Origin of the sequence: Sebaldella termitidis ATCC 33386 (assembly GCF_000024405.1) — a bacterium.
Classification (GTDB): Bacteria; Fusobacteriota; Fusobacteriia; order Fusobacteriales; family Leptotrichiaceae; genus Sebaldella; species Sebaldella termitidis.
Genome location: NC_013517.1, coordinates 288358 through 346028 on the forward strand (window position 1 = coordinate 288358; position 57671 = coordinate 346028).

53 protein-coding genes (2 of these 53 only partly in view) are annotated in these 57671 nt (G+C 32.9%); 42 read left to right on the plus strand and 11 right to left on the minus strand.

All coding sequences use genetic code 11. The features are described 5' to 3' along the window. The 24 genes from acpS to STERM_RS01445 form a co-directional block, all read left to right on the plus strand. A protein-coding gene (acpS, locus tag STERM_RS01335) for a holo-ACP synthase (protein ID WP_012859748.1) crosses the window boundary here: on the plus strand, nucleotides 1-93 show its 3' portion. 303 nt of this gene lie to the left of the window's left edge; the window shows 93 of its 396 coding nt (coding positions 304-396); its start codon lies off the left edge, out of view; the stop codon is at nucleotides 91-93. 479 nt (nucleotides 94-572) lie between these two features. Next, nucleotides 573-1319, plus strand: a complete 747-nt coding sequence (gene sufC, locus STERM_RS01340; RefSeq protein ID WP_012859749.1) for a Fe-S cluster assembly ATPase SufC — start codon at nucleotides 573-575, stop codon at nucleotides 1317-1319. A 16-nt stretch (nucleotides 1320-1335) separates the two neighbouring features. Continuing rightward, entirely contained in the window at nucleotides 1336-2748 is a 1413-nt protein-coding gene (gene sufB / locus STERM_RS01345; RefSeq protein WP_012859750.1) for a Fe-S cluster assembly protein SufB, read from the plus strand. A 12-nt stretch (nucleotides 2749-2760) separates the two neighbouring features. Then, nucleotides 2761-3888: a Fe-S cluster assembly protein SufD gene (gene sufD / locus STERM_RS01350; RefSeq protein ID WP_012859751.1), complete on the plus strand. Its 1128-nt coding sequence runs from the start codon at nucleotides 2761-2763 to the stop codon at nucleotides 3886-3888. A 10-nt stretch (nucleotides 3889-3898) separates the two neighbouring features. Next, nucleotides 3899-5098, plus strand: coding sequence for a SufS family cysteine desulfurase (locus tag STERM_RS01355; protein ID WP_012859752.1), 1200 nt, complete (start codon nucleotides 3899-3901; stop codon nucleotides 5096-5098). Next, nucleotides 5095-5541, plus strand: a complete 447-nt coding sequence (gene sufU, locus STERM_RS01360) for a Fe-S cluster assembly sulfur transfer protein SufU (protein WP_012859753.1) — start codon at nucleotides 5095-5097, stop codon at nucleotides 5539-5541. Before STERM_RS01355 ends, sufU begins: the two co-directional genes overlap by 4 nt. A 132-nt stretch (nucleotides 5542-5673) precedes the next feature. Continuing rightward, nucleotides 5674-6186 carry a YfbM family protein gene (locus STERM_RS01365; protein ID WP_012859754.1) on the plus strand — a complete coding sequence of 171 codons (513 nt, stop codon included), beginning with the start codon at nucleotides 5674-5676 and terminating at the stop codon, nucleotides 6184-6186. Between the two features lie 227 nt (nucleotides 6187-6413). Further along, the gene (gene gdhA, locus STERM_RS01370) at nucleotides 6414-7751 is read left to right on the plus strand and encodes an NADP-specific glutamate dehydrogenase (protein ID WP_012859755.1); all 1338 of its coding nucleotides are present in this window, start codon (nucleotides 6414-6416) and stop codon (nucleotides 7749-7751) included. Nucleotides 7752-8445: 694 nt separating this feature from the next. After that, nucleotides 8446-9372: a sugar phosphate isomerase/epimerase family protein gene (locus STERM_RS01375; protein WP_012859756.1), complete on the plus strand. Its 927-nt coding sequence runs from the start codon at nucleotides 8446-8448 to the stop codon at nucleotides 9370-9372. Nucleotides 9373-9434: 62 nt separating this feature from the next. Continuing rightward, entirely contained in the window at nucleotides 9435-10529 is a 1095-nt protein-coding gene (locus STERM_RS01380) for a sugar ABC transporter substrate-binding protein (RefSeq protein WP_012859757.1), read from the plus strand. 31 nt (nucleotides 10530-10560) lie between these two features. Next, nucleotides 10561-12057: a sugar ABC transporter ATP-binding protein gene (locus STERM_RS01385; RefSeq protein ID WP_012859758.1), complete on the plus strand. Its 1497-nt coding sequence runs from the start codon at nucleotides 10561-10563 to the stop codon at nucleotides 12055-12057. Beyond that, entirely contained in the window at nucleotides 12054-13025 is a 972-nt protein-coding gene (locus tag STERM_RS01390; protein WP_012859759.1) for an ABC transporter permease, read from the plus strand. The genes STERM_RS01385 and STERM_RS01390 overlap by 4 nt, the downstream gene beginning before the upstream one ends. A gap of 47 nt (nucleotides 13026-13072) precedes the next feature. Beyond that, entirely contained in the window at nucleotides 13073-13987 is a 915-nt protein-coding gene (gene rbsK, locus STERM_RS01395) for a ribokinase (protein WP_012859760.1), read from the plus strand. 57 nt (nucleotides 13988-14044) lie between these two features. Next, complete coding sequence (locus STERM_RS01400; RefSeq protein WP_012859761.1) at nucleotides 14045-14782, plus strand: DeoR/GlpR family DNA-binding transcription regulator; 738 nt, start codon at nucleotides 14045-14047, stop codon at nucleotides 14780-14782. A 695-nt stretch (nucleotides 14783-15477) separates the two neighbouring features. Then, nucleotides 15478-15687: a hypothetical protein gene (locus tag STERM_RS01405; protein ID WP_012859762.1), complete on the plus strand. Its 210-nt coding sequence runs from the start codon at nucleotides 15478-15480 to the stop codon at nucleotides 15685-15687. A 46-nt stretch (nucleotides 15688-15733) separates the two neighbouring features. Then, the gene (locus tag STERM_RS01410; protein WP_370452871.1) at nucleotides 15734-15988 is read left to right on the plus strand and encodes a hypothetical protein; all 255 of its coding nucleotides are present in this window, start codon (nucleotides 15734-15736) and stop codon (nucleotides 15986-15988) included. A 3-nt stretch (nucleotides 15989-15991) separates the two neighbouring features. After that, on the plus strand, nucleotides 15992-16261 hold the full coding sequence (locus STERM_RS01415) for a hypothetical protein (RefSeq protein ID WP_012859764.1): 270 nt from the start codon (nucleotides 15992-15994) through the stop codon (nucleotides 16259-16261). 42 nt (nucleotides 16262-16303) lie between these two features. Continuing rightward, nucleotides 16304-16444 (plus strand): hypothetical protein, encoded by a 141-nt coding sequence (locus tag STERM_RS21855; RefSeq protein ID WP_244407208.1) that lies wholly within the window; start codon nucleotides 16304-16306, stop codon nucleotides 16442-16444. 284 nt (nucleotides 16445-16728) lie between these two features. Continuing rightward, nucleotides 16729-18504, plus strand: a complete 1776-nt coding sequence (locus STERM_RS01420) for a ShlB/FhaC/HecB family hemolysin secretion/activation protein (RefSeq protein ID WP_012859765.1) — start codon at nucleotides 16729-16731, stop codon at nucleotides 18502-18504. A 21-nt stretch (nucleotides 18505-18525) separates the two neighbouring features. Then, nucleotides 18526-18963, plus strand: a complete 438-nt coding sequence (locus tag STERM_RS01425) for a hypothetical protein (RefSeq protein ID WP_012859766.1) — start codon at nucleotides 18526-18528, stop codon at nucleotides 18961-18963. Nucleotides 18964-18990: 27 nt separating this feature from the next. Further along, nucleotides 18991-26946, plus strand: a complete 7956-nt coding sequence (locus STERM_RS01430) for a hemagglutinin repeat-containing protein (protein ID WP_012859767.1) — start codon at nucleotides 18991-18993, stop codon at nucleotides 26944-26946. Between the two features lie 22 nt (nucleotides 26947-26968). Then, on the plus strand, nucleotides 26969-27499 hold the full coding sequence (locus STERM_RS01435) for a hypothetical protein (protein WP_012859768.1): 531 nt from the start codon (nucleotides 26969-26971) through the stop codon (nucleotides 27497-27499). A 415-nt stretch (nucleotides 27500-27914) separates the two neighbouring features. Next, nucleotides 27915-30272 carry a hemagglutinin repeat-containing protein gene (locus tag STERM_RS22450; RefSeq protein ID WP_041309757.1) on the plus strand — a complete coding sequence of 786 codons (2358 nt, stop codon included), beginning with the start codon at nucleotides 27915-27917 and terminating at the stop codon, nucleotides 30270-30272. Between the two features lie 61 nt (nucleotides 30273-30333). After that, nucleotides 30334-30804 (plus strand): hypothetical protein, encoded by a 471-nt coding sequence (locus tag STERM_RS01445; protein WP_147289459.1) that lies wholly within the window; start codon nucleotides 30334-30336, stop codon nucleotides 30802-30804. A 120-nt stretch (nucleotides 30805-30924) separates the two neighbouring features. Here the strand turns inward: STERM_RS01445 and STERM_RS01450 are convergent, their stop codons facing one another. From STERM_RS01450 to pstB, 4 genes are read right to left on the minus strand one after another with little or no spacing between them, the layout of a single operon-like run. Beyond that, nucleotides 30925-32223 carry a sensor histidine kinase gene (locus tag STERM_RS01450; RefSeq protein WP_012859771.1) on the minus strand — a complete coding sequence of 433 codons (1299 nt, stop codon included), beginning with the start codon at nucleotides 32221-32223 and terminating at the stop codon, nucleotides 30925-30927. Beyond that, entirely contained in the window at nucleotides 32220-32918 is a 699-nt protein-coding gene (locus STERM_RS01455) for a response regulator transcription factor (RefSeq protein ID WP_012859772.1), read from the minus strand. Before STERM_RS01455 ends, STERM_RS01450 begins: the two co-directional genes overlap by 4 nt. 24 nt (nucleotides 32919-32942) lie before the next feature. Continuing rightward, entirely contained in the window at nucleotides 32943-33647 is a 705-nt protein-coding gene (locus STERM_RS01460) for a phosphate signaling complex PhoU family protein (RefSeq protein ID WP_012859773.1), read from the minus strand. A 19-nt stretch (nucleotides 33648-33666) separates the two neighbouring features. Then, nucleotides 33667-34470: a phosphate ABC transporter ATP-binding protein PstB gene (gene pstB, locus STERM_RS01465; protein WP_012859774.1), complete on the minus strand. Its 804-nt coding sequence runs from the start codon at nucleotides 34468-34470 to the stop codon at nucleotides 33667-33669. Nucleotides 34471-34634: 164 nt separating this feature from the next. On the opposite strand from pstB, the gene STERM_RS01470 reads away from it, so the two are divergent. The 5 genes from STERM_RS01470 (at nucleotide 34635) to rsgA (ending at nucleotide 39245) form a co-directional block, all read left to right on the plus strand. Beyond that, a complete protein-coding gene (locus STERM_RS01470) occupies nucleotides 34635-35486 on the plus strand; it encodes an RluA family pseudouridine synthase (protein WP_012859775.1) in 852 nt (283 codons plus the stop codon). An 85-nt stretch (nucleotides 35487-35571) separates the two neighbouring features. Further along, nucleotides 35572-36198: a flavodoxin family protein gene (locus STERM_RS01475; protein WP_012859776.1), complete on the plus strand. Its 627-nt coding sequence runs from the start codon at nucleotides 35572-35574 to the stop codon at nucleotides 36196-36198. Nucleotides 36199-36364: 166 nt separating this feature from the next. Then, nucleotides 36365-37132 carry an SDR family NAD(P)-dependent oxidoreductase gene (locus STERM_RS01480; RefSeq protein WP_012859777.1) on the plus strand — a complete coding sequence of 256 codons (768 nt, stop codon included), beginning with the start codon at nucleotides 36365-36367 and terminating at the stop codon, nucleotides 37130-37132. A gap of 236 nt (nucleotides 37133-37368) precedes the next feature. Next, the gene (locus STERM_RS01485; RefSeq protein ID WP_012859778.1) at nucleotides 37369-37842 is read left to right on the plus strand and encodes a GlcG/HbpS family heme-binding protein; all 474 of its coding nucleotides are present in this window, start codon (nucleotides 37369-37371) and stop codon (nucleotides 37840-37842) included. 326 nt (nucleotides 37843-38168) lie between these two features. Beyond that, nucleotides 38169-39245, plus strand: coding sequence for a ribosome small subunit-dependent GTPase A (gene rsgA / locus STERM_RS01490; protein WP_012859780.1), 1077 nt, complete (start codon nucleotides 38169-38171; stop codon nucleotides 39243-39245). Between the two features lie 118 nt (nucleotides 39246-39363). Here the strand turns inward: rsgA and STERM_RS01495 are convergent, their stop codons facing one another. The 3 genes from STERM_RS01495 to STERM_RS01505 all read right to left on the minus strand — a co-directional run bounded on the left by STERM_RS01495 (nucleotide 39364) and on the right by STERM_RS01505 (nucleotide 41624). After that, on the minus strand, nucleotides 39364-39744 hold the full coding sequence (locus STERM_RS01495) for a DM13 domain-containing protein (protein WP_012859781.1): 381 nt from the start codon (nucleotides 39742-39744) through the stop codon (nucleotides 39364-39366). 92 nt (nucleotides 39745-39836) lie between these two features. Then, nucleotides 39837-41069, minus strand: a complete 1233-nt coding sequence (fabF, locus tag STERM_RS01500) for a beta-ketoacyl-ACP synthase II (protein WP_012859782.1) — start codon at nucleotides 41067-41069, stop codon at nucleotides 39837-39839. After that, nucleotides 41070-41624 (minus strand): TetR/AcrR family transcriptional regulator, encoded by a 555-nt coding sequence (locus STERM_RS01505; protein WP_012859783.1) that lies wholly within the window; start codon nucleotides 41622-41624, stop codon nucleotides 41070-41072. Nucleotides 41625-41817: 193 nt separating this feature from the next. Between STERM_RS01505 and STERM_RS01510 the strand changes: the two genes are divergently transcribed. The 7 genes from STERM_RS01510 to STERM_RS01540 all read left to right on the plus strand — a co-directional run bounded on the left by STERM_RS01510 (nucleotide 41818) and on the right by STERM_RS01540 (nucleotide 47786). After that, nucleotides 41818-42612, plus strand: a complete 795-nt coding sequence (locus STERM_RS01510) for a penicillin-binding transpeptidase domain-containing protein (protein WP_012859784.1) — start codon at nucleotides 41818-41820, stop codon at nucleotides 42610-42612. A gap of 274 nt (nucleotides 42613-42886) precedes the next feature. Continuing rightward, nucleotides 42887-43237, plus strand: a complete 351-nt coding sequence (gene rplS, locus STERM_RS01515) for a 50S ribosomal protein L19 (RefSeq protein ID WP_012859785.1) — start codon at nucleotides 42887-42889, stop codon at nucleotides 43235-43237. 58 nt (nucleotides 43238-43295) lie between these two features. Next, on the plus strand, nucleotides 43296-44780 hold the full coding sequence (lepB, locus tag STERM_RS20965) for a signal peptidase I (RefSeq protein ID WP_012859786.1): 1485 nt from the start codon (nucleotides 43296-43298) through the stop codon (nucleotides 44778-44780). Next, nucleotides 44781-45212 (plus strand): ribosomal protein S18-alanine N-acetyltransferase, encoded by a 432-nt coding sequence (rimI, locus tag STERM_RS01525; RefSeq protein ID WP_012859787.1) that lies wholly within the window; start codon nucleotides 44781-44783, stop codon nucleotides 45210-45212. It begins immediately after the preceding gene. Beyond that, nucleotides 45202-45675 (plus strand): hypothetical protein, encoded by a 474-nt coding sequence (locus STERM_RS01530; RefSeq protein WP_012859788.1) that lies wholly within the window; start codon nucleotides 45202-45204, stop codon nucleotides 45673-45675. Before rimI ends, STERM_RS01530 begins: the two co-directional genes overlap by 11 nt. A gap of 2 nt (nucleotides 45676-45677) precedes the next feature. After that, the gene (locus tag STERM_RS01535; RefSeq protein WP_012859789.1) at nucleotides 45678-47264 is read left to right on the plus strand and encodes a glycoside hydrolase family 57 protein; all 1587 of its coding nucleotides are present in this window, start codon (nucleotides 45678-45680) and stop codon (nucleotides 47262-47264) included. A gap of 162 nt (nucleotides 47265-47426) precedes the next feature. Further along, a complete protein-coding gene (locus STERM_RS01540) occupies nucleotides 47427-47786 on the plus strand; it encodes a VOC family protein (protein WP_012859790.1) in 360 nt (119 codons plus the stop codon). A gap of 324 nt (nucleotides 47787-48110) precedes the next feature. On the opposite strand, the gene STERM_RS01545 is transcribed toward STERM_RS01540, so the two are convergent. The 4 genes from STERM_RS01545 to STERM_RS01560 form a co-directional block, all read right to left on the minus strand. Beyond that, the gene (locus tag STERM_RS01545; protein WP_012859791.1) at nucleotides 48111-48929 is read right to left on the minus strand and encodes an alpha/beta fold hydrolase; all 819 of its coding nucleotides are present in this window, start codon (nucleotides 48927-48929) and stop codon (nucleotides 48111-48113) included. 139 nt (nucleotides 48930-49068) lie between these two features. Continuing rightward, complete coding sequence (locus STERM_RS01550; protein ID WP_012859792.1) at nucleotides 49069-49851, minus strand: EFR1 family ferrodoxin; 783 nt, start codon at nucleotides 49849-49851, stop codon at nucleotides 49069-49071. A 110-nt stretch (nucleotides 49852-49961) separates the two neighbouring features. Further along, a complete protein-coding gene (locus STERM_RS20970) occupies nucleotides 49962-50369 on the minus strand; it encodes a MarR family winged helix-turn-helix transcriptional regulator (RefSeq protein ID WP_012859793.1) in 408 nt (135 codons plus the stop codon). Between the two features lie 219 nt (nucleotides 50370-50588). Then, nucleotides 50589-51296, minus strand: a complete 708-nt coding sequence (locus STERM_RS01560) for a histidine phosphatase family protein (protein WP_012859794.1) — start codon at nucleotides 51294-51296, stop codon at nucleotides 50589-50591. Nucleotides 51297-51679: 383 nt separating this feature from the next. On the opposite strand from STERM_RS01560, the gene STERM_RS01565 reads away from it, so the two are divergent. The 6 genes from STERM_RS01565 to STERM_RS01590 form a co-directional block, all read left to right on the plus strand. Continuing rightward, a complete protein-coding gene (locus STERM_RS01565) occupies nucleotides 51680-51883 on the plus strand; it encodes a hypothetical protein (protein WP_012859795.1) in 204 nt (67 codons plus the stop codon). 250 nt (nucleotides 51884-52133) lie between these two features. Continuing rightward, entirely contained in the window at nucleotides 52134-52811 is a 678-nt protein-coding gene (locus STERM_RS01570) for a YoaK family protein (RefSeq protein WP_012859796.1), read from the plus strand. 409 nt (nucleotides 52812-53220) lie between these two features. Beyond that, a complete protein-coding gene (locus tag STERM_RS01575; protein ID WP_012859797.1) occupies nucleotides 53221-53427 on the plus strand; it encodes a hypothetical protein in 207 nt (68 codons plus the stop codon). An 8-nt stretch (nucleotides 53428-53435) separates the two neighbouring features. Continuing rightward, nucleotides 53436-53714: a hypothetical protein gene (locus STERM_RS01580; protein WP_012859798.1), complete on the plus strand. Its 279-nt coding sequence runs from the start codon at nucleotides 53436-53438 to the stop codon at nucleotides 53712-53714. 16 nt (nucleotides 53715-53730) lie between these two features. Then, on the plus strand, nucleotides 53731-53997 hold the full coding sequence (locus STERM_RS01585; protein ID WP_012859799.1) for a hypothetical protein: 267 nt from the start codon (nucleotides 53731-53733) through the stop codon (nucleotides 53995-53997). A gap of 12 nt (nucleotides 53998-54009) precedes the next feature. Beyond that, nucleotides 54010-57671, plus strand: partial view of an autotransporter domain-containing protein gene (locus STERM_RS01590; protein ID WP_012859800.1) — the beginning only. 4609 nt of this gene lie beyond the right edge of the window; the window shows 3662 of its 8271 coding nt (coding positions 1-3662); the start codon lies at nucleotides 54010-54012; its stop codon lies beyond the right edge, outside the window.

A 57671-nucleotide genomic window follows, 5' to 3' on the forward strand; every position in this document is an offset into this window, starting at 1 on the left:
TTTCAGATCAGCATATCACATAGTAAGGAGTATGCTGTTTCCACAGTTATTTTGTATAAAGAAGATGAAAATAAACAGAGGGATATCATATAAAAAATTTATTTTTGAAAAATAAATAAAATTGAAAAATTACTTTGTGAATCAAATAAAAAAATAGATATCTGGTGTGTCTAAAGTGTTTTCTCATTAACAGATAAGTCAGAAACGAAAAATTTATTTAATAAACCTTTATTGATTTTTATTTTATATAAAAAAATATATCTTTTTTGCTTTAGAAAAGGATTTTTTAAAATATTGCCAACATCAGAAAAAATCATGGAAAACTAAAATATAAGTTCATGATTTTTTTTGTTTATATAAGAATAGTATGTTTTGATATAAAATATATATAAATAAAAACTTATAAAAAAATAAATTGTAATTATTACATTTTTATATTCTAAATACTCAATATATGCTCGGTATCGAATATTTTGAATCAAAATATTTTGAAACCAAAATAATTTTGATGATTGACTACTTTGGTATTATATAGTAGAATAGTTGTATATATATTATTTATGGAGGTCGTAATGAGTTTATTGGAGCTTAAGGAACTAAAAGCTAAAGTTGAAGATAAAGAAATTTTAAAGGGATTGAACCTTAATATAAATAAAGGGGAAGTACATGTTATTATGGGGCCGAACGGAGCCGGAAAATCAACTCTGGCAAGTGTTTTGGTCGGGCATCCTAAATATGAAATTTCAGGCGGGGATATAATATTTGACGGTGAGGAAATAAATGATCTTGCTGTGGATGAAAGAGCACAAAAAGGTATGTTTTTATCTTTCCAGTATCCTGAGGAAATACCGGGACTTACTGTGGAAGATTTTTTGAGAGCTGCAAAAGAAGCAGTATCAGGAGAAAAACAATATTTTATGCAGTTTCATCAGGAATTAGTAGAAAAAATGGAAAGACTTCATATAGACCCTACATATGCAGACAGACATCTGAATGTAGGCTTTTCAGGGGGAGAAAAAAAGAAAAATGAAATACTTCAGATGGCAGTTCTGGAACCGAAGCTGGCAATTCTGGATGAAACAGATTCTGGACTTGACAGAGATGCTACAAAGATAGTTTTCGAGGGTGTACAAAAATTGAAAAATGATAATAATGCACTTCTTATAATAACTCATTATAATAAAGTCCTTGATTATCTGAAACCAGATTTTGTCCATATACTGATGGACGGAAGAATAGTAAAAAGCGGCGGGATAGAGCTGGTGGAATATATTGAGAAAAACGGGTATCAAAAAATGAAGGAAGAACTAGGACTTTAAAAAAGAGGTGAATAACTTGGAAGACAGAAAGAAAACTTATATTGCCGATATTGAAAGAGGCGTTTATGATATAAAAGATGAAATGAAGCATGAATTTACCACTAAAAAAGGTTTGACAGAGGAAATAATAAGAACAATTTCCAAAGAAAAAAACGAACCTGAATGGATGCTTGAGCATAGATTAAAGTCGCTTGAGGTGTATAATTCCAAACCTATGCCTAAATGGGGTGCTGATCTGTCCGATTTAGACGTAGATGATATTATTCATTATCTGCGTCCTGACAGTAAAATAATGAGTGATTCATGGGATGATGTACCTGATTATATAAAGAATACTTTTGACAGGCTGGGAATACCTGAGGCTGAAAAGCTGTCACTTGCAGGAGTGGGAGCACAGTATGATTCTGAAGTGGTGTATCACAGTATTCATGAAGAGCTGGTAAAACAGGGAGTTATCTATACTGATATAGAGACAGCACTTAGAGAGCATGAAGATATAGTAAAAGAATATTTTATGAAACTGATAACTATGAATGATCATAAATTTGCTGCGCTGCACGGGGCTGTTTGGTCAGGGGGATCATTTGTATATGTTCCGAAAGGAGTAAAGGTAGATAAACCTTTGCAGTCATATTTCAGACTAAATGCCGCTGAAGCGGGACAATTTGAGCATACGCTGATAATAGTGGAGGAAGGCGCGGATTTACACTTTATAGAAGGATGTTCAGCGCCAAAATACCAGAAAAATGCACTTCACGCAGGAGCAGTGGAATTATTTATAAAAAAAGGCGGAAGACTAAGATACTCGACTATAGAAAACTGGTCAAGAAATATGTACAATCTGAATACCAAAAGAGCAACAGTAGATGCAGACGGAGTAATAGAATGGGTATCAGGATCATTCGGGTCAAGAGTATCAATGCTTTATCCTATGAGTATTCTTAAGGGAGAGCGTGCAAGATGTGAATTTACAGGAATTACTTTTGCTTCTACAGGGCAGTATCTGGATACAGGATCAAAGGTAATACACGCAGCACCATACACAACTTCCAATGTACACTCAAAGTCAATTTCCAAAAACGGAGGTACGGCTCTGTACAGAGGACTTCTGAGAGTGGCGCCTAATGCACACGGATGTAAGTCTACAGTAGAGTGTGAGTCATTGATGCTTGATAATGAATCAAGATCAGATACTATACCTATTATAGAAATACATAATGACAATATAGATATCGGGCATGAGGCCAAGATAGGAAGAATAAGCGAGGAAGCTATATTTTATTTAATGTCGAGAGGTATCAGCAAGGATGAGGCAAAAGCCATGATAGTAAGAGGGTTCGTGGAGCCGATTTCCAAGGAACTGCCGCTTGAATATGCAGTAGAGTTAAATAAATTAATAGAGCTGGAGCTGGAAGGTACTATAGGATAGGAGGGCACTTAGATGTTTAACGAAGATAATATAAAAGAACTTGATAATTATCAGTTCAGGATAGATAATTTTAGAAAATATTCAGCTTTGTCAGCGCCGAAATGGAAAAGAATCGCTCATAATGTGGAGGTTCCGGAAGATTATAAAAAATTCGGCGGGGTTTCTGTAAGAAATACAGAACAGGACGGATTAACAGTAAAAGACATAAACGAAGCGTTTCAGGATATAGAAAAATATAATAATGACAATGAATACGGACTAAATGAGTTTTTTAACTCACAGATGTTCTCATTTTATAACAGCGGAAAATTTATTCATATAAATGAAAGAAAAAAGCTGGAAGATACAGTATGTATAAATTATAATTTTAATAAGGAAAATAATCTGCTTATTGATTATAACGTAATTGTAGCAGAGGACTTTTCAGAAGGAACAGTTATTATAAATTATAATTCGGAAGATGATACAGAAGCATATCATAACGGAATGATCAAAATAATAGCAAAACCGAATTCAAAGCTTAAGATTATTAAAATACAGAATCTGAATCTGAACAGCTATAACTTTGAGGGAAGTAAAGCCGAAATTTTCGGAAATGCCGATGCAGCAATTTACAGTATGGAAATGGGAGCAAAGGTAAATGCAGTAAGCAATAAAAGTTATCTTGAGGAAAACGGTGCCAAAATAGAAATATGGCCGGGATATCTTGCTGATAAAGACAGAAAAGTAGATCTTGAATATTCTGTAATATTCCGAGGCAGAGATACTTCAGGGATAATAGAGGGAAGAGGAGCTGTAAAGGATACTGCGAGAAAGGTCTTCAGAGGAAATCTTTATTTCAAAAAGGGAGCAGCCCACTCGGTAGGAAGAGAAGGAGAATTTGCAATTCTTCTTGACAAGGGAGTAAGATCTGATTCTATTCCCGGATTATTCTGTGATGAGGATGATGTAATAGGCGAGCATTCTGCCAGTATAGGAAAAGTAGATGAAGCTAAGCTGTTCTATCTGATGAGCAGAGGTCTTTCGGAAAATAATGCCAAGAAGCTTATAATAGAGTCTTCTTTCAAACCTATACTAAACAGCATAGACGATACGGATATGAAAAATAAACTGCTGGAAGAACTGGAAAAAAGAATATAAGGAGCTCAATATGGAAATAAAAAAAGAATTTCCAATTTTTGATGATGAAAATCTGCATTATCTTGACACTGCTGCAACTTCGCAAAAACCTCAGGTTGTACTGGACAGCATAGAGAGATACTATAAAAACTATAACGGAAATCCCGGAAGGGGTTCTTACAAGCTTGTTATGGATTCCACAAGAATTTTTGAGGATTCCAGAAAAACAGTGCAGAGATTTTTAAATGCAAAAGAAAAAGAGGAAATAATATTTACCAAAAGTACAACTGAATCTATAAATCTGCTGGCTTATTCATTTGGTCTGGAATTTATCAATGAAGGTGATGAAATAATACTCGGTATTACAAATCATCATGCCAATATAGTGCCGTGGCAGATGGTAGCGAAAAAGAAAAAGGCAAAAATAAAGTATATTTATCTGCATGAAAACGGTCAGTTTGACTTGGATGACTTTAAGTATAAGATAAGCAGAAGAACTAAGCTGGTAGCTTTTTCAGCAGTTTCCAATGTGACAGGAGTAGTTCATCCAATAGATGAGGTAGTGGAAATTGCACATAATAACGGCGCATATGTATTGGTAGATGCTGCACAGGCATTACTGCACTTTCCAATAGATGTACTAAAGAGCAATATTGATTTTCTTGCTTTTTCCGGTCATAAATTATTTGCACCGATGGGAATAGGAATTTTATACGGAAAAAGACAGCTTCTTGAAAAAATGCCGCCTTTTTTATTCGGCGGGGATATGATAGAATTTGTAACTGAGCAGAATTCCACTTTTGCACCGATACCTAATAAATTTGAGGGCGGTACACAAAATGTAGAAGGAGCTTACGGGCTTTCAGAAGCAATAAACTATCTTAACGGAATAGGCTACGATCAGATAAATAAAATAGAACATGACTTGGAAATGAAGGCTCTTTTCGAACTTCGCAATCTCGGGTTTGTCACGACATATCATACAGAAAACGTGGAAAGAGTAGGAGTTATTGCATTTAATGTAAACGGAGTCCATTCACATGATGTAGCTTTTATACTGGATTATTACGGTGTTGGTGTAAGATCCGGGCATCATTGTGCACAGCCGCTGATGAATTATCTGGAAATACCTTCTTGCTGCAGGGCAAGCTTTGGTGTGTATAATGATGCAGGAGACGTAGAAAAGCTCATAGAAGGACTTAGAAAAGTAAAGGAAGTGTTCAAGCTATGAATTTAGAAAAATTATATCAGCAGACTATTTTGGAATACAGCAGCAGAAAAGATCTGAAAAGAGAAATAGAAAGTCCTACTTATATAGAAAGAGGACATAATCCCAATTGCGGTGATGATCTTACATTGGAAATAAAACTAAATTCAGATAATATAATCGAAGATGCTGCTTTTTTAGGAAATGGATGTGCTATTTCGTCAGCTTCTACAGCAATGCTTATTGACCTTATAAAGGGAAAAAGCATAGAGGAAGCAAAAGAAAAAACAGATATTTTCTTTAAAATGATGGGACAAAAAGAAAAACTGAACAGCGATGAAATGAAAAAACTGGGTGATGCAGTACTTATGGAATATGTGGCAAATATGCCTGCAAGAATAAAGTGTGCTACGCTCAGCTGGCATTCGCTTAAAGTGATTATTGATAAAAATGAAGAAAGTAAGTAGGATTTTATCCTGCTTATTTTTTATATAATCTGATATTTATTGACATAAAGGATTTAGTTTATCAGTAAAAGCAATTTTTATTATGAAGATAAAAACTATGTTATAATATAAAAAAATCCGGGAGGGATATTTATGTCATGTTTAGGAGTTCTTTTCAGCATAGACGGCAGTGAAGCTGAAAAGCTGAAAAAGATGGAGAGAGGGAATATAGTAGAGTATATTCAGGAAGAAATAGAAGAAGTTTATTTTAATGAAAAGCAGGAGCAGACAGCAGAGCTGGATAAAGCATGGGATGCGATACACAGGGCCTTTTGCGAAAGTGAATTGTTATTTCAGCATGGAGAGCAGCCATTTAGTTTTGTAATTCTGGACGGAGAGATACTATATGGAGATATGGAGGACGAAGATGACTATATAGTGTCATATAAAAATGCAGAACAGGTAAAATCCGTATCAGAGGCTTTAAAGAATCTTTCGGAAAGCGAATTCAGAGAAAAATATTTTAAAATTGATGAGGCGAAGTATGAATATCCTCTTAGTGAAGAAGATTTTGAGTATTCCTGGGGATGGCTGTCTAATACTTTTGAATTTTGGCACAATGCAGCTAAAAATAATTTATCGGTGATTTTTACTGTTGATCAATAAAAAATACTGATAATATGTCTGTATTTTCACGTTTCTTTTTCATTAGATAAACTTTTTTTCATAAAATAAAAAAAAGTTCAGAAAATTTTATTTTTAAAGAAAATAACTAAATCATATTTCATTTTTATATTAGTATAAATATTTTATATCAATTACATTGTAGACAATATAAAATATTTATGATATTTTATATATTGAGAATACTAAAGTGGAAAGGAAGTAGGATAGTGGATTATATTGATAGTATCTTAAAAAAAGTAGAATCAAGAGACGGACATGAGAAAGAATTTATGCAGGCAATGAAAGAAGTACTAAAATCACTGGAACCGGTTATAGCAAAGCATCCTGAATATCAGGAAAACGGAATTCTCGAAAGACTGGTAGAGCCTGAAAGACAGATAATCTTCAGAGTACCATGGGTAAACGATAAAGGCAAAGTAATGGTGAACAGAGGTTACAGAGTACAGTACAACAGTGCAATGGGACCTTATAAAGGAGGACTCAGACTCCACCCTTCAGTTAATCTTGGAATAATAAAGTTTTTGGGCTTTGAGCAGATATTTAAGAACGCTCTGACAGGACTTCCAATAGGCGGAGGAAAAGGAGGATCTGATTTTGATCCGAAAGGGAAATCTAATAATGAAATAATGAGATTCTGCCAGAGTTTCATGAATGAATTATATAGACATATAGGTTTAAATACAGATGTTCCGGCTGGGGATATAGGTGTCGGAGGAAGAGAAATAGGATATTTATTCGGACAGTATAAAAAAATAAAAAATTCATATGATACAGGAATTCTTACGGGAAAAGGACTTGAATACTGGGGTTCTCTTGTAAGAAAAGAAGCAACAGGATACGGGCTGGTTTATTTTATGGAAGAAATGCTTCAGGAGCATGATTCTGCTTTTGAAGGTAAAACTGTTGTAATTTCCGGATCAGGAAATGTCGCTATTTATGCTCATGAAAAAGCTACACAACTGGGAGCAAAAGTAATAGCAATGAGTGATTCATCAGGATATATAGTGGATAAAAACGGTATAAATCTGGATACCATAAAGAAGCTAAAAGAAGTAGAAAGAAGAAGAATAAAGGATTATCTGGAGTTTCATAAAGATGCTGAATTTCATGAAGGATTCCAAGGAATCTGGGATGTTAAGTGTGATATAGCACTTCCTTGTGCTACACAAAATGAAATAGCTCTGGAACAGGCCAAAAAAATGGTGGAAAACGGAGTTATAGCTGTAGGAGAGGGAGCAAATATGCCTTGTCTTGATGAAGCTGTGGAATACTTTCTTGCAAATAAGGTTCTGTTAGGACCGGGGAAAGCTGCAAATGCAGGAGGAGTAGCTACTTCAGCTCTGGAAATGAGTCAGAACAGCATGAGACTTGCATGGACATTTGAAGAAGTGGACAAAAAACTTCATGAAATAATGAAAAATATTTTTAAAGAAGCAAAAAAAGCTGCAAGAGATTACGGAGTACCCGGGAATTATGTAGTGGGTGCGAATATTGCCGGATTTAAGAAAGTGGCAAATGCTATGCTTGTACAAGGAGTAATATAATTTTTAAAATATATAAAAACCTTGATAAGGGACTATATTAAAAAGTAAGATTTTTGATATGGTTCCTATTTTTTTGTATTTAGAAAAATACTGAAAAAAATTGAAATTTTTTGAAGATTTTCAAAATTTTTATAAGAAAAATTACATATCAGATTATTTTTGGCTTGGATGGTAATTTTTACGAGTAAAAGAATATGATGCAACTGGAAAAACGGATTATTCAGGTAATGAAAGCCCAAAAAATATGAGAATAAAACTATATAAACAAACAGCAGAAATAAATAATAAAAAATTTTAAAAATAGTATGATTTTTTATGATATATACATAAATATTATCCTTAAAATAGCCTGCAATAAAAATATAATATATGAAAAAATCAATCCAAAAACAACTCCAATCTTTCGATTTTTAAATTGAAAAAAACAATTATTTTTATATGCCGTATTTAAAGGCTTGTAATAAGATTTGTGAAAATGTAAAAAAAAAATTCATCAAACAATATGCTGAAAATAAAGGTTTTCATTTAATGTGTATGAAGCAAAAAAGTTTTATTTCAATAAATATCATATTTTTTCATTTTATAATATGAAAATAAATGAAAATATTTTAAAAAAAATAAAAAATATTGACAAAAAATAAAAATGAGATATAACGTTAGTAATAGTTAGTCATTATTGAGAGGAGATATTAATATGAAATTTGCAGCAAGAATTAACAGTTTTAAAAGTAAAGGAAAAACTACACTGGACATTATAAGAGAAATTTCAAAAATAGAAAAGGTAACACATGTAGATTTAAATTATCCTGAACATTTTGAAAATACAGATTTTGAAGAATTAAAAAATCTTTTGGAGGAGAAAAAAATAAAGGTAAACGGTCTGGCTTTGAGATTCAGAGATGAATATAAAAACGGAGAGCTGGGAAATACAGATAAAAAAATAGCAGAACAGGCAAAACAATTATGCCTGGAAGCTATAGACACAGCTGAAAAATTGGGGGCTGATCTGGTTACGATCTGGCTGGGATACGATGGATTTGACTATTCATTTCAGATTCCGTATGAAAAGACATGGAGCCAGCTGGTAAAAGCATTCAAGGAAATAGCCTCTTATAACAAAAAAATAAAAATAAGCATAGAATATAAGCCGTTTCAGCCGAGAGCATTTTCAATGATTTCAAGTATAGGAACAACATTACTGATGGTTAGTGAAACAGAAGAAGAAAATATTGGTGTGACGCTGGATTACTGTCATATGCTGATGAAGGGCGAAAATCCGGCATACGGACTGTCACTGGCAGCTGAAAGAAAAAAACTGTACGGCGTACATATGAATGACGGCCACGGACTGAATGATGACGGCTTAATAACAGGAAGCGTGACTTTTATAAAAACTTTAGAATTTATATATTATCTGAAAAAATATTCTTATGACGGAGTTATATATTTTGACACATTTCCTATAAGAGAAAATGGTATAGATGAAGTGAGAAAAAATATAGAAATATATGAAAAATTGGAAAGTTTAGTAGAAAAAATAGGTATAGAGAAAATTGGAAATATAGTAAGCGGAAATGATGCGGTGAAGGCACAGAATATTCTGTTAGAATGTCTGGGATAAAGCAGTCGGGAAGATATTATTTTAAAAATTATATATTAAATTTAGTAATCTAGGAGGCTATAATGAAAAAATTAGTAAAATTATTAACATTGGTTTTTGTAACATCGGTATTGTTTACGGCATGTTCAGACAAAAATAAAGAAACTGGGGAAGGGAATAAGGAAAATAAGCCGCAGCAGACAGAAGCATTTAATCCTGACAGTGACCCGAACGGTGTAGAGTTCAGCGAAATAAGAGAGAAACTCGGAGCAATGCCTAAAGTAGAGGGAGAAATTAAATTAGGATCTGTTGCCAAGGCATTTGAAAATGAGTACTGGAGAACTCTAAAAGAGGGTGAAGAGCTTGGAACACAGAAATTTAAAGAAAACGGCTATAATATTACTCTTGATATGAAGTCTGCACAGGGAGAAGGAGACGAACAGGGACAGCTTTCCATAGTAGAGGACATGATTAATAAAAAATATACAGCATTACTGTTATCACCTATATCTGACGGTAATCTGGTACCCGGTGTGGAAAAAGCCAAGAAAAATAATATACCGGTAATCAATGTAAATGACGGAATCATAAAAAATGCAGATATATTTGTGGGGCCAAAGGCCATAATGAACGGAGAACTGGCAGCTGAATGGATTTCTAAAAAAATAGGTGGAGAAGGAGAAGTCGCAATAGTCATAGGGATGCCTAAAGCCTTTGCAGCAAGACAGAGAACTCTTGGATTCGAGAATTGGATGAAATCAAATGCCGCTGGTGTAAAAATAGTGGAAAAGCAGAATGCAGACTGGGACAGAGCCAAAGCTAAAGATCTGGCAGAAATATGGATAAAAAAATATCCGAATTTGAAAGCTATCTTCTGTAACAATGATGTAATGGCTTTAGGTGTTCAGGAAGCTGTAAATGCTTCTAAAAGAGATATACTGGTAGTAGGGGTAGACGGTATTAAAGAAGCTTATGAATCTATAAGAAAAGGAGAAATGGATGCTACCGTAGACTCATTCCCGTTATATAAAGGGCAGATAGCAGTAGAAATGGCTCTGAGATCATTAGGGGGACAGCAGCTTCCAAGAGTAATATGGACACCGCAGGCATTAATAGACAGTACAAATGTAAATGAACCATCAGAAAAAATAATTAACTGGAAAGAACCGGTTTTTTAAAAAACAGTAAATTATAATGGCAGGTGTAAGAATGAATGATTCAATAATAAAATTTGATAATGTGGGTAAGCAGTTTCCGGGAGTAAAAGCATTGGATAATATAAATTTTAATGTGAAAAAAGGAGAGGTTCATGCATTATTAGGGGAGAACGGAGCCGGAAAATCTACCTTACTGAACATACTTCACGGTGTTTATAATATATATGACGGAGATGTCTGGATAAAGGGAGAAAAAATCAATTTTAAGAGTGCACATGATGCGATAAAATACGGAATTGCAAAAGTACATCAGGAGGTTAGTCTGGTTAACGAGCTTACTGTAGGTCAGAATATAGTCTTAGGATATGAGCCTAAAAAAGGAATATTTGTAGATCATAAAAAACTTCATGAAGAAGCAAATAAAATACTAAAAAGACTTAACTGCAGGTTTAAAAGCGAGGATTCGATAAACGGGCTGAGTGCCGGAGAAATGCAGATGATTGCCATAGCGAAAGCCCTGTATCATAAAGCGGAAATAATATCTTTTGATGAACCGTCTTCGTCTTTATCTAACAATGAAGTAGAGATATTGCTAAATATAATATTTGAACTGAAAAAACAGGGAATAACGATTTTATATATAAGTCACAGAATAGATGAAATTTTTAAGGTATCGGACAGAGTAACAGTTCTAAGAGACGGAAAATATGTAAATACTTTTGAAACAGAAAAAATTGATCAGAAAACCCTTATAAAAAATATGGTTGGAAGAGATGTAGCAGCATTTGCGGTGAGAAATAAAAAAAGGTGTGCGACAGATGAAGTCGTACTGGAGGTCAGAAATTTAAATAAAAACGGGGTTTTTGAAAATATCAGTTTTGATCTTCATAAAGGAGAAATATTAGGCTTTTTCGGACTTGTAGGTTCCAGAAGAACAGATGTAATGCGGACTATTTTCGGGGCTGATAAAAAAAGTAAGGGAACAATTCTCATAAAGGGAAGAGAAATAACAATGAAAACACCTAAGCAGGCAGTAGAAAATCATATTGCCCTTATACCGGAAGACAGAAAAAAGCAGGGATTTGTAAAAGAATTAAGCAATGCAGAAAATATAGGTCTCAGCTGTCTGAAAAAATTTACAAAATACGGGTTTATTGACCATAAGAAAAAAATAAAAAACAGTGAACATTTTATAGAAGAAATGAATCTGAATCCAAAGGATCCTGAATATAAAACTTTTAATTTAAGCGGAGGAAATCAGCAAAAGGTAGTGATTTCAAAATGGCTGTCTACCGAAGCAGAGATATTCATTTTAGATGAACCTACTAAGGGGGTCGATGTAGGAGCAAAGGCAGAAATATACAGGATTTTGGAAGAATTAGTATCACAAGGAAAGTCAATTCTTATGGTTTCATCTGAATTACCGGAAATTATAGGAATGAGCGACAGAGTAATAATAATGAATGAGGGAAAAAAACAAAAAGAGCTGAGTTATACAGAGTTTACGGAGGAACGCATTCTGAATTATGCAATAGGAGGGAATAAATGAAAAGTATAAAATTAGGAAGAGAATCGGGAATAGTAGTCGCACTGGTAATGATGATAATAGTATTCTCACTTATAGATCCTATATATCTGAGTTCTAGCAATATTGTGGATATAGTGAAACAAAGTACGATAAACGGGCTGCTCGGCATAGGAATTACACTGGCAATAATAACAGGAGGAATAGATCTTTCAATAGGGTCTACGTTTGCAATAGTTATAGTCAGTGTGGGAAAATTACTGGTATCGGGAGTCAATCCGTTTTTAGCTTTTGCTATTGGAATAATACTGGGCTTTTCTTTGGGAATTGTAAACGGGATTTTAGTGGCAAAGGTGAAGCTACAGCCGTTTATAGCAACTTTGGGAACTATGAGTATATACAGGGGTGTCGCTTATATAATAACAGGAGGATGGCCCGTACTGGATATACCGGAAAATTTCAGAAAAGCACTGGATGGTGATATATTTGGAGTTATCCCGTCTTCTGTGGTATTATTATTTGTAGTAGGCATTATAATATGGATTATCTTAAAATATACAAGATTCGGAAATTATATTTATGCACTGGGAAGTAATGAAGAAGCTACAAAGCTGTCAGGTGTAAATGTAGATTTTAATAAAATGATGGCATATGCTATCTGCGGAGTAGGAGCAGCTCTTGCCGGGATGGTTTTACTGGCAAGATTAGGAACAGGAGAGCCTACAGCCGGACAGGGTTATGAATTAAATGCAATAGCGGCAGCAGCAGTGGGTGGAACAAGCCTTATGGGAGGTAAGGGTACAATGCTGGGAACAATACTGGGTACGATATTACTGTCAGCTTTGAGAGTAGGGTTGATAGTAGTAGGGGTAGATTCATTCTGGCAGTATATAGCTACCGGAATTATAATAGTAATCGCAGCTTGTTTTGAAATAATACAAAATAAAATTTCATCTATAAAGGTTTCAAGATCAAAGTTAAGCAAGGCTTAGAGCCAAACATATAATCCGTGTTATAAACATAAATTGGGAGTGATAAGATGAAGGAAAAGAAAGCAGTTATTATTGGAAGCTTAAATTATGATATTATTTTGAAACAAAAAAGACTGCCTAAAATAGGCGAGACATTTGTAGCTGACAGTATAACAATGTGCGGGGGCGGAAAAGGAGCCAATCAGGCAGTACAGCTTTCTAAATTAGGCGGAAAAGCTTTTATGGCAGGGTGTGTCGGAAATGACAAATTTGGTGAGGAATTACTTTCGAATTTGCAAAAGCATAATGTAAATACCGATAATGTAAAGTTATCAGAGAAAAATAATACAGGCATGGGTATAGTGAATGTATTCGATGACGGTAAGCTTATTGCAACAATAACCAGAGGAGCAAATTACGATATTACAAATTCAGATATAGATAAAATAAAAAATGAGATAATAAGTGCTCAAATAATAATACTTCAGATGGAAATACCGATTGAAGTGATAGAATATGTCATAAATCTTGCGAGCAAGCATGATGTCTATATTATATTAAATGCAGCACCGGCATGTGAGATCAAAGAAGAGGTGCTGTCTAAGGTAAACTGTCTTGTAGTGAATGAAACGGAAGCTTCTTTTTATCTGAATAAAGAAATTAATGACGTCAAATCGTCCATAGAAAACTGTGAAGAATTATACGGAAAAATAAAAGATCTTCTTATAATAACTCTGGGAGAAAACGGAAGCCTGCTGTATGACGGAAAAGAAAAACTGCATATAAAGGCAAGAAAAGCGGAAGTAACAGAAACAACAGGTGCAGGCGACTCATTTATAGGAGCCTTTGCATATAAGCTCTTAAATGATTCTTCCTATAAAGAAGCAGCTGAGTTTGCATCACTTGTAAGTTCTATAACCGTGACAAAAATAGGAGCACAGGATTCTATGCCTACATATGAGGAAGTAAAGAAATTTTTATAAAAATAATTTGATAATAAAAAATAATATGATATCATTAGGAAAAAAGGAGAAAAATAATTGATACCTTACCTAAGAAAAAAAAGAATACTAGATGAACTGGAAAAAAAAGAAATTGTGTATTTAGAGCATTTTGTAGATATTCTGTATGAAGTCTCAGAGTCAACAATAAGAAGAGATCTGAAAATATTATCAGATGAAGGGAAGATTATTTTGCTTCACGGAGGAGCAATAAAGTTAAAGAAAAATTCTAAAGAGGTTCCTGTAGTATCAAAAAAACTTATGAATGTGAAGTTTAAGGAAAGAATAGCCAAATATGCTTCATCTCTTGTACAAAACGGAGAAACCATATATCTGGATTCAGGAACAACTACAGAGTTGATGATAAAATATCTGAAAAATAAAGATATCACTATTGTTACGACAAATACACAAATACTAAATCAATTAGAAGATACTAAATTTGAATGTATTCTCATAGGAGGAGAAATAATAAAGAATTTAGGATCTACAGTGGGAGTTCTGACCGACAGAATGCTTTCGGAATTTCATTTCAGCCGTGCTTTTTTGGGTGCAAACGGATATAGTGAGGTAAACGGAGTCAGCACGTACGATTTGAGAGAAGCAAATAAAAAAAGAATAGTGAAAAGAAATTCTGATAATACATACGTACTTTTAGATTCCAGTAAAATAGGAAAAAATGCCGTGTGTAAAGTATTTGAATTAGAAGAGATAGAGCTGATAACAGACAAAATGAATGATATTTTGAGAAAATACAAAAATTATATTATTGTTTAAAGAAAAAGTAGGATAAATAGAATTTTTCAGATACTTAATACTTTTACTAATTAAATAATATCTGTAATAATGAGGAGCGTAAGCTCCTTATTTATTTAAGAATGAATATTGTGTAAAGCAGGAAAATTTGTTAAAATAAATTAGCATATGGTGAAAGGAGAAAACATATGAAAAAAGTGATAGTATTGTCAATTATTATGCTTTTAGTTACAAGCTGCGGTTCATTAACAGTAATGGGCGGGGTAGGAGTATAAAAATACGGAGTGAAAAAAGAAAAGAATTATTTTTAGAGATCAGTTCAGGCTGATCTCTTATTTTACGATATGTATTTTTATATACAAATTTACTTTGAAATTAATTAGATTAATTAAATAAAAAACTAATAAAAAAGAAAGACCGGACTAATCAGGGAGGAGTATTATTACATTATCAGTAAAATAAACTTATGAAGTATTTCATCAAGGATTGGAAATACAGAATATATCTTTTGGAACGGAGGGATAAATTTATTAAAGTCTTATCAAATATACCGGCTATGTTTAATTATTATCTTTTATATAATTCTAAAAGAAAAGGATGAATAAAGTGGAAAGTATCAGGTTAGAGCAGATAATACTTTTTTATATCTGTTATATTGATAGGCTTGCGGGTATCAGAATAAAAATGTAAGGATTAACAAACCAGAAGGAAATTGAATGAAAAAAACAGTAATAGGAGCGTTAATGGTAATAAGTATCTTAACGCTGGGAGCGGAGAAAGGTAAAACAACAGAGCCTGCAGTTCCTGATTTTGAAGCACAAATGGAAAAAGCAGATAAAATAGAAAGTTATAAAGCTAAAAAAGACAGTGCATGGCATAAGAATGAATATAAAAAAGTGCTAAAATATCTGAAAAAAAAGAAATGAGGTAAATTTTATGAAAAAAGCACTAATGATTTGTGCGGCAGGAACAATGATTTTTGTGTCATACAGTGCTGAAAATACAGCTCCGGAAGTAAGTAAAGCAGTAGAAGACAGAATTACAAAGGATTATGATCAGGACGGAGTGTATTCGTCATATGAAAAAGCATTAAGACGTGCACAGGGATCAATATATGTAACATTGCCCGAAAAAAGAGGTGAATGGTATTCTACTCTGGATAAGATAAAAGAGGAAGAAAAAGAATTGATGCCTGATGAAGAAGCAAGAATGAGAAGAAAGAGGTAAATGATGAAAAGATTGGGAATAATGTCTGTATTATGCGTAGCGGCAGGAATTTGGGCAAGTGCAGCTTCTACGTATGAGTATAAAAGAGAGCTGAGAGAAGGTGCGAGAGGAAAATGGATAAATCTCAGACAGCATTTAAACAGCGGAACAAGATTGGAAAAGGAACTGATAAAGGTAGACCGCCAGATAGATAAAAAAGCGGCTGAGATAAAAGAAATAGAAGATTTATTATTTAAAATAGAGCAATATAAGGCGGAAAACAATATAAGATAAAAGCAGAGTTTAGGATTTGGAGTAGAGTATAAAAACTTTTTAGTGGATTTGACATACGATATAACACAATCAAAGGCTGAAGAAAAAATATATAATTATGATGATAATGAAGGATTTAATCATGATTATGATTTTGATATACAGAAACTAACTTTATCTTTTGGATATCAGTTTAATTTTTAAGATATCAGATAATGATTAATTAATGGATTCAGACAGTATTCAAAAGAATACTGTCTTTTTAAATTACAAAAAGATTAGGTACTTATTGTCAAAATAGTAAAAAATAATTGACAATAATAAATATATTGTTGTATAATAACAATTAACTAAGGAAAATCAAAGAATATAAATTAATTTTAAAATAGCAAATAGAAGAAATATTAATAGTAACATATTAGGGTAACACTAATAACAATTACTAAGTATCTCGTTTATTTGTTATTTTTTTTTTAAAGGAGAAAAAAATGAAGAAGAAAATAATAGCAGTTTTTTTATTGGGAAGCATTGTATTTTCAGCAGGAGTGGGAGATATAATAGAAAGAAACAATGCTGCAATAGAAAATGAAAGAAGACAGCAGGAGCTGGAGAGAAGGCAAAAGGAACTGGAAAGAGAGAACTTCGGGAAAGAACCTCAGATAATAGACGGTACTGGTGAGGTCGATACAAGTGTAAGATTCTTTATCAGAAAGATAGAAGTACAGGACGAATATAATCTTCTGAGCAAAGCTGAGATAAAAGCCGTAATAAAGAAATATCTGAACAGAAAGCTAAGCTCCAAGGATATAAATAAGCTTATGACAGAACTTAATAATAAATATATAGAAAAGGGATATATAACAACAAGAGTAAGGCTTGACGAAACACAAAACCTAAGTGAGGGAACGATAAGACTGATAACTCTGCCCGGAACAGTGGAAGGAGCAAGCCTGAATGAAAATACCTTTTCTGACAGGATGAAGGTATTTATGTCAGTTCCAAAGAATAAGAAGAGAATATTAAGATTACAGGATACAGAACAGGCAACAGATCAGTTTAACAGGGTATCAAGTAATAATGTAGAGATAAAAATAGCACCGGGACAGGAAGCAGGAGGTTCTATACTACAGATAGAAAACCAGCAGACCAGGACATTTAATGCAAATATCTCATATAATAACTATGGAGATGAATCAACAGGAAGAGACAGAGGAAAGATAGATATTACGAAGGATAATCTTTTTGGAATAAATGACAGTTTTTATGCTTCATATCAGAGAGGGAGGAATAAAAGACCCTTGAGAAATGATTATACAGGCTCATCCTCAATACCGCCGGGAACGATAATCAAGGATAAGGATGATCTTCTTCCTGCAGATACAGAAGCGGAACCGGAAAAGTTCAATGAAGACTGGTCATTGAATTATTCATTTCCATTCAGATACTGGACATTCAGTACAGGCTACAGTCATTCGTACTATATAAGCAGCAGTGAAGGATATAACGGACTGTATGATACAAGCGGGAGATCAACCCAGTTTAATCTGAATGCAGACAGAGTGGTATACAGAAATAAAATGAGTAAGATAAGTATAAACGGAGGACTAAAGCTAAAGACAAATCAGAATTACTTTGAAGATGTCCAGCTTGTGGACAGGAGACTGACAATAGGAAGTCTTGGAATAAATTACAGCAGAGGTTTCTTTGGAGGAATACTGGGATTTGATGTTTCATATGACAGAGGACTTCCATGGTTCAGATCAGCGGATGATCATGAGAAGGAGATATATGATCCAAAGGGAAGATTTGACAAGTATGGACTTAATATAAACTGGTATAAGCCGATGACAATAGGAAAGCAAAGATTTACCTATAGACTGGTAGGAGTGGGACAGTATACACAGGATGTACTTTATGGAAGTGAAAAGATAAGTATGGGAGATGAGTACACAATAAGAGGATATAAAGGAGATTCCATATCGGGAGATAAAGGATATTATGTAAAAAATGAGCTGTCATATAACTTAAATATATCAAAAATAGGAAGTATATCGCCGTATATAGGTTATGACTTTGGAGAGAGCTGGAATAATGAGGTACATGATATATACAGATATGGATACATGAGAGGATTTGCAGTAGGAGTAAAGTATTACGGGGAAATATTTAATTTTGATATAGCATATACGAAGCCTGATAAGGCATCGGGTTATGTAAGTAAACCTGAGGATGAGGTATATGTGACATTTGGAATAAAATTTTAATAAAAAAAAGGGAGTTAAAACATGAAAAAACATATTTTTTTGGTAATGTTAATTTTAGTATTATCATTTCAGTTAAACGCAAAAAAGATAACAAATAAAGTTTTGGTTTATTCAACAGCAGAAAATCTTACTAAAGAGGAAGTAGCAGTATTGGGAATATCTAAGGATGTTACTTTAATTGAAATTAATAAATCCAAATTTAAAGTAAATGGAGACAGGGTATATATTGCACCAGGAAGGCATACTTTTCAGGTGAAAAAACCTTTAAGTATAACATATGATGGTGAGTTATCAGCTACTTTGGAAGCTGGGAAATACTATGTTCTGGATACCTGGACAGAACCAGCAGGTGGAAGATATTACAGAGTAATATATAAAGTATTTGAAGTATCAGAAGGTGATTTTGAGAACTATAACAGAAAAGTATTAAACAAGTTGATTAAAGAGAGTAAAAACTAAAAAATTTAATAAAAAGGTGAGGAGATTATGAAGAGAGGAAAAAGGTATAACATTGTAAAAAGAAATATAGCAGTAGGGTTACTGCTTGGAATGTTGAACAGCATGTTGTTTGCAGATATAAAGGTAGATAAAAATGTACCACAGAAAACAAGTGTAGACAGAGCACAAAATGGTGCGAACATTGTAAACATAAACACCCCCAATGGTAGAGGTATCTCAGTTAATGATTTTAGTGAGTTTAGAACAAAAGACCCTACAGTATTTAATAACTTTGGTCAGGGAGTGGGAAGAAGTTATCTTGCAGGAATGATGGCAGCTAACCCAAATCTGACAAAGGAGCAGGCAGCAAGATTAATATTGAACAGGGTAGGCGGAAATAACAGAGTAGAAATAGAAAACTGGCTTGAAGTGATGTCAGAAAATAAAACTGATATAATTTTTTCGTCACAGAATGGTTTCTATTTAAATAATACGGGCTTCATAAATTTTGATAAAGCAATATTTACAACATCAAGAGTAGATTTAGACGGAAACGGAGATCTTCTTCCTTTCAATATTCGAGGAGGAAAGATAGAAATAGGTCGTGAAGGAATAAATGCAGAAGGAGTAAGATATTTAGCACTGTTATCAAGACAGATGTATATAGACGGTCAGATATATGCAAAGGATGCAGATATAAACCTGATAGCAGGAGACTTTGACTATAATCCTCATACAAGAGATTATACAAAACAAGGAGTAAATAACAATGAGCTTTTGATATCTTCATCAGCATTCGGTTCAATCTATGGAAATCAGATAAAGATAGTAGGAGTAAATGGAAATATTGGAGTTGCAGGCGACGTCATTTCAGAACGTGTGTTGAAAATCAATGCAGATGGTACAATAGTAACTAATAAAACACAGGCTAAAGAAGCCATAGAAATAAAGGCAAAAGAATTTGTTCAGGAAGGTTCGATATATACAGAAGGGAAATTAACAATAGAAGCAAATAAAACTACATTAAAAGGTTCAGGAACACAAGCATCTGAAATAGAAATAAGCGGTAATCTGGATAATAATAGTAATCTTTATTCAACAGGTAATGTAACTGTAGGAAAAGATGTAAAGAATAAAGGACAGATAATATCAGAAAATGATTTAGATATAAAAGGGAGTCTTGATTCAGATAATTTAGTATATGGAAAAAATGAAATAAGAGTTGGGAAAAGTCTGGTTAATAGATCTGATATACAAAGTGAAGGGAATATAACTGTTTCAGAAGATACAATAAATACAGGAAGAATACTTTCTGATAAAGAACTTAATATAAAAGGGAATACAGTTAATCAGGGAACTTTATACGGAAAAGACAATGTAAAAATAGAAAAAAATCTCAATAATACAGGAAGTGTTCAGACTACAGGAGAATTAAGAGCTAAAGATACAGCGAATACAGGAAAACTTACAGTAGAAGGAAATATAAGCACAGATAATTTAGATAATAACGGAGAAATAATAACAAATAAAAAACTTGTCACAAAAAACCTTGAAAATAAAAGTACAGGAAAGATAACAACAGGAGAAGGAATAGATACAGCAGGAAATGCAGCAAACCACGGACAAATAAATACAAACGGCAGTTTTATAATATTTTCAAACCTTGAAAACTATAATGTAATTAATGTAGGAGGATTAGTAAGTACAAAAGATTTAACAAATACAGGTACATTAAAGGTATCAGATAAAATAGTATCAAAAGGGTTTAGTTTTACAAATACAGGAGAAATAGTAACAGTAAATTTAGATGTAGACAGTACAAATATCATGAATACAAATAAGATAACAGTCGTAGAGACATCTAAACTAAAAGGAAGCAGTAATGTAAATAATCAGGGGATAATAGCTTCAAAGAATATAGAAATAACAACACCGGTATTAATAAACAGCGGTCAGATATTAGCAGAAGAAGTGATAACAGCTAATAATACGAGTTTAACTAATACAGGAAAGCTGGCATCAAATGGCAGTATAAACTTAAATAATACATCAATAGTAAATAGAAGTTCAATAGAATCAACAATAGTAAATTTACAAAATGTATTTTCTTATGATAATAATACTGGGATAATAAGAGGAAATAATATAACATTAACATCTTCAGGGAATTTACTTCTTGAAGGAAAAATACAGGGAATAAATAACTTATTAATATCTGGAGTGGACATAACAAATAACGGAAATACAATAAGTTCAGGGTTATTAAGATTATCAGGAAGAGATATAACGAATAACTTAACAATATCAGCAAGTAATGTGGAATTACTGGCAACAGGAAATATATTAAATAATTCCATGATAGAGGGAGAAAGAGGAAAATTATCAGGAAATAATATAACAAACAAGGATTTGATAGTATTTCTTGATAAGCTTGATATAGAAGGAACAAAGTTTGTAAATAAAGATGCATCAGTATACAGTGATAATGAATTGAATATATCCACAGGTGATGTAGATAATACAGGCGGGGAGATAGTAGGGCAGAGTACCCTTAATATAACAGGCTTTAATTTACTGGATAATACAAAGGGGATAATAGACAGCAGAGGAAATATACTGTTAAGCGGGAATAAGCTTTTAAACAGCGGAGAAGTATCAGGACAATACAGACTTTACTGGGAAACATGGGACGGTCGTATAATATATGATGATGTATGGAGAAACTTAGATGATACTTATACACTGACAGGAAACAGTAGTTTGATAACTAGACTGAATGAATGGATATTTTCAGAAGGCAGATCAAATATGCAGGGTTGGGGAATAAATCCTAAAGATGAACTTGATGACATAAATAATGATTTAGACTATAAGCTTTATTACGGGAATCTGACAAGCAGCCAGCTTAATCCTACAAAAAATTATATGACACAGGTACTAACAGGATATATAGATACAAGCAGACTTGTAACAGAGGGCGGAAGAATATTGTCAGGAGGAAATCTGACACTTGATGTAATAGAACTGGAAAATGTGAATTCAAAAATAAGTTCAGGAGGTACATTAAGAATAACAGATAAGGTTCAGACAATAAAAAATGAAACAACAGCTTCCACAATAAAAGTTTATGACGGTGAAGAACAGGTAAAAACATGGGAATTACACTGGACAGCAGGAAATGGAGATACAAGAACAGGAGCAGCACTGGGAGTAAGAAGAGATTTAAAAACAGCAGGAAGAGATGTAAATATAGCGGACAGTGTATCAGTAATAGAAGGAAATAATGTGATAATAGAGGGGAGCCCTGTAATAAGTAACGGATATGTTATTCAATCAGGAGCAGTAGTAGACCCAAGTACAATAACATCAAAAGATGTAGATGTAGATCTATATTACGATCCTGTAACAGTACATGTGGACAGAACAGCAGTAATAGATATAATAACAACAGGGACAATACCATTTAATCCAGGAGTATTTAACAGTTCTGTAAGTAAGTTATTTTCGGAGAATAAAGATCCTTCATCAAAGTACTTAATGGAAACAAGATCACAATATATAGATTTATCAAGATTTTATGGAAGTGATTATTTCTTAAGCAGAATAGGATATAATGAATCAAATGACTGGAATAATGCAAGAAGATTAGGGGATGCATATTATGAAACTAAATATATGAATAATCTTCTTTTGGAAACACTGGGAACAAGATTTATAAATGGAAAAGCAGATACAGAATTAATGAAAGAAATGCTTGATAATGCAGTGGCAACAAGCGGGGATTTGCAGTTAACAATAGGAATAGCTTTAACAGGAGATCAGATAGCAGCATTGAAGAGTGATATAATCTGGTATGTGGAACAGGAAGTAAACGGGGAAAAGGTATTAGTACCACAGGTATATTTAAGTCAGGCAACATTGGAGAATATAAAGAGTCCTACAACAACAATATCAGCACAGGAAACACTTGCAATAAACAGCAGCAGTCTTGTAAATCAGGGCAGACTTGAAGGAAATACAGTATATGTAAATACAGATAATCTGATAAATAAGAGTGTGGGAGCATTAACAGCAGAGATAACAGGAACAAATATACAGATAGATGCAAAAAATGATATACTGAATATAGGAGCTGTGATAGCAGCTAAGGAAAATGTTGTATTAACAGCAGGGGGAACAATAAGCAATATAACAACTGGGGTACAGGTAATAGAACATGATAGATTAAGAGGGGAAGAAAGAAGTTATACAGCAGATAATATACAGAATGTAGGAGTGATAAGCTCAGGAGATACAACATATATCAGTGGAGAAAACTATGTATCGAGGGGAGCGGTAACACAGTCAGAGGGAACAACATATATAGAAGCAGAGAAAGATATTTCAATAAATACAATAAATCTGAGAGAATCAGAAAGAGAAGGCATAAAGAACGGTTATCAATATACAGAAGTAAATCAGAAATTAGGTTCGGAAGTAACAGGTCTTGATAATGTGATAATGAATGCCGGGAATGATATAAGTATAAAGGGAAGTACGGTAGTATCAGATGGAACAGTACAGTTAACAGCAGAAAATAATATAAATATATCAAATGATAAGAATACAATGTATCATGAGGAAAAGGAAGAGAAGAAAGGAACATTTTCAAGTTATTACAGATATGAGACGGATTACAGTGAAAGTGCAGTGGGAAGTACATTAATAGGGAATAATGTAATACTGGATGCAGGGAAAGATGTAAATATAAAAGCATCAAATGTTATAGCAGTAAAAAATGACAATATTCAAAACAGTGGTGGAAATATAATAGTAACAGCGGGAAATGATATAAATATAACAACGGATGATATGAATAATGAATACTCCTTGACAGAAAAGAGAAGTGGATTTAGTTCAAGCTTTTCAACAGGAGGCGGGGGTATATCAGCAGGAGTGAGTTACAGCAGAAGTAGTCTGGAGAATGAAAGAAACAGTACAACAGTAGCAGTGTCAAGCTTAATGTCAGAAGGAAGTACAGTATTAGATGCAGGAAACAGAGTAAGAACAGAAGCAATGCAGGCTGATATTGGAGAGAATCTTGTAATAAGGGGAGTAAATGGGGTAGAACTTCTGGATGCCAAAGAAGTATATGAAGAAAAAGTAAAACAGAAAAGTACAAGTATTGGTTTATCAGTGAGTGTAGGTTCTACAGTAACAAGCTTCATAGATCAGGCAAATAATATGTATAATGACAAGGATAAATACGGTGCTACAAATACATCAGAACTTATAAATTCAGCAGGAGACGGTTTTACTTTATTTAGAAGCGGAGTAAGTGCTTTTAATGATGCGCAGTCTATTTACGATAAACTGGTAACTGGAATACATCCTGCAAATGCCTTGGCAGGAATAACAGCAAATGCTTCATTAAGTTTTAGCCAGAGTAGTTATGAATCAAATACAAATAGTACAACATCAGTAGCAGGAAATATAAATGTAGGAAAAAACTTTGTGATAGAATCAGATGGTGATGTAAGACTGATAAATCAAAAAGTTAATGTAGGAGAAAACTTTATTGTAGATGCTAAAAATTTTGAAGCAAGAGCAGGGGAAAATACTTACAGTAATAATACAAAGTCAAGTTCATCAGGAGGAAATATAGGATATGACTTTGCTCAGAGAACAATGACAGGCGGAGTAAATGTATCAGGCGGAAAATCAAATACAGATTCTAAATATTATGATAATACAATAATAAATGTAGGAGGTATATTCCAGCTTACAACAAAAGAAGACGCTTTATTTGCAGGAGCTAATGTAACAGCAGATAAAATAAACTTTGATATTGGAAGAGATTTGAGTATAATATCCTTACAGGATGAATATAAGTCAGAAGGAAAGAATTATGGAATAGGCGGAGGCTATAGTCAGAATAATACAACTACAAATAAGCCGGAACCGGGAGCATTTACAGGAAACATAAGTTATAGCCAAAATAATGCAGAAAGTAAATGGGTAAGTAATCAGACAAGTATAATAGCAGAAAATGGCGGGAATATAAAAGTAGGAGAAACACTGACAAATATAGGATCAATTATAGGAAGTCTGAATGCAGATGAAAAACTGAGTATAGAAGCTAATAAAGTAGTGGTTTCTAACCTTGAGGATTATAACAGGGGAGAAAATGCAGGGGTTAATGTAGGAGGCATAGGCTTTAATAATAAGGCACCAATAGGACAGACAGGTGTACAGTACGGAAGCCATGATAAGGAACAGGAAAGTAATGCAACATTTGTTAATACAGAAGTGACAGAAGCAGGAAAGAAGCTGAATCTTGAGGAGCTTGGAATAAATACAGATATTAATAAGGCTCAGATAGTAACAAAAGATGAAGTGGTGGAACAGATAGATACAAATCTTCATACGGATTTATTAAATACAACAACAAGACAGCAGTTTATGGAGGATACAAGAAAAGCAGGACATGGAATACTAGATATAATAGATTCGGCAGGCAGGGATAACTTAAGATATGAAGAAGCCAGAACAGACAGATATGCGCAGTATTATATAGAAAAGAATCCTCAGATGGCAGAATTTATAAAAGATCCTGATAGTAAGAGTGCAGCTGATATTGAAAAACTAACAAAAGATTATATAAAGTATATGACAGGAAAAGATGTTGAGGTAATAATAGTAGCAACAGGAGAAGGTTCTGGATATATAAGAGGGGATCAAAAAGGTAAAGGTAAAGATAACGTTTTTCTTTTAGATTTAAATGATTTAGCAAGTGGTATGAGTGTATCAAATTTATATGGTCATGAGCCTAATCATATAGATGACCATAGAAGAGGGAGAGAAGCAGGAGAAGAGATAGCTTCAAATGCTGCAGGAGACAGATTAAGTGAAATATTAGGTGATAAAGGAAAAAGCAATGTTTTTGATATTGATAAATGGCTTGATAATAAAGACAATTTACAAGCAATTCAGGATGGGAAAAATACTCTTGACTCAGAATATGATGGATATGAAGGAGAAAATAGTTCTTATTTGGATCAAAGAACAAGAGAAGCGGGAAGTATTGCAAGCACAAAATCGGTTGCAAGTAAAAAATTAGAGAATAAAAAAGCAGATTTAGCAAAGTTGACAAATGAATATCAACAAAAATGTTCAGGAAGACAATTAAGTGGTTGTAGTAGTATTTTGAATCAGATATCATCTTTGGAAAAAGAAATAAAATATCTTCAGGGAGTAGCAACAACAGGTCAAGGTAGTGTTCATGATTCAGAAACTAAATCTCAAAAAACTCCAAATAACACTCAAAATGCTGGCAATAAGCCTAGTAATAAACCTAATAATAACACTTCTTCAAAAGCAGAGGCAAATAGTGCTAAGAAAATTAAAACAAAAGAAGAATTAGTATCAGAAATGTACAGTAAAGGCTACACACCTGATCAGTATGAGATAAGAGAAGAAAAAGGCGGAGTGTTAAGAGTAGTACTTGATTCATACAAAACTCCGGATAATTTAAATTATGATGACACAAATGTAATAGTTTGGAATAAAGGTTTAGATATACCATTAAAAGTAGCAGATGCCTATTTAAAAGCAGATAATGCATCAATGATATTAACACAAGGGCATTTGACAGATACATTTGGCCCAGTTCTTTCAGGAGGACTAATAAATAAATTTGGACCTAATTCAGGATGGGGAAGCGTAAAAGATAAGACTGAACTATCAGGAAATTCTAACTATAAAAAACTTACAAATGAAGAAATAAAAAAAGTGGGTTCTCTTTCGGAACAAAAAGACATAAGGGAATTACCAGGGAATTCTGAAGATGCTTTAAAATTTTTTCAAGCTCAAGTATCTGATTATAAAGAAGTAAAACCTGGTGTTTTTGTTGGAAAAGATGAAAATGGAATCACATTTACCTATAGAGCTCAATCAAAATCTGGTCCCCCGACTATTGATGTGAATGGAATAAAAGGAATAAGAAAAATTAAATTTAAAGAATAGATGGCTGAGGTGGCTAAATAATATGGAAATGAAAAGATTAAAGGATTTGTATAAAAAAATTTTTAGTAATAATGATCCGTTTAATAATGTATTTAATAATTATATAGAAAAAAAAATATTGATTTTTCCAACAGAAGGTTATTATTTATCAAAAGATCAATATGACAACTTAATAAAGGTATTAGATTTTTTCTTAGAGAAAGAGATATTTATATCAGAGATTGAAAATGGTGAAGAATCTTTTGAAAATACTGTTGAATATTGCTTTAATCACAATAGAATTGAACTAAAGACTTCATATGAAGAATATTTAAAGATTCCTGTTTTTTTAGAAAATATTTTATATTCTACAACAGCAAAATGGGGAATGATGATTTCTCATGAGAATCATGCTTTACTGGGAGGAAGTTCAAAATTTATACAAAAGTTTTTAGAGAATTATAATTATTTAGAAGATAAAGAAAAATTTTTAAGATATTGGCATTATAATAAACAAAATTATAATTCAGATTTAAATTGGCAGAAAGAGTTTTTTAAATACTATGATGTTTAAACAAAAAGTAATAGTTAGAGATTATCCGTATTTAAAATATTTTATAGAATGCTATTTTAATTAGAGTATGGATTATGTTGATTTAAATCAGATTGCAGCAGAATATTTAAAAATACAAACAGAGAAGTATAATTTATAATTAGAAAAAGAAATTAATAGTAAAAACTATAAAAAGGGGCTGTATCAAAAATTTTCATTTTGATACAGTCCCTTTAGTATAAATTTGAATTTGTAACACAATATTTAAAATAAATTTAAAATAATCCTTGAAAAAAATAAAATTTAAGGTATAATTAAATGCAGTTTTGTAATAAGAAAATATATAAATGGGTGTTGTTGTGGAATATTAAAGAGAAGAAATAGTAAAATATTTATAGTTTCTGAAGGAAGTACATTACTATCAGCAGGAAATAAAGTGAGAACAGAAGCAATGCAGGCTAATGTTGGGGAAGATATGATTATCAGAGGAGTAAACGGAGTAGAATTACTTGATGCACAGGAAGTATACAATGAAAAAGTAAAACAGGAAAGTAAGAGTGTAGGAATATCAGCGAGTTTGGGTTCAACAATAACAAACTTTATAAGTTCAGCAGATGAAAAATCACAAAATAATGGAAAATATGAATTTGGAAACAGATCAGAGCTTATAAATACATATGGTGACGGACTGGATTTATATAGAGAAGGAGTAAAGGCAGGAGCGGACTTATCTCAGTTAGTAGTAGACGGAATGAAAGGAAGTTATGGCTCACTAGCAGGATACGGAGTAACAGCAAATGTATCTGCAAGTATAAATAAAAGTAAATATGAATCAAATACAAGCGGAACAAGTTCAGTAGCAGGCAATATAAATGTAGGTGGAAATCTAGTAATATCATCAGAAGGAGATGTGAAACTTGTAAATCAAAAAGTAAATGTTGGAGAAAATATTATAGTAGAAGCTAAAAGCTTTGAGGCATTGGCAGGAAAAAATACTTATAATAATACAACAGATTCAAGTTCACAGGGAATGTCAGCTGGATATGACTTTACAGGAGGAACAGTAACTGGTGGAGTAAACGGAAGTAAAGGAAATAGTAATTCATCATCAGTATATTATGATAATACAGTAATAAATGCAGGGGGAACATTTCAGTTAACAACAAAAGAAGATGCAACATTTAAAGGAGCAAATGTAACAGCAGATAAGATAGACTTTGAAATAGGTGGAAATTTAAATGTAATATCATTACAGGATGAATATAAGCTGAATGGAGAAAATAAAAGCGGTGGAATAAATTATGGTCATACAGAACAGAGTGATGGGAAAAGCTATAACTCACCGTCAGGAAACTTAAGTTATGGGGAAAGTAAAGGAGATAGTAAGTGGGTAAATAATCATACAAGTATAATAGCAGAAAATGGAGGAAGTATAAAGGTTGGGGAAACTTTAACTAATGTAGGAGCTATTATAGGAAGTATGAATGATAGCGTGAGAATAGAAGCAAAAGAGGTAGTGGTAGAAAATTTAAAAGATCATGATAATGGCAAGGGCTATAATGTAGGATTAAGTGGAGTAGACAGAAAGAATGTAGTTCCACAAACAGAATTACAGTATGGAAGTCATGATAAGGAACAGGATACAAATGCAACTTTTGTTAATACAGTGGTAATAGAAAATGGTAAGGAAATAAATCTGGAAGAAAGAGGAATAAATACAGATATAGAGAAAGCACAGGTAATAACAAAAGATGATGTGGTTGAGCAGATAGATACTGTTCTTCATACAGATCTATTGAACAAAGAAAAGAGAAAAGAGTTAGTGAATGATTTAAATACTATAATTGGAAATTTAGGAGATATTAAAAATGAAGTAGCCAATATATATGATACAGCCATAAGTAAAATTGCAAATAATGATAAAAATCTGACTGCTGAAGAAGTAGAAATTTATTTAGCTATTGAATCTTTAAATGGAATATCATATGATATAGAAGAAAATGCGACTAAATATTTAAATGACCTTAAAGCATATGCTAAAAAAAATAATATGGACTACTCAACTTTATCTGCAGGTGGTCTTGTAGATGAAATTATCAATATAAAAGATAAATATGATTCTGAAAATATGGTAGATTATTCAAGAGAAGATAAAATAAGGTTGGTTGTTCTTTTCGATTCTTTAAATCAAAAAGATAGTAGTTATCAAAAGATGACTGAGAAAGTTATTGGAAAAGTATTTAATTCATTAGTGACAACGAATGAATATAAAGAATTAGCTCAAAATTGGTCTGAAGCTTATAATAATAGTGATAAAGAAAAAATGAATCAAATATACGGGAAATATGGAGAGTTGATTGACAAAAAAATAAAAGATGAATTTGGTATATCTCTAAAAAGTGATTATATGATATTACATTCTGGAGAAACACAGCTTGTTTTTGGCAACGATACATTTACTCCAGCTAATAATCTTTATGGTGCCTATATTCCAGGAGTAAATACCAACGTAATTAATTTAAACTATAATGATGAGAAATTCAATTTAGGATTATTGGATGATATAAATACAATATCAAAACACGAGATAGGTGTCCATAATTTCTATAATACTTTATTTAATTCAAATTCTTCTACAACAAACAGAATTATAAAAAATAATAAATTAGAGAGATATGAGAAAATAAGCAAAATGAAAATTCAACTACCGAAAAATTTTGATCCATTAAATACAATTTTATATTTAATAGAACCAGAGGAGGCGATAGCAAGACATGCGGAAAAGTTTAATTAAGATATGTGTGATATATGTACTAGTCTTATCTTTAACCATTGCTAACAGTAAATATATTATAATGGACATAGGTAATGATCCTTATGCAACTTCTGGATCATTAATAACTTCAAATGAAATTGAAACATTAAAAAATGTAAAAAAAATCGGTTTTATAGAAGTAAATGATGAAGAAAAAATTGAGAAAGTTTATTTTTTTGATGATAAAAAATATCAAGTAATAGAAGAATTTAAAGAAGGTGATACAATTAATATAGATAAATTTAAAGAATTTAACCAAAAAAGTATTGAGGAATATAATAAATTTCGATGTTTTGGGATCCCATGCTCAAAGCCTGAAATATATAATGAAGATGAATCTGAACTATGGAATTTTATAAAATATCTTTACAGAGCTTCAACACGAATTGTAGTATTAACAGATAGAGAATACCTGAAATATTTGAAATTAAAAAACAATGAAGAAAAAGTAAGGTTATTGAAAGAAAAAATAAAGGACGAAGTTATGTATGATACAAGTAAAAAAATATGATTGATTTTGAAGAATCGTAGTTAAACAAAAAAGTAGATAAATTCAACTGGATAATATAAAAGGGGTTGTATCAAAATGAAAATTTTTTGATACAGTCCCTTTTAAAAATTTTGTATAAAATTATTTTGGAATAATAACATAAAATGTACTTCCCAATCCTGATTCACTGGTTAGTTTTATTTCCCCATTATAATTATGAACAATCTCTTTTACTATAGAAAGTCCAAGTCCCGAACCAGAAAAGTTCATAGGTCTTGATTTATCAACCCTGTAAAATTTCTCAAAAATCTTATCCCGTTCTTCTTCAGGAATTCCAAGACCGTTATCAGATATTTTAAATATATAACTGTTCTCGTCTTCCAAAATTTCTATGTTTATTTCAGGTTTTTTTGAAGAATATATGAGTGCATTCTCAATAAGATTTTTCATAACAAGTTTAATCTTTTCCACATCAATATAAATGTAGTGATTTTCGTCAAAAAGCATAAAATTTGTCTGTATTTTTGCATTTTTATTGTTAATAAGGAGAGTAAGACCGAATAAAGTCTCGTTAATCAGCTCCTCAGCTTTAATATATGAAAGATTTAGTATTTTGAAGCCTTCGTATTTTGAGTAATTCAGAAAATCATATATCAGATTGTCGATTTTATTTATATTTGAATTTATGATTTTAAAGAAATTCTTTACATTATCATCTTTATTTTCTATAGATTCTTCAAGAGCTATTGTATATCCTTTTATATTGGTAAGAGGTGTTTTCAGCTCATGTGAAACATTGGAAATAAAATCTTTCTGTATTTTTTCAAAATTTTTCGTTATTGTAATATCTCTCAGGCTTATAATAATGGAAGGCTCAGTTTCCAGTCTGTAAGACTCGATAAGGTAATATTTATTCAGCTCGGTCAGAAAAAAGTCCTCTTTTATATTTTCTTTTGATATAAGAATATCCTTTATTTTTTTTATAAGAGAATTATATTTTATTGTGTCGAAAAATTTTTTTGATTTTGAATTATATGTAAGAATATCCACATTTTTATTTTTTAATATTATCTCGTTATTATTTATCACAAAGATAATATCATCTATGGCTCTCAGTATTTCTTTCAGTTTCTGGCTCTCTTTTTCAAGATTTTTTTTGTAATTCTTAGTTTCTTTTTTTATATTAAAAATTTTCTGAAAAAAATCAAGAGATTTATTATTAATATAATAATCGATATTAAGCGTAAAATTATCATCAATGATATTAATAATATTTTCCTTTAAAAATTCTATCTCTCTTTCTTTGCTTATATAAAGAGAATACAGCAAAAAGTTAAATATCAGAAATATGGCCAAAAATGAAAGAAGTATAGTTATTTTTTCATGGAAAATAAACGCCAGAAATAAAACGAAAATCTCAAAAACAAGAATTAAAGTCAAATTTCTTTTAATCGGTATCCAACTCCTTTTATAGTTTTTATATTTTCGGATATAGAAGGAAGTTTTTCACGGATTTTTCCTACATAGACATCTATTGTTCTGTCACCGAGATGATAATTTTCGTTCCATACCCTGCTCAGTATAGTCTCCCTGCTGAGGGCAAGACCTTTATTTTGTATAAGGAAAGCAATAAGTCTGAATTCTTTATTGGAAAGAATGACTTCATTTCCGCTTTCTGTTACTGTATGCTTATCAAGATTAATTTCTATCTGGTCATATCGTAACAAGCCGCTTTCTTTTTCAGGAGCAAAGCCTTCCTTTTTCAGAGAAAGAAGCTTTTTTATCCTTAAAATAAGCTCCCGGGGGTCAAAAGGCTTTCTCAGATAGTCGTCACATCCGGCCTGAAAGCCGTCGATAACGTCTTCAGTTTCGGTCTTTGCAGTAAGCATGAAAATAAAAGGTGTCCCGTATTTATGTGATTCTTTTTTTATTAATTTTGCTATTTCCAGTCCGTTTAAGCCGGGAAGCATAATATCCAGAATAACCAGCTCGGGTTTGTTATTCTGTAACATTTCCAGAGCTTTTCCACTGTTTTGCGCAGTTATGACATTAAAATTTTCTTTCTCAAGAAAAAATTGTATGAGAGTTTTTATCTCAAGGTCGTCCTCTACAACAAGAATGGTATTTTTTTTCATATTAATTTCCGCCTTTTAAAAAGTCTATTTTTTTCTTTTTAAAGTTATTTTTTCTTCTTCATAATCAATATGTCTTATATCAATTCCGTTATAAATGTAAATGACTATTTCGGCAAGGTTTTTTATCGTATCTCCGATTCTCTCAAGATGCTGTGATATGAACAGTGCTCCAAGATAGATATCTTTATTTTCTCCCTTTTCGGAACCATTTCTGTCATTCATGATTTTCTTTGTAGCTTCGATAACATTAGTTTTATATGCGTTTACCTCATCATCAAGACTTAGTATAAGATAAGCGTAGTTCAGCTCTTCTTCATAGTAACATTTCAAAAACAGGTCAAACATCTGCTCTACCTTTGTGTGCATTTCAAGTATACTTTGTTTTTCAAGAGATTTTATATTTTCTGAATGTTTTAGTACTTTTAGAATATTCAGTGCAAGATCATTTATTCTTTCAGTGGCATTTCCTATTTTTATAACTCCTATAAGGAATCGCAGATTTATAGCCATAGGCTGAAATCTTGCTATAGTAGTAATTACCTCTTCGTCTATTTTTAATTCAGTATGATTCATTGTTTCTTCTATTGATTTTGCCTCACCGTATAAAGCCCTGTCAAAAGTACCGGAATTTAGTATAGTTCTGATAATTGCAAGGGATCTTTTACAGTTTTTTAAGGCCTCTGAAATAAGAGTTCTTATATCTTCCATTCTTTCATCTAAGTTTCTCATTATATTGTCCTCCCGTTTTTTAACTGAATTTTCCGTTTATATATTCTTCGGTTTTTTTATTGCTCGGATTTGTGAATATTGTACTTGTTTTGTCATATTCTTCAATAACACCTTTGTAGAAAAATGCTGTGAAGTCGGAAATTCTTGCAGCCTGCTGCATATTATGCGTAACTATGACAATAGTATAGTTTTTTTCCAGTTCCCTCATCAGTTCTTCCACCTTAGATGTAGAAAGGGGGTCAAGTGCCGAAGTAGGCTCATCCATAAGGAGAATATCCGGTTTTATCGATATCGCTCTTGCAATACATAATCTTTGCTGCTGTCCTCCAGAGAGACCCATAGCTGATTTATGCAGCTTATCTTTTACTTCATCCCATAAAGCAACTGCTTTCAGACTTTTTTCCGCTATTTCCATAAGCTTGTTTTTGTCTCTAAGCCCATGCAGTCTCGGAGCATATACAATATTTTCGTAGATAGATTTAGGGAAAGGATTTGGTTTTTGAAAAACCATACCGACTTTTTTTCTGAGTTCTACGACATCATATCCCGGCTCAAATATATTTTTTCCATTGATAATTATATCTCCTTCATATTTTGAAGTATCAATCAAATCGTTCATTCTGTTTATAGAACGCAGAAAGGTTGTTTTTCCGCATCCGCTGGGACCTATAAGTGCTGTAACATTATTTTTGGGTATTTCCAGATTCAGGTCATACAGTGCCTGAAAATCTCCATAAAAAAAATTAAAATTTCTAACTGAAATTATATTTGTTAAGCCGTTGTCATTATTTATCACCGGTTTATCTAATTTTGCCTCAGACATTTCTCCTCCTATAATACTTTCTTTATTTAAATTATATCAGTGATATTATAAAATGTAAATGTAAAAGAAATATAAACCCTATGTAAAAGAATTGTAAAAAAATGACTGATTATATTGTAATTATATGATAGAATTAAGGAAGTATATTTAAGAGAGGCTGTCATATGAAAAAATTTAAAATAGAAAAAGAACATCATGGATATAAAATATCGGAATATCTCCGGGAGATACAAAATTATTCGGGAAGAGGTCTTAGAAATATCGAGGTTTTTCTTGACGGGAAAAAAGTGAGAACTACCCAGAAAATAAGAAAACAGGGACTTCTTAAAGTAGTGGAAAAAGAAAAGGGTACTAATATAAAACCGATAAAAATACCTCTGGATATCGTATTTGAAGATGAAGATATACTTGTGGTAAATAAACAGCCTTATCTCGTTACACATCCCACAAAAAAGAAGGTAGATGTAACACTGGCAAACGGTATAGTATATTATTTTCAGGAAAAATACGGGAAAGAGATGGTTCCGAGATTTTACAACAGACTGGATATGGATACTTCCGGACTGATAATAATAGCAAAAAATAGTTTTACACAGGCATTTTTACAGAATTTCGGCGATGTAAAAAAATATTACATGGCTTTGGTACACGGAATAATAAAAGAGGAAATGATAAATATCGAAAAGCCTATTGCAAGGGTAGGAGATGACTTGAGAAGGAAGATTCTCGATGAAGGACAGTATGCCAAAACAGTGGTGAAAACTATAAAAAGAAATGAAGAAAAAAATATAACTTTAACAGAGTGTGAACTTTTTACGGGAAGAACCCATCAGATAAGAGTACATCTGTCTAATGAAGGCTATCCTATACTGGGAGACAAGCTTTACGGAGATATGGACGATAATGTAAAAAGACAGATGCTTCATTCTTATAAGGTGAGCTTTATACATCCCAGAACAAAAGAAAGAAAAGAGCTGGAAATAGAAATGTATGATGATATGAAAGAATTTATGTAAAAATATTTTTAGCATAAATGTAAAGGATAGCTTCATAAAAAAGGATTTTGGTAACGGAATAATTGGAATAACAGGAGGAATGATAATGAGAGTGATAGCAATTAACGGTAGTCCGCATAAAAACGGAAATACTTATGAAAGTCTGGCTGTAGTAACCAAAGAGCTGGAAAAGCAGGGAATCGAAACAGAAATTGTGCATATAGGCAATAAAGTAATAAGAGGCTGCACAGGGTGCAATTATTGCCAGAAAAATGAGCAGAATAACTGTGTTTTTAATGAAGATACTGTTAATGAAACAGCATTGAAAATGGCTGAGGCAGACGGCATAATTCTGGGTTCTCCGGTTTATTATTCAGGAATTGCCGGAACAATGAAGTCTTTTTTGGACAGGGTTTTTTACTCGAAATCACAATATTTCAGATATAAGGTGTGTACAGCAGTTGCTGCCGTGAGACGTTCAGGAGGAGTGGACACCTTTCATCAGCTGAATAACTATTTTAATCTCGGAGAAATGATAATAGTTCCTTCACATTACTGGAGTGTCATACATGGAAGAAGACCAGGGGAGGTTCTTCAGGACGAGGAAGGAGTTCAGACTCTGCGTGAAGCAGGAAAAAGCATGGCGTGGCTTATGAAAAGTCTGGATCATGCAAAAGATACAGTAGAGAAACCTGAAAAAGAAGAGAGAAAATGGACACATTTTATAAGATAATAAGTTAATTTTTAACACTGCTTGTCACGGCTGTATTGAAACAGATATTTGTTTTAGTACAGCTTTATTTTATATATTTTTTGTAAACTGAAAAATTATATCTTGACGTGGAGTTTACTCCATATTGTATAATAACATTATAAAAATAAAACAGGAGGTCAGGAAAATGAAATATACAGTTATTACAGGAGCAAGTACAGGAATAGGGTATGAAGCAGCACTTGCTTTTGCCGGAAAAAATAAAAATCTTATTATTGTGGCGAGAAATAAGGAAAAGCTTGAGCATCTGAAAGAAGAGATAAAGAAGATTAATCCTGATTTAGATGTTATTATAAAAGTCTCGGATTTATCTGTCGGTGAAAATGTGTATAAGCTTTATGAGGACTTAAAAAAATATACGCTGGAAACATGGGTTAATAATGCCGGATTTGGTAATACAGGCTTAGTTAAGGATCAGAATCTGGAAAAAATAGAAGCAATGCTGCATTTGAATATAGAAGCACTGACTATTTTATCTACTCTTTTTATAAAAGATTACAGTGATACGGAAGGAAGCCAGCTGATTAATGTTTCTTCCGTGGGAGGGTATTCTGTTGTTGATAATAATGTTACATATTCAGCAACAAAGTTTTATGTAAGTGCTTTTACCGAAGGTGCGGCTCAGGAGCTCAAAAAAAGAGGAGGGAAAATGCAGGTAAAAGTTTTGGCACCTGCTGCTACTGAAACGGAGTTTGCTAATACAGCTATGGGAATTGACGGCTTTGATTATGAAAAAAGCACGCCGAGATTTCATACTGCAAAAGAAATGGCGGAGTTTTTAATGAAGCTTTATGAATCAGATAAATCAGTTGGAATTGTAGATATTCAGACATATGAATTCAAATTGACAGATCCTGTCTTTAATTTCAGACAAAGCCAGACAGAAAAACATTAAGGAGCATCAGCTTATTATTTTACTAACTGATACAATAGGATATCACCTCACTGCTGGGGTGATTTTCTTATTTTGGGATGAGATAAACTGACTTTTATATTATAAATAATTATACAGTTAATTATATGCGACGTTATCATTAGATATATATTTTAGATGATAATATAGTTTTATTTGACATTGTATATATTTTTATATACAATTGATATAATTCAAAAATAATAAGAGGTGATTTAATGAAAAGGTTTATTTACATTTTGGGGTTGTTGATATTAAGTCTGACTTCGTTCAGTAATGCACTTGTCCAGAAAAATATCTCACTTGATATTGCACAGAATTTAGCTTCTGAGGTATTGAAGGAAGCTAAAAAGGAAAAGGTTAATATTTCGCTGGTAATACTTGATAAAGGCGGAAATGTAGTCTTATCCATGAAAGAAGATAATGCTGCTGTACATACTATGAAAACGGCACAGAAAAAAGCATTTACAGCTCTTTCATTTGGGATTACCACTACGGAATTTGCTTCTCGTGTCGAGAAGGTTCCGAATTTGACACAGATAGAAAATACAACTACTCTGGGTGGAGGAATTCCCATAAAAGCAGGAAATGAAACAATAGGATCAATAGGAATAGGCGGTGCACCGTCAGGAGCAATAGATGAAAAAATAGGCAGTGCTGCTCTTTCAAGAATAAGTAATCTTTTAAAATAGTTAAGATATTCAAGATACGGGACTATACAAAAATATAATTTTATTTTTGGTATAGTCCTTTTATAATTATCCTGCGAATCAAATAAAAGAAAATTAACCGACAGGGAGAAAAGCCGGTTATGTAATAAAATACGGGAAAAATGAATAATGATGTGTTATAATATGTTACAGATTTTAAAACTAAAAAATATGAAACAGAGAGGAGTTTTGTTTATGTTAAATAAAGTATTAACGGATAGTGTATTAAGAAAGGAGGGAACTGAAAAAAGATAAATTAATTTCCCTCCGAAGTTCAAATAAAAAAACTATTTTGGAGGAAAAAAACAATGTATTTAAATTTAAAAAAATATGGACTAAGCGACCGTTTTGAACAGGAAGCTTCATTATATAATAATCTGTTTCCAGCGAGAATTATCGAACAGCACCGTGATTTATACAAGGTGGTTTGTGAACACGGCGAGCTTATTGCAGGCATCTCAGGAAAATTAGCTTATCATGCAGAGGATCAAATGAGTTTTCCGGCAGTGGGAGACTGGGTAATGATAGACAGGACAGATAATAATTCAGGAAATGCAGTAATAAAAAATATTTTAGGACGAAAGAGCGTCTTTGTACGTCAGACAGCAGGGACATCAAATGAACAGCAGATCGTAGCGGCTAATATAGACATTATATTTATCTGCATGTCTTTGAACTCTGATTTTAATATCAGAAGAATCGAACGTTATCTTGCTGTTACATGGGACAGTATGGCGACTCCGGTTATAGTACTTACCAAATCAGATTTATGCGACGATTTACAGGAGAAGCTGGATGAGCTGTCATCAGTGAGTATAGGCATAGATGTGATCGTCTGTTCTTCTGAGGACGAAAACGGATATCAGGCTGTAAGCAGCTATATTGAAAAAGGAAAAACCATAGCATTTATAGGTTCGTCAGGTGTAGGGAAGTCTACATTGATTAACAGGCTGGCAGGAGATGAAAATCAGGCTGTTCAGGAGATTCGAAAAGGTGATGACAAGGGAAAACATACGACTACATACAGACAGCTGAAATTACTTCCGAACGGAGGTATCGTAATCGATACACCGGGAATGAGGGAATTACAGCTTTATACAGGTGATATTTCAAAAACATTTGAAGATATAGAGGAACTTGCAGCACAATGTAAATATAAAAACTGTTCACATGTTTCAGAACCTGGCTGTATGGTCAGAAATGCAATTGAAAACGGGATTTTATCCGAAGAACGTTTTGGAAGTTATTTGAAATTGCAGCGTGAAATGGAGTACAGTAATCTAAACTCACGTCAGACCGAACAGGAAAAGATAAACAGAATGTTTGGCAGTAAGAAAGAAATGAAGAATGTAATGAAACATCTGAAAGGCCGAAAGAACAGATAAAATATCCGTCACAGGATATGTAAAAAAGTTCTTTTGTCAAGAGAAGCTTTTTTATGTCAAAACAAGCAGAAAACCAGAGACCAAATCTCTGGTTTTTAGTTTGATTAAATTTTGAAAATTACTGGACTTCTGATAAAGAAGCATCTCCAAAAGTTGATTTGTTTGTTTTTGTATAAACTGAAACAGTATTATAACCTTCATCTATTAATTTTTGCAGATTATTAACTTTTAGTGTGAGTGTTTCATTTACATATCCCTTTTTCAGCTCTTTAGATATGATCTTCATATCTTTGAAATCTCCGTCTTTTGTCAGAATAAGATAAACATTTTTCCCATTCCCGTCGTAAGTAAAATTTGATATTGTGATCTCTTTTCCAGTTGTTTCCAAAGATACCTCGCCGCTTATCTGATGTATTTTTGAAACAAAGCTTCCTGTAAGAATTTCAGAGAAGCTGACAACAGAAATCATTAAAATTCCCAGCAATAAAAACTTTTTCATTTTTCCTCCTTGTAATATTTATATTTAGCAATTAATAAATTGTAGTATATTTAATAAATAAAGTCAATGACTGTCCGCTGGGAGATTTCATATCATTTATCGAATCTTTTGAACAGAAGTGATGCATTATGCCCGCCAAAGCCGAATCCATTGGAAACAGCATATTCGATATCATGTTTGACAGCAGTATTCGGTGTATAATCGAGATCACATTTTTCATCGGGATTTTTCAGATTTATAGTAGGGGGCACAAGACCATTTTCTATTGCTTTCAGAGTTATTACAGCTTCTGCTCCGCCGGCAGCTCCGAATAAATGACCGGTTATTGATTTTGTGGCACTTATTTTTATATTTTTTGCATTTTCGCCAAAAACAGACTTAATAGCATTTGTTTCTGATATATCTCCTTCTTTAGTACTTGTGGCATGCGCATTGATGTAATTTACTCTTGAAGGCTGTATTTCCGCCATGGATAAAGCCAGACTCATTGCTCTTTCGGCACCGTGAAAATCAGGAGTCGTCATATGAAATGCATCTGATGTGGCACCATAGCCGACAACTTCCCCGAGTATTTCAGCACCGCGTTTTACGGCATGTTCATATTCTTCAAGAAGGAGTATACCGGCACCTTCTGCAATTACAAAGCCGTCGCGGTCTTTATCAAACGGTCTGCTGGATTCTAAAGGATGGTCATTGTTTCTTGACATTGCTTTCATATTTGAAAAGCCGGCAAAGGTCAGCGGATTTATCGGAGCTTCTGCACCTCCTGCAAGAACAGCATCTGTATAGCCGTGCTTTATGCTTAGAAAGGCCTCGCCTATAGCGTGATTTGACGTGGCACAGGCAGAAACAGGTGAGAAGCTCGGACCTTTGAATCCTGTATTTATAGATATGAAGCCGGCAGCCATATTGGTAATCATCATAGGAACCATAAACGGCGATACACGTCTGCTTCCTTTTTCCAAAAATATCCTGTGGTTTTTTAGGATGGTATCAAGTCCTCCTACACCGGAACCTATATAGATTCCAACCCTGTTTTTATCAAAGGTATTATCACTGACACCTCCTGATTCAAGGGCCTGAGCAGCTGCGGCATATGCATACTGAGTAAAAAGATCAGTTTTGTTGATATCTTTTTTATTCATATATTTTTCTGCATCAAAGCTTTCGATATAAGCCGCTATTCTTGTAGGGATATCAGAAAATTCAGGATCCTCTATCAGCTTTATTCCTGATTTTCCTTCGGCGATATTTTTCCAGAATATATCGACATTATTTCCCAGTGCGGATATAATTCCATATCCTGTGATAACTACTCTTTTCATTTAATTACTCTCCTTTTTGTCCAGAAAATCATAAAATTCTTTTTTTATGGACATAACAGATTCTTTGTAAAATTCTTCTCCCAGAATACGTCTGTATTGCAGTGCCCCTTTGAGGGCGAGGTAGGAATTCACTGCCTGTGAATAGTCGGTTAAGCCGGGGGCATACTTTTCAACCAGTTTTTTAAAATGCTCAATTTCCATTTCTGTGGTCTTTTTTAGTTCTTTCTTTAATTTAGGCGAAAATTGATCAAAGTCTGACTGTAAGCTGGATATAGGACATATTTCCCCGGATTTTATGGTGTTTATTCTTGTTTCTGCAAAAATCCACGGGTGTAATCCCTGTTTAAGAATTTTGCCGCTGCCGTCTTCAATTTTTGACTGAAGGTATTGACAGACAGCTATGCCGAGATCTTCTTTCTTTTCAAAATGATGATGTACTGCTGCTTTGCTTATTTTTAGTTTTTGTGCGATATCATCATAACTGAAAGAAGAATAGCCCTTTGTTTTTATTAATTTTATAGAATATTCAATAATTTTATCCTTTGTAGATATCAAAATATAAGACTTCCTTTCCATTTATACTTACTTACTGATAAGTATGTAAATGTTAGCATGTTTTGAAATTTTAGTCAAGTCAGTATATTTTGAGATAATAATCTGGGAAAATAACAGGGCAGTTTTTGTTGACTGTTTTATACAGTAATGTTATATTGATGATATTGCGGCGTTTAATATATGGAGGTAAAAAATGGAGATTCTTTTTTCTTTTTTATTATCATTTGTGTTTTCTGTAAACACGATGGTATCAAACAGTAATGTAAATTTACAGAAAATTTTTGATGAAAATAAAATTACAGGCAGTGTTACTATTTATGATTATAAAAATAAAATCTGGATTTACAGTAATGAAGAAGATTCCAAAATAAGAAGACTCCCGGCTTCTACTTTCAAAATACCGAATTCCCTTATTTTTCTTGAAGAAGAAGTGGTTAAGGATGAAAATGAAGCAATGGAATGGGACGGAATAAAGAGATATATTGAAAACTGGAATAAGGATTTGAATCTGAGGGAAGCCTATGAATATTCAGCTTTATGGTTTTATATGAAAGGTGCCGGAAAGATAAAGAGTGAAAAATATAAAGAATATCTGAAAGAATTTAATTATGGAAATCAGATTGTGTCAGAGAAAAAGAATTCATTCTGGATTGACCGGAGCCTGAAAATTTCTCCGGAAGAACAAATAGATTTTCTAATAAATCTCTATGAAGAAAAATTCATGCTTTCTGAAAAAACCTATAAAATTGTAAAAGACATTATGATAAATGAAAAAACTCCGGAGTATACGCTAAGGGGGAAAACCGGCTGGGGAAGAGAGGGTGCGGAAAATATCATATGGTATGTGGGGTATATCGAAGCAAAGGAAAATGTATATTTTTTTGCCGTAAGAATTATAAATGCTTCTGAGGAACGAAACAGCTATCTACTGGACTTTAGAAAACAATTAACTATGATGGCTTTCAGAGAGCTGGGAATAATTAATTAATCTGATATAGAGAAAATAAAAATAAGAAGATTTTTCACGAGACAAACCATATAAAAATTAGTGTTTGATATTTGAAACACTGTTTATATACGGATATAAAGCTTGAGCTCCTTATTTTTCAATGGTTTTAAAAGAAAAATAGAAAAAAGAAGAGTTTAAAAAGAGCTTGAAAAAAATTCATGAATGTGTTATTATATTTTGTATTGTAAAAAGGGCATTCCGCTTTTATAAACAGTTATAAAATGAATGTCACGTAAAGAAGGGAGGAAATTTCTTGAAAGAGAAATTAATCGAGCTTGTAGAAAAAGACCAGTTGAAAACAGACATACCGGAATTTAAGGCAGGAGATACTGTTGCAGTTCATTATAAGGTAAAAGAGGGAAATAAAGAGAGAATACAGGTCTTTGAAGGTGTAGTTATAAGAGTATCTGGTGGAGGTATTTCTAAGAATTTTACTGTAAGAAAAGTTTCATCAGGAGTGGGCGTAGAAAGAATTATGCCTATTAATTCTCCACTAATTGAAAAAATAGAAGTTAAGAGAATCGGTAAAGTAAGAAGATCTAGACTATATTATTTAAGAGAATTATCAGGAAAAGCTGCTAGAATTAAAGAAATTAGAAAGTAGCTTAAGGCTAGCAAGTTGGCTAGCTTTTTTTATATAAATCACATGAAGGCGGTCATATATGAATTTAGTATTATGGGGTGTGTTCTATGTCATTCTGACAGGGATATTACTTTACTTTTTTATAAAGGAAAAAGTTATAGTTGAGTGGTTAAAAGAAAAAGAAAAAAATATTGCGGACAGACTGGCATCAAAAGGTGATCTGGGCAAGATGAAAAAGACTGCCGATATAATAACAGTAGTACATATAATTATTCTGGCACTTTTATTCTGGAAAATAATGGATTCAGGTCAGGATCTGGATTTTTCATTTAAAAGAAATATAATCATGGTTGTTTTTGCACTGAATGCCGGCGTGCTGATTCTGAGAAAGAAGCAGGAATGGGCTTTTGTAGTAAATGCTCTTCTTCTTGTATTGGGAAGACTTATGATGGATATGCAGGGAATATATCTCTATTCATATCTGGCACTGGGGTGTGTATTATTTCTGGTGGAAATATACCTTTATCAAAGTCAGATATTTGAAGCGGTACACTTAATAGAGACTAGTATTACTGCCGTAGTTATCGTACTTCTTATACAGAACTTTTATCTGGGGAATTTTATGATTCCTACAGGCTCAATGAGACCGACAATAATCGAAAATGACAGATTTTTTGCCAATATGATATCATATAAATTTCAAGACCCTAAACGCGGGGATATTATCGCATTTAAAGAGCCTAAGGATAACAAGCTTCTTTATACCAAAAGACTTGTGGGACTTCCGGGCGAGACATTAAGTATAGATGATAACGGAGAGCTTGTCATTAATGATAATGTAATAGAAATGAAGGCTCACTTAATAGGACAGGGAAAGAAAGCTCTTACAGTAACTAATGAGGGGCTTGTAGTTATTCTCCAGAATGGTTACGATAATCGTACCGGGACAGTATACGACGAAGTAATAAACTTTAAGACAAATCTTGAGGGAAAAGAAGGTACGCCTATACAGGTAGACAAAAAGGGAATTCTTTTTTCCGACGGTGAGATGCTGGATACGAGAGTATTTTACAGAAAAGAAGGCTTTCTTGGTTTTGCAGGTAAAATATACATACCTAAAAAAGATGATGTAGTAAAACTGGGAAAAATATATAAAATGATAATAGAACAGGAAATATCTACGCAAAGCTATGTAATAAACTATGTGGAAGTACCTTTGGAAGAGATAATGGAACAAGTAAAAGCAGGTGAAAAATTTACAGATATATTCTATAATACCGATAATTTCAGAACAACCGGCGAGACATATATTTATACTCTTAATGTAAAGGGAAAAGATGATACGGTTATGAATATACTGGATTTTAAATATAATAAAGACACTATGAATTCACTCCTGGCAGGTCAGGAAATTACGCTTACGCATGATTACTACTTCGCAATGGGTGATAACAGCAGTGACAGTGATGACTCGAGATATTGGGGTTATGTACAGGACAGCAGAATAAAAGGGAAGCTTTTATTTAGATTCCTTCCTATAACTAAGTTTGGGATCGTAAAATAAATGGAGGTTTTAATTTCCGAAAAAATAAAAGATTATGATAATATAATAAAAATTCATAATCTTTATTTTGATAATAAATGGCAGCCAAATGATATTGAGAATATGAACAGAACAGAAAATTACGGTTTTATAGTTATTAAGAAAGATAATGAAATAGCGGCTTATTTAATTTCGTATGACACTTTGGACAGTATTGACCTGTTTGAGATAGCTGTAGACAGCAGTTATCATGGACAGGGAATGGGAACAATACTTCTGAAAACATTATCTGAAAAAAACCGTAACAGGGATATATTTCTGGAAGTAAGTGAAGATAATGAAAAAGCGCTTTTATTATACAAAAAAAATAATTTTAAGCAAATTTCTTTAAGAAAAAATTACTATAAAGACAATAAAAGTGCTATAATAATGGTGAGGAAATATGATAATTGAGTTTTTAGAAAGTAAAAGAATAATTAAAAGCAGGGAAATAGCGGGTTATCTTGAAAAAAACGAAGTATATCTGACACATTCCATGCTGAAAAAATTTACAGAATTAGCATATGAACTGGAAAACAGCACTGATGAAAATTTTTATGAGAAACTGTCGGAAATAAAGCTGGACATGAAAAAATCCAAAAAAGACAGGGGAACAGAGCTCATAGAAAAGATAGAAAGAATGAAAATGCCGGTATATTCTGATACTTTAAGAGAATTTGAAAAAAGAATACGGAAGATAAAAAACAGTCAAATAAGTGTCAAATATCCCAGAGAACTTGAAGGAGGAGAAATTCTGCTGGAAATAAAGCTAAAAGATCACAGGGATGTGAAAAAATCACTGGACAGCTTAGATAAAAACAGAGAGATTATTGAAGAAATGATGAGAATTTTTGAAAACGGTATTTGGGAGGAATAAGTATGAGAGGATATTTTAGTATGATTCTTCACGCTCATCTGCCTTATGTTAGGCATCCAGAATATGAAGAATTTTTAGAAGAAGACTGGCTTTATGAAGCAATAAGTGAAACTTATATTCCTTTATTAAATATGTTTGAAAACCTTACAAGGGATAAAATTCCCTGGAGTATTACAATGACTATGTCTGGTACTCTGGCAAACATGTTAAATGACGAACTCTTAAGATCAAGATATGAAGTAAGTCTTAATAAGTCGCTGGAATTATGCAGGCTTGAAGTGGAAAGGCTGAAAGATCAAGAGGAACTCCTGAATGTAGCTAAATTCAACTTAAGCTTTTTTAAAAGGGCAAAAGAAACATTTCTGAGATATAACGGGGATTTGATAAAAGCATTTAAAAAGTTTCAGGATAATGGAAATCTGGAGATTATACCCGTAGCTGCCACTCACGGCTTCCTTCCATTTATGAAAGACTTTCCCGAAGCAGTAAATGCACAGATATTAATGGCAAAAGAAGACTATAAAAATAATTACGGAAGAGATCCGAAAGGAATATGGCTTTCTGAGTGTGCTTATTATCCCGGACAGGATAAGTATCTTGAAAAAAATAATTTGAAATATTTTATAGTAGATGCTCATGGTATAATGTTCAGTTCTCCAAAGCCTTTGTACGGAGTATATGCTCCTGTTTATACGGCTAACGGTGTAGCTGCTTTTGCACGGGATCTGGAGTCTTCAGAACAGGTATGGAGTTCCGAAATAGGTTATCCAGGTGACGGAGCCTACAGAGAATTTCATAAGGATGCAGGATATGAGCTGGATTATGACTATGTAAAACCATTTCTGCACAGTGACGGGGTAAGAAGAAATATAGGCATAAAATATTATGCTATTACTGACAAGAACAGCGGGGAGAAAAGAGTGTATAATCCCGGCGCTGCACATGACAGAGCTAAAGAGCATGCACGTGACTTTGTAAACAACAGGTCAAAGCAGATTGGATATCTGAAATCCCTTATGAGAACGAGAGAACCTATAGTGGTATCGCCTTATGATGCAGAATTATACGGTCACTGGTGGTTTGAGGGACCTGTGTTTCTGGAATGGGTCTTTAGATATATGAAAGACTCAGATTTTAAGAGTATAACACCATCAAGATATTTAGATAAATATAAGGTTAACCAGATAGTTGATGTAAATCTTTCAAGCTGGGGTGCAAACGGATATTATGATGTATGGCTTGATGAAAGAAATGACTATGTATACAGACATCTCCACAAGGCAGCACAAAAAATGATAGAGCTGGCAAACGGACGTGATCCTGAAACTGAACTGGAAGAAAGAGCATTAAATCAGGCTGCACGCGAGCTTCTCATGGCTCAGACTTCGTGCTGGGAGTTTATTATGTATACTGAAACAATGGTAGGATATGCCAAAAAGAAAATAAGCGATCACATAAACAGATTATATAAGATTTATGAAGATTTTAAGGGAAAGACTCTCGAAGAAGAATGGCTTTGTGAAATAGAGAGCAGAGATAATATATTTCCTACAATGAATTATAGTATATATAAGAGTGAGAGACTGTAAATATCTGGATTAATTTAAAGAATTACAATTACATTATAAATAGAACCAAGGAGATATTGCAGAAAATCAGTGCAAAATTTCTTATGGTTCTTTTTTATATTATGACAAACAGTTGTCAGGTTTTGTGTAATAGACTAATAATAAATGAAAAGAGGTGTTTTTATGAAAAGTTACGATAATTTTTTTCTTCCGGCTGATGATATGGAAGTCGCAGAGGAATATTATTCAGAAATTTTGGGATTATCAATAAAGTTTAAATTTGAAAATATCGGAATGACAGCTTTTAATGTAGGAAAAGAAGAACCTGCAATAATCCTGAAAGACAGAAAAATATATGCTGATATGAAGCCTACAATCTGGTTTACCGTGGATAATGTCATGGAAGAATATGAAAAACTATTGAAAAAAGGAGTGGAATTTCTCTCGGAGCCTTTTAAAATAAAAACAGGAATGGCAGCAGAATTCTGTGATCCCTTTGGAAACAGACTGGGAATAACTGATTATTCAGGTGTTCAAAAGTAAATTTCGGCAGGTATCTGACTGACAAAAGAAGAAATCTAACAGCATTAATATTTTAAATGACAGAAATCTGAAAAATAAAAACAGGAAAATATGAATAGAAGCAGATTCATTTTCTGGAAAATATCATTTTACAAATCTGGTGTATAAAAAAATAACTATTATATCAGAAGCTTCAGGAAAATAATATCGAGCTTTCCTGTCTGCTTCTGATATTTTAGTTATAAAAAAAGGTTATTTAGATTTTGATATATTTACAGCCGGCTTAATATAAATATTTTCTTTAGATAAGTATCAGCTGTTTTGAATATAAGCAGGATAAAAATATTAATAACGTGTTCTTTTCAGCCAGTTTCTGAAATATTCCCTGAACAGTTCGGGCTGTTCTATCTGCAGGTTATGCCCTGCCCCGTCAAGTATGGAAAAACCAGCACGAGGAAAATTATCAAGCAGTTTAAACATATCTTTGTAACCGACACTGTCATCCTGTCTTCCAGTGATTATAGCAGAAGGTTTATTATATGTAAGACTTTCAAAGTCGTTTTCAAAAGAAAAGCCATATCCATTCTCCCTATAACGGGCAAGAAAATCCTGATCGGCGATTTTAATTGACGGAAGTATATTAGTCCTATAGTCTGCCCATGTTTCATCTGTACTTATAACAGCCATTTCGTTGAATTCCTTGATTTCATTCTCAAAATCTCCGGAATCAGTAATTTTTTCTGAAAAAACAACAGTAAAAGAGGGAAGATTTCTTTCATTATAATCTGAAATAATGCACGGACACAGAAAAAATACTCCATCTGTCTGATGCTGCAGCTTTTTCAGTATTCCCATAGAAAGATAACAGCCGTATGATTCGGCAGCAAGCAAAAAGCTTTCTCCGTCAGTGATATAGTTAATAAATTCCAGAAGAACTTCCAGCATTATGTCTGCATTTTTTATCCAAGGTACGGCTTTTGTCTGCCCCATTCCCGGTAGATCAATATAAATTCGTTTATATTGTATTTTCTCCTCTTGAAACACAGGTTCAAGACAGCTTTTCATAAGATGATGATCTACTGTATAACCGTGTATACAGATAACGGGTTTGCCTTCACCGCAGATCTCGTAATGAATATTCAGATCCTTTATTTTATATTCCATATTTCCTCCATATTAAAAAAAACTTTATTAATTATATATTATAGAGGAAAAAAGCCGTAAAATCAAATCTTACTGTTGTTTTTACCTAAAAATCAGAACTATATCAGTATATTTTTTGATATAATATTTAAATTTTAAATTAAAAGCTTTTATTGCTTTCTGAAAGCACTTTCCAGCTTATATCAGGATAAGTGTATCGTCTTCTTTTTTGAGTTTTATTTTTAAAATTAACAGCCTTTTTAGGACAATACTGTATACATGCAGTACATTGTTCGCAATGATGTAAAAACTCAGGCTTTTTACCTTCCAGTTTTATATTTTCCACCGGACAGACTTTTACACATATTCCGCAGGAAATACAGTCATCCGAGACATTGAAAAATTTATCCTTGGCAGGAACGGCCTTCATCTCTTTGTGATACCACCATTCTAACAGCGGATTTTTATTTCCGGTTTTGTTTTTATACTTATTTTTAATGTTTTCGATAATAGGAATAAGGTCTTTAGCAGATTTTTCAGTTATTTCCTTTACATTTTCTTTCATATTATACATAACTACATAGTTTGAGAACATTTTTAATTTTGCTGAATAGTCAAGGTGAACGCCTTTCTGCTCCAGAAGCTCCTTTAACTGTACGAATCCATTGCCTATAATGCTGCCGCATGTATTAACCGTATAATAATAGATGTCTTTATCTTCCGGCAGTATTAATTTTGAAATATAGTCAGCGACTTTGGCAGGAAGACCTGCAAAATATACAGGATATACAAAACCTATACTTTCATAGCTTCCTTCAAATTCATAAATGTGACTGCTCCCCATCGGAATGATTTCCGCGTTTGAAATATTTTCTGATATAGTTTTTGCTACTTTGAGATTATTTCCTGTGCCTGAAAAATAAAAAATTAGATTTTTTCCCATATTTTTCTCCTTATAAAATAAATTTTAACTGTATCAAATATTTATTCAATACAATAGTTAGTTCTGTGAATTAACTATTTTTATAAATTTTGAATAAAAAATTTTCATTTTTACTCAATAACCAGACATAATAAATGTACAAGCTGTTTGTATTCCTCTTCTGTGAGTTTTTCCGCAATATATTTTTCAAGATCATTATGTGCCAGACGACAGCTGTTAAAAATTTTCAGACCATTTTTGGTAAGCTTTATATAAAATGTACGCTTATCTGTCATGGACTGCTCTTTATAAACAAGATTCTGTTTTATTAATTTATTTACAATAGCAGTTATTGCAGGCTTGCTCAAATTTAATTTCTGGGCCAGCTCTCCGTAAGTAGGAGACTCCATATCGCCGATGACATCAATATACTGAAAGAAATTTACATTAATATTTTCTGCGTTATATTTTTCCAGCTCATGTATTTTATAGTTTAAAAATCTTTTGGAAAGAATTTCAATAATATCTGCAAGTTTCATAATTATTCACCTGTTTTTACAAAAATAGTTAATTCATTGAACTAATTATATTATAGATTTATGGTAATGTCAACAGAAAAATAGAAAATTATTTAGAGGATCGTATTGTTTATGACTGGATATAGCAATAATAACTATATATTTTAAAAAAAGTGAAAATAAAAAAATCCATATAAAAAGCAGGTTATAAAAGCTATATACATGGATTTTTTATTATGATTAGTTATCTATAAAAGAGGTATCTCCTACTTTTTCAAGGGAAAATTTTCCGTTTTCTATTTTTAGGATTGTGAGACTGCAGTTTGGAACAGTTTCTCCGTTATATTCATCCGGAATATACAAATGTAAAATAGTCGGTATTATGTTTCCATGTGAAACAACAAGAGCATTTCCTCCCCCTTTTTCAGCAGTATCCTTAATAAGGAAGTCAACGCCTTCTTTAGCACGTTTTAGGATATCATCATAATTTTCAGCTGTTTTTGCAGGATCATTTCGGGCAATTGAATCAGCAATTTCCCTGTCAGTGGTAAGAGCCGTGAATTCTTCCCAGTTTGAACGGTCAAGCCTGAATTCCATATTTTTTTCCTCAAATAAAGGAACCCACATATTTACTTCGTCAATTCCTTCATAGCCTCCGTAATTCCATTCTCTGAGACCGAATACTTCCTGCAGCACGGGTTTTTCATTTTTATTGGCACTAAGAATGAATCCGGCAGTATCGGCAGCCCTTTTGATATCACTGGAATAAGCGGTATTAAAAACAATGTCCTTTATACCTTCACCAACTTTTTTCGCCTGTGATATTCCGAGCTCGCTGAGAGGGCTGTCAGTCCAGCCGTGTACTTTAGCTTCCAGATTAGAGACAGTTTTTCCGTGCCTTACAATATAAAGAAATATTGGTTCGTTTTGACATTCTGATTTTTCCATATCTTCCTCCCTGTATTAGAAAAATTTATTTGGCAGACTGATGGAATATATTCCAGAAAAACAGTCCGGCAGTATATTTTCTTAATAATTTTTACCTCATTTTCCGTGAGATTGCAACAGGAAATTCTGAATGGGACAGGATTTAGTACTGTATATTATGGGGGAGGGATTTCCTTGATGTTATTGTTGTATGGTTTTACAGTTATTTAAAATTTTACTTGCAAAAATGATAAAACAGGGATGGGATCAGAATTATAAGGGTGAAAAGCACTTAAGCAGTATCTCGAAATGTAAGAAAAGCTAATGCTTTGAGGAATGAGTTTTCATTTTTTTACATAATATATATAAAATGTTATAATCAAGGAAAAATATTGGAGGGGAATATGTCAGGAGTAAAAGGAAAGAGTGGAAGAAAGCCGGGATTTAAAAATCCAAATGCCGGAAGACCGGAGAAATCAAAAGAAAATAAAAAAGTAACATTAAGTATCAGAATTAGTCCTGAAAATTTGAAATGGCTGAATGAGAATATAAAAAATAAATCAGAATACATAGATAATTTATTGATAAATGAAAGAAACAAAAAATAACTTAATTTTAATAAAAGTATTGCTTAAATTAAAATGTTGTGTTATATTATTGATATAAATAAATGGAGGGATATCAATGATATCAAAAGAAACAATATTTAACACATTATTTGAGGAAAATATGAGAGCAGATTAATATGTGAAGCACCAAAGAAAGCTGGATGTGTTATCTAGCTTTTTTATATATATTCTGCTAAAATATTTTTAGGAATTTATAAAAGCCTGAAATTGCATAATTGGAGGAATACAGATGTTTGAAAAAAAATTCAAAAAATACAAACAGACCTCGGATACTTTTCGAATAGGAATATTATTAAGTATGGCAGGGGGATTTACAGATGCCTATACTTTTGTTATAAGAGGAAATGTATTCGCAAATGCGCAGACAGGGAATATAGTTCTTTTAGGACTTAAACTCGTAGAAGCAAAATGGGGAGAAGCTGTTTTTTATCTTTTTCCGGTTTCGGCTTTTGTTCTGGGAATTTTAGCCGCCGAATTTATCAGGGCAAAACTTAAAGACAAGAAAAGAATACACTGGAGACAGATTGTCATTCTTATAGAAATTCTCGTATTGTTTTTCTCGGTCTTTGTACCTCAGGGAAACTATAATGTTGTTGTAAATATAGCAATTTCATTTATATGTTCGCTTCAGGTTCAGAGCTTCCGGAAAGTAAACGGTAATTTGTCTGCAACCACAATGTGTACAGGCAATTTGAGAAGCGGAACAGAGCAGCTGTATAAATATATAGTGCAGAAAGACAGTGAGGCAAAAGAAAAATATATGATTTATTACGGATTAATACTGTTTTTTATAATCGGAGCAGTAATCGGAGCTCTTTTTACGGAAATACTGCGTGAAAAAGCATTATTTGTATGCTGCGGTATTTTAATAACAGTATTTGCTGTGATGTTTAGAGATGAAATGTAAAATTATAAATTTTGAGATATAATTTAAAGGAACAATGTGAAGAATAATGTCAGTAAAATGATGTTATTCTTTTTTAGTTTCTAGTATAAAGTAATTTACAGCATTGATAATGTCTGTCAATTAAAAGTCGAGAATAAAAAGCCAAAAATTTTAAAATAGAAAAATTATTAGTAGAAAATAGAAAAAGTTAAAATAAAATTCGCACTTGTTGAATTTTACGAATATATTTATATAAATATTGTACTAAAATAATTCTTTAAAGTCAATTTTAATATAAATAAAATATAAAAATAATAATTTGTCCGACTAATATTCAAGGCTTTATATGTCTATTTTTCATTCGTAAAATTCAACAAATGCGAATATTTAAATACATATATAGAGATTGTTATTTTGGAAGGGAGGTTTAATGAAAAAGATTATAATTTTGATGTCTATTATTGGGTGTTTTTCACTGGCAGCCAAAAAGAACGAAAAAACTCCTGAGATACCTGATATGAATGCACAAATGGAGAAAGCCGATAAAATAGAAAGCTATAGAGCCAAGAAAGATGTAGCATGGCATAAAACAGAATATAACAAGGTACTGAAATACCTTAACAAATCCAGAAAATAGGAGGCAGAATGAAAAGGATGATTTTGATTTTTTCACTGTTAACACTGTCATTGATGGCTTTTGGCGAGGAAGTAAACGTAGACAGATCAGTGGAAGAAAGTATAACAAAGGACTATGATCAGGACGGAGTTTATTCTTCATATGAAAAAGCTTTGAGAAGAGCTCAGGAGTCAGTATATGTAAAGCTTCCTGAAAAAAGAGGGTACTGGTATACAATACTGGACAGAGTAAAAGCAGAGGAAGAGGAACTGATGCCGGAAGAAATTAACAGAATGAGAAGAAGGTAGCACTTAGGGAGGAAAAATGAAAAAAACAATAATCTTGATATTTTTGACAGTAATGGGAACGATGCTTTATTCAGCGCCGACTTATGAATATAAAAGAGAATTAAGGGAAGGTGCAAGAGGAAAGTGGACAAATCTGAGAAAACATCTGAACAGCGGTCAAAGACTGGAAAAAGAGCTTATAAAAGTAGATAAACAGATAGATAAAAAAGTAAATGAAATACAGGAAATAGAAGATTTATTATTCAGAATAGAGCAGTACAAAGCAGCAAATAATATAAGATAACAGGGAGGAATAATGAAAAGAAATAAGAAATTATTAGTATCATTTCTAGCACTGAATGCGATACTAACATCTTACACACAGGCGGAAACGGTACAGTCCGCAAGATATGAGCGAATGTACAACAGTATAGTAAAAAATATGGAAAAAGGCAGTTCAAATGAAAAAACCTACCAAACAATAGAGAAAATATTAAATCAGAAAAATAAGGAATTAAAAGATTTGTATCTACAGGGAAATTATATAGTAAAGCCTGAATATCTGGAATGGCAGGTATTTTTTACAGGGTTTTATGATGAATACAGCGAAGGAAGAGATAATTCCCAAGAAAATGCAAGATATCACTCAAAGGTAACAGGTTATTATGATACAAACGGCAATTATATAGTAACAAGCGGAAGTATAAACGGACTGGCAGGAAAACCGCATCAATCATTACAACAGCCGAAAGAAATAGATTTGGGAATAGGGATACAGGTAAGAGAGCCAAACAGACAGCCAATATCTCTTGGTGTAGGAAAACCGTCAATGCCTTTAGTAACACCTATTACACCAGGAAGCCCTTCGATAGCAGCTATTAATCCCGTATTACCGCCGCTGGCCTCTTTTTCAATACCGACAATATTAACTCCAACACCTCCAACGCCTGTAACTATAGCAGCACCAACGATAAGCACAGTAGTAGTAAGCAGTTTTTCTCCTGTAACACCGACTATTATTGTTCCATCAACATTTACTCCGCCAACACTGACTTTTATACCAAGTGGTTTTGGTCAATCACCATCTCCGGCATTTCATCCTAATAGCACTCCAATGATAGAAAATGTAAGTGCTAAAACTTTAGATCCTGGAGGAGTAACAATAGTAACAGGTGGCGCGGCTGGAACTTGGAATGGAAGAATACAATATGGGAATACTGCATATCCAACTGCACCTTGGAATACTTGGCAAACCAGTGCTGCTTCGTATGCATCTAATGGTAGTCCAAATGCAGTATTTAATTATGTTGATAATTACGATTATACTATTGAAGGAGATTGGACATTTACAAATACAGGATCAACAAGAACAACTACAATGTTTTTAAGTTATAATCCATATGAAGTTGTTGCACCAGCAGGAAAAACGGTGGAATTTAAAGGGAACCTAACTATGAACCACACAAATCCAACATTAAATTACATGACATTGGGATTTGAGCATCAGTTGTTATATGGAGATGGCGGCGGGAATACTGCATCAATGCTGACAGGTTATTCAACATTACTAAATTCCGGGACTATCACTTTAAATAGTGGTCAAAATATGATTGCTATAATGATAGATTCAGAAGGAACCCAGTCTCCTTTAATGTCTTACACAATAAATAAAGGAACAATTGATATAAAAAGTACCCAGAGCATAGGTGTTGATTTTGGGCAGTATTTGAACAATGCTAGTATAGGGTCAGCTAATCCAAGAGTAACGGTAAGGCCGGGATATATATTGGTTGACGGGTCTGAAAATTATGGTATAAGGGTAGCAAATGTATTTACTGCTGATCCGACATATTATCGATATGCCAGTATAGACGGAACAAATCAGGGTAAAGGTGGAATAGTGGTTCAGGGAACGAAAAATGTTGGGTTATCACTATCTAAACAAATGGGAAGTAATCTGATAGGTAATATCTCTAACCTAAATATATCTGTAAATGGATCTGAGGGAATTGGAGTATTAAGAAGAAGTGATTATGCTCAAACAGGAAATATGGTTTTTACAGGAACTCATATTCAAACCCTTGATTTTGGAGCAAATGCGACAAAAAGTGTACTTTTAAGATCAGATAATGGAAATATAACATTAGATAGAAATATAACAATAAATAAAGGTTTAGGAAATAATGTAGTATTACAAGCAAATGGAGCAGGAACTTCTATTATTAACAATACATTGAGAACTATGACTTTGGATACAGGAGCAAAAACATCAATAGGATTACTGGCATCAGGAGGCGGATCTCTTGAAAATAAGGGAACTGTAGTCGTAACAGAAGAAAAGTCACAAGGAATAGCAGTTTTAGGAGGAGCTTCAGGGGTAAATAGCGGAACTATAACTCTTAATGGAAAAGAAACGTTAGGAGTGAATAACTCGGGAACTTTTACAATGTCTAGTGGGACAATCACTTCAAAGGGAGAAAATTCAATAGGTGTTTATGCTTCAGGTACTACATCAAATACTACTGTAAGCGGCGGAAGTATAACTGCTGAAAATGGAGGGATAGGACTCTATTCCGGAGATAATGCTACAATAAACGTATCAGGATCAAATATAATAACTGCAAAAGCTGGCGGTTTAGCTTTCTATAATCATGTTAATGGCGGAACAGTAACAGGGAAATATAATATAACAGCTCCGTCTACTTTAAAAGTGGAAGCAGGAGGAATGCTTCTTTATGCAAAAGTTACTTCATTATCTGGAATTACAAGCTTAGCAACAGCAATAAAGTCAGCCTTTATAGGTGCAGGAAATATGACAGCTAATATGGATCCAGGATCAAATATAATGTATATAGATTCACCTGGAGGCACTGCAAGCATAAATAGTTTTGCCGGATTACCAAGTTTAACTACAGGGTTCTTTAGTTTTGTCGGAACTGGATATAATGACTATGTAATGAATGGTTTTAATTTAACACTTGATAATACAGCGGAATCAAATTTAGATACAGGAGCATATGGAAAAATACAGTTTATCAATTCTGATATAACAGTTGCAAGTAGTATAAATGTTGTAGGAACTCAAGCAGGTCAAGTAGCAGTTGCTCAGAAAAATAAAAGCGGAAGCATAACTCCGACTGACAGAAAGATAATAAATAACGGAAATATTTTACTTTCAGGAGCAAATTCCACTGGTTTGGCAGGAGATTATATAACTATGACAAACAGCGGAACCGGAACTATAAAATTAGGTACAAATTCTGTAGGAATGTATATTGCTAACGGTTCTGAATCTTTGAATCAGGGATTAATAGAATTAGGAGCAGGATCTGTAGGAATGTACGGTAAAAATGATTTTGGAAGTACAGCAGCAGCTTACGGAAACAGAAAAATAAATATTGAAAACCAAAAAGATATAAAGACAGTAAGTGGCGGGGTGACTGGAGATGCTTTCGGTATATATGCAAATAATGCGCTGACATTGGCAGATTCATCGGTTAATCTGACATCAGCTTCAAATATAGATCTGAAAGGAACAGGAACAATAATAGGCGCATATTTGAAAAAGACAGACCTGACAAGTGCAGGAATAATAAAAGTGGAGTCTCTTGGCGGAACTTCGGTGGGAATATACGGAGATGAGAGTACAGCAACATCAATAACAGAAAGTATAGATATTTCCGGAGGAGCAGGAACAGGAATTTATCTGAAAAATTCGTCAATGAGCAGCGGTGCGTCTATTAACGTGGATAATGTTACTTCAGGGATAGGAATATACGTGGAAGCGTCTGCGGGAAACACTGCTTCCGGAGCAAATACGGGGACAATATCACTGGGTGATAATGTAACAGGAATGTATGCACTCGGAGTTTCGGCAGCAAATACAGGGACAGTAACAAATACAGGAACAATACAGTCACTGGCTACTTCAGCAGATAAAGCGATAGGAATGTATATAGGAAATCATGGAATAGGAAA

Excerpts from the sequence above, each read along its gene's own strand:
- lepB (WP_012859786.1), top strand. The coding sequence starts at position 43,296 with ATGAATTTAGTATTATGGGGTGTGTTCTATGTCATTCTGACAGGGATA.
- STERM_RS01510 (WP_012859784.1), top strand. The coding sequence starts at position 41,818 with ATGGAGATTCTTTTTTCTTTTTTATTATCATTTGTGTTTTCTGTAAAC.
- STERM_RS01380 (WP_012859757.1), top strand. The coding sequence starts at position 9,435 with ATGAAAAAATTAGTAAAATTATTAACATTGGTTTTTGTAACATCGGTA.
- STERM_RS01365 (WP_012859754.1), top strand. The coding sequence starts at position 5,674 with ATGTCATGTTTAGGAGTTCTTTTCAGCATAGACGGCAGTGAAGCTGAA.
- rbsK (WP_012859760.1), top strand. The coding sequence starts at position 13,073 with ATGAAGGAAAAGAAAGCAGTTATTATTGGAAGCTTAAATTATGATATT.
- STERM_RS01585 (WP_012859799.1), top strand. The coding sequence starts at position 53,731 with ATGAAAAAAACAATAATCTTGATATTTTTGACAGTAATGGGAACGATG.
- STERM_RS01375 (WP_012859756.1), top strand. The coding sequence starts at position 8,446 with ATGAAATTTGCAGCAAGAATTAACAGTTTTAAAAGTAAAGGAAAAACT.
- STERM_RS01470 (WP_012859775.1), top strand. The coding sequence starts at position 34,635 with ATGAAAAAATTTAAAATAGAAAAAGAACATCATGGATATAAAATATCG.
- STERM_RS01435 (WP_012859768.1), top strand. The coding sequence starts at position 26,969 with ATGGAAATGAAAAGATTAAAGGATTTGTATAAAAAAATTTTTAGTAAT.
- STERM_RS01455 (WP_012859772.1), bottom strand. The coding sequence starts at position 32,918 with ATGAAAAAAAATACCATTCTTGTTGTAGAGGACGACCTTGAGATAAAA.
- STERM_RS20970 (WP_012859793.1), bottom strand. The coding sequence starts at position 50,369 with ATGAAACTTGCAGATATTATTGAAATTCTTTCCAAAAGATTTTTAAAC.
- STERM_RS01575 (WP_012859797.1), top strand. The coding sequence starts at position 53,221 with ATGAAAAAGATTATAATTTTGATGTCTATTATTGGGTGTTTTTCACTG.
- STERM_RS01405 (WP_012859762.1), top strand. The coding sequence starts at position 15,478 with ATGAAAAAAACAGTAATAGGAGCGTTAATGGTAATAAGTATCTTAACG.
- STERM_RS01550 (WP_012859792.1), bottom strand. The coding sequence starts at position 49,851 with ATGGGAAAAAATCTAATTTTTTATTTTTCAGGCACAGGAAATAATCTC.
- STERM_RS01355 (WP_012859752.1), top strand. The coding sequence starts at position 3,899 with ATGGAAATAAAAAAAGAATTTCCAATTTTTGATGATGAAAATCTGCAT.
- STERM_RS01425 (WP_012859766.1), top strand. The coding sequence starts at position 18,526 with ATGAAAAAACATATTTTTTTGGTAATGTTAATTTTAGTATTATCATTT.
- STERM_RS01475 (WP_012859776.1), top strand. The coding sequence starts at position 35,572 with ATGAGAGTGATAGCAATTAACGGTAGTCCGCATAAAAACGGAAATACT.
- STERM_RS01390 (WP_012859759.1), top strand. The coding sequence starts at position 12,054 with ATGAAAAGTATAAAATTAGGAAGAGAATCGGGAATAGTAGTCGCACTG.
- STERM_RS01495 (WP_012859781.1), bottom strand. The coding sequence starts at position 39,744 with ATGAAAAAGTTTTTATTGCTGGGAATTTTAATGATTTCTGTTGTCAGC.
- STERM_RS01530 (WP_012859788.1), top strand. The coding sequence starts at position 45,202 with ATGATAATTGAGTTTTTAGAAAGTAAAAGAATAATTAAAAGCAGGGAA.
- STERM_RS01430 (WP_012859767.1), top strand. The coding sequence starts at position 18,991 with ATGAAGAGAGGAAAAAGGTATAACATTGTAAAAAGAAATATAGCAGTA.
- STERM_RS01420 (WP_012859765.1), top strand. The coding sequence starts at position 16,729 with ATGAAGAAGAAAATAATAGCAGTTTTTTTATTGGGAAGCATTGTATTT.
- pstB (WP_012859774.1), bottom strand. The coding sequence starts at position 34,470 with ATGTCTGAGGCAAAATTAGATAAACCGGTGATAAATAATGACAACGGC.
- rimI (WP_012859787.1), top strand. The coding sequence starts at position 44,781 with ATGGAGGTTTTAATTTCCGAAAAAATAAAAGATTATGATAATATAATA.
- sufU (WP_012859753.1), top strand. The coding sequence starts at position 5,095 with ATGAATTTAGAAAAATTATATCAGCAGACTATTTTGGAATACAGCAGC.
- STERM_RS01560 (WP_012859794.1), bottom strand. The coding sequence starts at position 51,296 with ATGGAAAAATCAGAATGTCAAAACGAACCAATATTTCTTTATATTGTA.
- STERM_RS01580 (WP_012859798.1), top strand. The coding sequence starts at position 53,436 with ATGAAAAGGATGATTTTGATTTTTTCACTGTTAACACTGTCATTGATG.
- STERM_RS01540 (WP_012859790.1), top strand. The coding sequence starts at position 47,427 with ATGAAAAGTTACGATAATTTTTTTCTTCCGGCTGATGATATGGAAGTC.
- STERM_RS01410 (WP_370452871.1), top strand. The coding sequence starts at position 15,734 with ATGATTTTTGTGTCATACAGTGCTGAAAATACAGCTCCGGAAGTAAGT.
- sufD (WP_012859751.1), top strand. The coding sequence starts at position 2,761 with ATGTTTAACGAAGATAATATAAAAGAACTTGATAATTATCAGTTCAGG.
- sufC (WP_012859749.1), top strand. The coding sequence starts at position 573 with ATGAGTTTATTGGAGCTTAAGGAACTAAAAGCTAAAGTTGAAGATAAA.
- STERM_RS01535 (WP_012859789.1), top strand. The coding sequence starts at position 45,678 with ATGAGAGGATATTTTAGTATGATTCTTCACGCTCATCTGCCTTATGTT.
- STERM_RS01570 (WP_012859796.1), top strand. The coding sequence starts at position 52,134 with ATGTTTGAAAAAAAATTCAAAAAATACAAACAGACCTCGGATACTTTT.
- rsgA (WP_012859780.1), top strand. The coding sequence starts at position 38,169 with ATGTATTTAAATTTAAAAAAATATGGACTAAGCGACCGTTTTGAACAG.
- STERM_RS01480 (WP_012859777.1), top strand. The coding sequence starts at position 36,365 with ATGAAATATACAGTTATTACAGGAGCAAGTACAGGAATAGGGTATGAA.
- STERM_RS01485 (WP_012859778.1), top strand. The coding sequence starts at position 37,369 with ATGAAAAGGTTTATTTACATTTTGGGGTTGTTGATATTAAGTCTGACT.
- STERM_RS01385 (WP_012859758.1), top strand. The coding sequence starts at position 10,561 with ATGAATGATTCAATAATAAAATTTGATAATGTGGGTAAGCAGTTTCCG.
- STERM_RS01545 (WP_012859791.1), bottom strand. The coding sequence starts at position 48,929 with ATGGAATATAAAATAAAGGATCTGAATATTCATTACGAGATCTGCGGT.
- STERM_RS01415 (WP_012859764.1), top strand. The coding sequence starts at position 15,992 with ATGAAAAGATTGGGAATAATGTCTGTATTATGCGTAGCGGCAGGAATT.
- STERM_RS01445 (WP_147289459.1), top strand. The coding sequence starts at position 30,334 with ATGGACATAGGTAATGATCCTTATGCAACTTCTGGATCATTAATAACT.
- STERM_RS01460 (WP_012859773.1), bottom strand. The coding sequence starts at position 33,647 with ATGAGAAACTTAGATGAAAGAATGGAAGATATAAGAACTCTTATTTCA.
- STERM_RS01565 (WP_012859795.1), top strand. The coding sequence starts at position 51,680 with ATGTCAGGAGTAAAAGGAAAGAGTGGAAGAAAGCCGGGATTTAAAAAT.
- fabF (WP_012859782.1), bottom strand. The coding sequence starts at position 41,069 with ATGAAAAGAGTAGTTATCACAGGATATGGAATTATATCCGCACTGGGA.